General features: G+C 58.4%; 53 protein-coding genes and 1 tRNA gene (2 of these 54 cut by a window edge). 19 read left to right on the forward strand and 35 right to left on the reverse strand.

What is annotated here, in order from left to right; translation table 11 throughout:
• Together BLR35_RS10610 and BLR35_RS10615 are read right to left on the reverse strand one after the other, a co-directional pair.
• Nucleotides 1-1,321, reverse strand: the 5' portion of a protein-coding gene (locus tag BLR35_RS10610; protein ID WP_090381474.1) for a hypothetical protein. 53 nt of this gene lie to the left of the window's left edge; only the first 1,321 of its 1,374 coding nucleotides appear in the window; the start codon lies at nt 1,319-1,321; its stop codon lies off the left edge, out of view.
• Nucleotides 1,311-4,058 (reverse strand): AAA family ATPase, encoded by a 2,748-nt coding sequence (locus BLR35_RS10615; protein ID WP_090381476.1) that lies wholly within the window; start codon nt 4,056-4,058, stop codon nt 1,311-1,313. The genes BLR35_RS10610 and BLR35_RS10615 overlap by 11 nt, the downstream gene beginning before the upstream one ends.
• A gap of 134 nt (nt 4,059-4,192) precedes the next feature.
• On the opposite strand from BLR35_RS10615, the gene BLR35_RS10620 reads away from it, so the two are divergent.
• The 4 genes from BLR35_RS10620 to BLR35_RS20275 all read left to right on the forward strand — a co-directional run bounded on the left by BLR35_RS10620 (nt 4,193) and on the right by BLR35_RS20275 (nt 7,045).
• Nucleotides 4,193-5,182 carry an HNH endonuclease signature motif containing protein gene (locus tag BLR35_RS10620; protein WP_244510227.1) on the forward strand — a complete coding sequence of 330 codons (990 nt, stop codon included), beginning with the start codon at nt 4,193-4,195 and terminating at the stop codon, nt 5,180-5,182.
• Nucleotides 5,183-5,239: 57 nt separating this feature from the next.
• Nucleotides 5,240-5,779, forward strand: a complete 540-nt coding sequence (locus BLR35_RS10625) for a cold shock domain-containing protein (RefSeq protein ID WP_090381481.1) — start codon at nt 5,240-5,242, stop codon at nt 5,777-5,779.
• A 92-nt stretch (nt 5,780-5,871) separates the two neighbouring features.
• Entirely contained in the window at nt 5,872-6,339 is a 468-nt protein-coding gene (locus tag BLR35_RS10630) for a DUF488 domain-containing protein (RefSeq protein WP_090381483.1), read from the forward strand.
• A 4-nt stretch (nt 6,340-6,343) separates the two neighbouring features.
• The gene (locus BLR35_RS20275; protein WP_139169273.1) at nt 6,344-7,045 is read left to right on the forward strand and encodes a dual OB domain-containing protein; all 702 of its coding nucleotides are present in this window, start codon (nt 6,344-6,346) and stop codon (nt 7,043-7,045) included.
• Here BLR35_RS20275 and BLR35_RS10635 read toward each other — a convergent pair.
• The gene (locus tag BLR35_RS10635) at nt 7,042-7,299 is read right to left on the reverse strand and encodes a DUF4326 domain-containing protein (RefSeq protein WP_244510228.1); all 258 of its coding nucleotides are present in this window, start codon (nt 7,297-7,299) and stop codon (nt 7,042-7,044) included. The genes BLR35_RS20275 and BLR35_RS10635 overlap by 4 nt on opposite strands.
• A 544-nt stretch (nt 7,300-7,843) precedes the next feature.
• On the opposite strand from BLR35_RS10635, the gene BLR35_RS20675 reads away from it, so the two are divergent.
• Nucleotides 7,844-8,515, forward strand: a complete 672-nt coding sequence (locus BLR35_RS20675) for a PIN domain-containing protein (protein ID WP_170831014.1) — start codon at nt 7,844-7,846, stop codon at nt 8,513-8,515.
• A 177-nt stretch (nt 8,516-8,692) separates the two neighbouring features.
• Here the strand turns inward: BLR35_RS20675 and BLR35_RS10645 are convergent, their stop codons facing one another.
• A complete protein-coding gene (locus BLR35_RS10645) occupies nt 8,693-9,736 on the reverse strand; it encodes a hypothetical protein (RefSeq protein ID WP_090381491.1) in 1,044 nt (347 codons plus the stop codon).
• Nucleotides 9,736-10,158: a hypothetical protein gene (locus BLR35_RS10650; protein WP_211704972.1), complete on the reverse strand. Its 423-nt coding sequence runs from the start codon at nt 10,156-10,158 to the stop codon at nt 9,736-9,738. The genes BLR35_RS10645 and BLR35_RS10650 overlap by 1 nt, the downstream gene beginning before the upstream one ends.
• Before the next feature lie 230 nt (nt 10,159-10,388).
• On the opposite strand from BLR35_RS10650, the gene BLR35_RS10655 reads away from it, so the two are divergent.
• Nucleotides 10,389-11,375 carry a HEAT repeat domain-containing protein gene (locus BLR35_RS10655; protein WP_170831015.1) on the forward strand — a complete coding sequence of 329 codons (987 nt, stop codon included), beginning with the start codon at nt 10,389-10,391 and terminating at the stop codon, nt 11,373-11,375.
• 4 nt (nt 11,376-11,379) lie between these two features.
• Here the strand turns inward: BLR35_RS10655 and BLR35_RS10660 are convergent, their stop codons facing one another.
• Together BLR35_RS10660 and BLR35_RS20895 are read right to left on the reverse strand one after the other, a co-directional pair.
• Nucleotides 11,380-12,687, reverse strand: a complete 1,308-nt coding sequence (locus BLR35_RS10660) for a hypothetical protein (protein WP_090381500.1) — start codon at nt 12,685-12,687, stop codon at nt 11,380-11,382.
• A gap of 5 nt (nt 12,688-12,692) precedes the next feature.
• On the reverse strand, nt 12,693-13,226 hold the full coding sequence (locus BLR35_RS20895; protein ID WP_090381504.1) for a hypothetical protein: 534 nt from the start codon (nt 13,224-13,226) through the stop codon (nt 12,693-12,695).
• Between the two features lie 398 nt (nt 13,227-13,624).
• Here BLR35_RS20895 and BLR35_RS10670 point away from each other — a divergent pair, with 398 nt between their 5' ends.
• Entirely contained in the window at nt 13,625-14,800 is a 1,176-nt protein-coding gene (locus BLR35_RS10670; protein WP_170831016.1) for a PDDEXK-like family protein, read from the forward strand.
• 211 nt (nt 14,801-15,011) lie between these two features.
• On the opposite strand, the gene BLR35_RS10675 is transcribed toward BLR35_RS10670, so the two are convergent.
• Genes BLR35_RS10675 through BLR35_RS21245 form a run of 3 tightly spaced genes read right to left on the reverse strand, consistent with a single transcriptional unit; the run spans nt 15,012 to nt 18,454 of the window.
• Nucleotides 15,012-17,177: a type B DNA-directed DNA polymerase gene (locus BLR35_RS10675; RefSeq protein ID WP_090381509.1), complete on the reverse strand. Its 2,166-nt coding sequence runs from the start codon at nt 17,175-17,177 to the stop codon at nt 15,012-15,014.
• A 3-nt stretch (nt 17,178-17,180) separates the two neighbouring features.
• Nucleotides 17,181-17,486, reverse strand: a complete 306-nt coding sequence (locus tag BLR35_RS10680) for a DUF8156 family protein (RefSeq protein WP_090381512.1) — start codon at nt 17,484-17,486, stop codon at nt 17,181-17,183.
• Nucleotides 17,487-17,491: 5 nt separating this feature from the next.
• Complete coding sequence (locus BLR35_RS21245; protein WP_090381515.1) at nt 17,492-18,454, reverse strand: hypothetical protein; 963 nt, start codon at nt 18,452-18,454, stop codon at nt 17,492-17,494.
• Between the two features lie 397 nt (nt 18,455-18,851).
• Here BLR35_RS21245 and BLR35_RS20680 point away from each other — a divergent pair, with 397 nt between their 5' ends.
• Together BLR35_RS20680 and BLR35_RS21115 are read left to right on the forward strand one after the other, a co-directional pair.
• On the forward strand, nt 18,852-19,004 hold the full coding sequence (locus BLR35_RS20680) for a hypothetical protein (protein WP_170831017.1): 153 nt from the start codon (nt 18,852-18,854) through the stop codon (nt 19,002-19,004).
• A 1,436-nt stretch (nt 19,005-20,440) separates the two neighbouring features.
• Nucleotides 20,441-20,575, forward strand: coding sequence for a hypothetical protein (locus BLR35_RS21115; protein ID WP_280139362.1), 135 nt, complete (start codon nt 20,441-20,443; stop codon nt 20,573-20,575).
• Between the two features lie 185 nt (nt 20,576-20,760).
• Here BLR35_RS21115 and BLR35_RS10695 read toward each other — a convergent pair whose 3' ends face one another.
• A complete protein-coding gene (locus BLR35_RS10695; RefSeq protein ID WP_090381522.1) occupies nt 20,761-21,789 on the reverse strand; it encodes a Cdc6/Cdc18 family protein in 1,029 nt (342 codons plus the stop codon).
• A gap of 362 nt (nt 21,790-22,151) precedes the next feature.
• Here BLR35_RS10695 and BLR35_RS10700 point away from each other — a divergent pair, with 362 nt between their 5' ends.
• Nucleotides 22,152-22,595: a DUF7344 domain-containing protein gene (locus BLR35_RS10700; protein WP_090381525.1), complete on the forward strand. Its 444-nt coding sequence runs from the start codon at nt 22,152-22,154 to the stop codon at nt 22,593-22,595.
• Nucleotides 22,596-22,646: 51 nt separating this feature from the next.
• On the opposite strand, the gene BLR35_RS20280 is transcribed toward BLR35_RS10700, so the two are convergent.
• Nucleotides 22,647-23,687, reverse strand: a complete 1,041-nt coding sequence (locus tag BLR35_RS20280; RefSeq protein WP_139169276.1) for a hypothetical protein — start codon at nt 23,685-23,687, stop codon at nt 22,647-22,649.
• Between the two features lie 422 nt (nt 23,688-24,109).
• Nucleotides 24,110-25,282, reverse strand: coding sequence for an ATP-binding protein (locus tag BLR35_RS10715; RefSeq protein WP_090381533.1), 1,173 nt, complete (start codon nt 25,280-25,282; stop codon nt 24,110-24,112).
• Between the two features lie 168 nt (nt 25,283-25,450).
• Between BLR35_RS10715 and BLR35_RS10720 the strand changes: the two genes are divergently transcribed.
• Entirely contained in the window at nt 25,451-25,918 is a 468-nt protein-coding gene (locus BLR35_RS10720; RefSeq protein WP_090381534.1) for a restriction endonuclease, read from the forward strand.
• Between the two features lie 64 nt (nt 25,919-25,982).
• Here BLR35_RS10720 and BLR35_RS10725 read toward each other — a convergent pair whose 3' ends face one another.
• The 4 genes from BLR35_RS10725 to BLR35_RS10740 all read right to left on the reverse strand — a co-directional run bounded on the left by BLR35_RS10725 (nt 25,983) and on the right by BLR35_RS10740 (nt 28,999).
• Nucleotides 25,983-26,258 (reverse strand): hypothetical protein, encoded by a 276-nt coding sequence (locus BLR35_RS10725; protein WP_139169277.1) that lies wholly within the window; start codon nt 26,256-26,258, stop codon nt 25,983-25,985.
• Between the two features lie 17 nt (nt 26,259-26,275).
• Nucleotides 26,276-27,382: a tyrosine-type recombinase/integrase gene (locus BLR35_RS10730; protein WP_090381538.1), complete on the reverse strand. Its 1,107-nt coding sequence runs from the start codon at nt 27,380-27,382 to the stop codon at nt 26,276-26,278.
• 184 nt (nt 27,383-27,566) lie between these two features.
• Nucleotides 27,567-27,641, reverse strand: a tRNA-Glu gene (locus tag BLR35_RS10735).
• Nucleotides 27,642-27,733: 92 nt separating this feature from the next.
• Nucleotides 27,734-28,999: a helix-turn-helix transcriptional regulator gene (locus BLR35_RS10740; protein ID WP_090381540.1), complete on the reverse strand. Its 1,266-nt coding sequence runs from the start codon at nt 28,997-28,999 to the stop codon at nt 27,734-27,736.
• Between the two features lie 193 nt (nt 29,000-29,192).
• On the opposite strand from BLR35_RS10740, the gene BLR35_RS10745 reads away from it, so the two are divergent.
• Nucleotides 29,193-29,771, forward strand: coding sequence for an MBL fold metallo-hydrolase (locus tag BLR35_RS10745; RefSeq protein WP_090381542.1), 579 nt, complete (start codon nt 29,193-29,195; stop codon nt 29,769-29,771).
• Here the strand turns inward: BLR35_RS10745 and BLR35_RS10750 are convergent.
• The 10 genes from BLR35_RS10750 to BLR35_RS10800 all read right to left on the reverse strand — a co-directional run bounded on the left by BLR35_RS10750 (nt 29,762) and on the right by BLR35_RS10800 (nt 37,843).
• Complete coding sequence (locus tag BLR35_RS10750) at nt 29,762-30,610, reverse strand: ATPase (protein WP_090381545.1); 849 nt, start codon at nt 30,608-30,610, stop codon at nt 29,762-29,764. The genes BLR35_RS10745 and BLR35_RS10750 overlap by 10 nt on opposite strands.
• Before the next feature lie 2 nt (nt 30,611-30,612).
• Entirely contained in the window at nt 30,613-30,879 is a 267-nt protein-coding gene (locus tag BLR35_RS10755; RefSeq protein WP_090381547.1) for a DUF5827 family protein, read from the reverse strand.
• 66 nt (nt 30,880-30,945) lie between these two features.
• Complete coding sequence (locus BLR35_RS10760) at nt 30,946-33,945, reverse strand: FAD-binding and (Fe-S)-binding domain-containing protein (RefSeq protein ID WP_090381550.1); 3,000 nt, start codon at nt 33,943-33,945, stop codon at nt 30,946-30,948.
• Nucleotides 33,946-34,105: 160 nt separating this feature from the next.
• Nucleotides 34,106-34,708: a superoxide dismutase gene (sod, locus tag BLR35_RS10765; protein ID WP_090381552.1), complete on the reverse strand. Its 603-nt coding sequence runs from the start codon at nt 34,706-34,708 to the stop codon at nt 34,106-34,108.
• Nucleotides 34,709-34,848: 140 nt separating this feature from the next.
• Nucleotides 34,849-35,268, reverse strand: coding sequence for a DUF7344 domain-containing protein (locus BLR35_RS10770; RefSeq protein WP_090381554.1), 420 nt, complete (start codon nt 35,266-35,268; stop codon nt 34,849-34,851).
• A 205-nt stretch (nt 35,269-35,473) separates the two neighbouring features.
• Nucleotides 35,474-35,938, reverse strand: a complete 465-nt coding sequence (gene ndk, locus BLR35_RS10775; RefSeq protein ID WP_049989872.1) for a nucleoside-diphosphate kinase — start codon at nt 35,936-35,938, stop codon at nt 35,474-35,476.
• On the reverse strand, nt 35,935-36,330 hold the full coding sequence (locus tag BLR35_RS10780; RefSeq protein WP_090381557.1) for a 50S ribosomal protein L24e: 396 nt from the start codon (nt 36,328-36,330) through the stop codon (nt 35,935-35,937). The genes ndk and BLR35_RS10780 overlap by 4 nt, the downstream gene beginning before the upstream one ends.
• Nucleotides 36,331-36,332: 2 nt before the next feature.
• Nucleotides 36,333-36,557, reverse strand: coding sequence for a 30S ribosomal protein S28e (locus BLR35_RS10785; RefSeq protein WP_006064297.1), 225 nt, complete (start codon nt 36,555-36,557; stop codon nt 36,333-36,335).
• A gap of 11 nt (nt 36,558-36,568) precedes the next feature.
• Entirely contained in the window at nt 36,569-36,931 is a 363-nt protein-coding gene (gene rpl7ae / locus BLR35_RS10790) for a 50S ribosomal protein L7Ae (protein WP_090381560.1), read from the reverse strand.
• Between the two features lie 282 nt (nt 36,932-37,213).
• Nucleotides 37,214-37,843, reverse strand: a complete 630-nt coding sequence (locus tag BLR35_RS10800; RefSeq protein ID WP_139169278.1) for a hypothetical protein — start codon at nt 37,841-37,843, stop codon at nt 37,214-37,216.
• 486 nt (nt 37,844-38,329) lie between these two features.
• Between BLR35_RS10800 and tmcA the strand changes: the two genes are divergently transcribed.
• Complete coding sequence (gene tmcA, locus BLR35_RS10805; RefSeq protein ID WP_090381565.1) at nt 38,330-40,672, forward strand: tRNA(Met) cytidine acetyltransferase TmcA; 2,343 nt, start codon at nt 38,330-38,332, stop codon at nt 40,670-40,672.
• A gap of 17 nt (nt 40,673-40,689) precedes the next feature.
• Here tmcA and BLR35_RS10810 read toward each other — a convergent pair whose 3' ends face one another.
• Together BLR35_RS10810 and BLR35_RS10815 are read right to left on the reverse strand one after the other, a co-directional pair.
• Nucleotides 40,690-41,496: a DUF7537 family lipoprotein gene (locus tag BLR35_RS10810; protein ID WP_090381568.1), complete on the reverse strand. Its 807-nt coding sequence runs from the start codon at nt 41,494-41,496 to the stop codon at nt 40,690-40,692.
• A gap of 28 nt (nt 41,497-41,524) precedes the next feature.
• A complete protein-coding gene (locus BLR35_RS10815) occupies nt 41,525-42,262 on the reverse strand; it encodes an SDR family NAD(P)-dependent oxidoreductase (RefSeq protein ID WP_090381571.1) in 738 nt (245 codons plus the stop codon).
• A gap of 161 nt (nt 42,263-42,423) precedes the next feature.
• On the opposite strand from BLR35_RS10815, the gene BLR35_RS10820 reads away from it, so the two are divergent.
• The 4 genes from BLR35_RS10820 to BLR35_RS10830 all read left to right on the forward strand — a co-directional run bounded on the left by BLR35_RS10820 (nt 42,424) and on the right by BLR35_RS10830 (nt 44,617).
• Nucleotides 42,424-43,098, forward strand: coding sequence for a DUF8127 domain-containing protein (locus BLR35_RS10820; protein WP_090381573.1), 675 nt, complete (start codon nt 42,424-42,426; stop codon nt 43,096-43,098).
• Nucleotides 43,099-43,187: 89 nt separating this feature from the next.
• On the forward strand, nt 43,188-43,673 hold the full coding sequence (locus BLR35_RS10825) for a DUF456 family protein (protein ID WP_090381576.1): 486 nt from the start codon (nt 43,188-43,190) through the stop codon (nt 43,671-43,673).
• A 54-nt stretch (nt 43,674-43,727) separates the two neighbouring features.
• Nucleotides 43,728-43,892: a DUF8014 family protein gene (locus BLR35_RS20685; protein ID WP_170831018.1), complete on the forward strand. Its 165-nt coding sequence runs from the start codon at nt 43,728-43,730 to the stop codon at nt 43,890-43,892.
• A gap of 224 nt (nt 43,893-44,116) precedes the next feature.
• A complete protein-coding gene (locus BLR35_RS10830; RefSeq protein WP_090381578.1) occupies nt 44,117-44,617 on the forward strand; it encodes a plastocyanin/azurin family copper-binding protein in 501 nt (166 codons plus the stop codon).
• 104 nt (nt 44,618-44,721) lie between these two features.
• On the opposite strand, the gene BLR35_RS10835 is transcribed toward BLR35_RS10830, so the two are convergent.
• Genes BLR35_RS10835 through BLR35_RS10850 form a run of 4 tightly spaced genes read right to left on the reverse strand, consistent with a single transcriptional unit; the run spans nt 44,722 to nt 50,299 of the window.
• On the reverse strand, nt 44,722-46,440 hold the full coding sequence (locus tag BLR35_RS10835; RefSeq protein WP_090381581.1) for a glutamate--tRNA ligase: 1,719 nt from the start codon (nt 46,438-46,440) through the stop codon (nt 44,722-44,724).
• 58 nt (nt 46,441-46,498) lie between these two features.
• Nucleotides 46,499-48,862 (reverse strand): xanthine dehydrogenase family protein molybdopterin-binding subunit, encoded by a 2,364-nt coding sequence (locus tag BLR35_RS10840; protein WP_090381583.1) that lies wholly within the window; start codon nt 48,860-48,862, stop codon nt 46,499-46,501.
• Entirely contained in the window at nt 48,855-49,775 is a 921-nt protein-coding gene (locus tag BLR35_RS10845; RefSeq protein ID WP_090381585.1) for an FAD binding domain-containing protein, read from the reverse strand. The genes BLR35_RS10840 and BLR35_RS10845 overlap by 8 nt, the downstream gene beginning before the upstream one ends.
• On the reverse strand, nt 49,775-50,299 hold the full coding sequence (locus tag BLR35_RS10850) for a (2Fe-2S)-binding protein (RefSeq protein ID WP_090381588.1): 525 nt from the start codon (nt 50,297-50,299) through the stop codon (nt 49,775-49,777). The genes BLR35_RS10845 and BLR35_RS10850 overlap by 1 nt, the downstream gene beginning before the upstream one ends.
• A 173-nt stretch (nt 50,300-50,472) precedes the next feature.
• On the opposite strand from BLR35_RS10850, the gene BLR35_RS10855 reads away from it, so the two are divergent.
• Complete coding sequence (locus BLR35_RS10855) at nt 50,473-50,946, forward strand: hypothetical protein (protein ID WP_090382934.1); 474 nt, start codon at nt 50,473-50,475, stop codon at nt 50,944-50,946.
• A gap of 198 nt (nt 50,947-51,144) precedes the next feature.
• On the opposite strand, the gene idsA3 is transcribed toward BLR35_RS10855, so the two are convergent.
• Together idsA3 and BLR35_RS10865 are read right to left on the reverse strand one after the other, a co-directional pair.
• Complete coding sequence (idsA3, locus tag BLR35_RS10860; RefSeq protein ID WP_090381590.1) at nt 51,145-52,200, reverse strand: geranylfarnesyl diphosphate synthase; 1,056 nt, start codon at nt 52,198-52,200, stop codon at nt 51,145-51,147.
• A 1-nt stretch (nt 52,201) separates the two neighbouring features.
• Nucleotides 52,202-53,554, reverse strand: a complete 1,353-nt coding sequence (locus BLR35_RS10865) for a ribonuclease J (protein WP_090381592.1) — start codon at nt 53,552-53,554, stop codon at nt 52,202-52,204.
• Between the two features lie 412 nt (nt 53,555-53,966).
• On the opposite strand from BLR35_RS10865, the gene BLR35_RS10870 reads away from it, so the two are divergent.
• On the forward strand, nt 53,967-56,239 hold the 5' portion of the coding sequence (locus BLR35_RS10870; RefSeq protein WP_090381594.1) for an amino acid permease. Its footprint extends 34 nt past the window's final position; 2,273 of the gene's 2,307 nt are visible here — the first part of the coding sequence; it begins with the start codon at nt 53,967-53,969; the stop codon falls past the right edge of the window.

The following is a 56,239-nucleotide window of genomic DNA, read 5'->3' on the forward strand; positions in this document are numbered from 1 at the left end:
ACTCTGACTCCTGATCGGAATTCTCCGCAGCCAATACTAGATCTTTCCCGTTCAGGTGCGTAACGACATCACTGACTCCACTTGTCTGAACACCGTTAGTGATGAGGAGATTACTCACAGAAACATCCGAACTCTCGATGAGATACCCCTCATGAGTGGCAAACTGCCGATATCGCAGAAGTTCTTCGAGTCCCTGTTTGAAGACCTGGTAGTCTTCGGATTCTTTGATTTCGCCGATGAGGACTGACTGGAGTTGATCGACAGTGTCGCCTGTCTCGTAGATTTCGATAATGACGTCAGGACGACCGCGGTAAAGCACTGGGTCTGACTTGTCACCAGTCAATTCGCTGAGGACGTCTCGGTAGTCGAATACCGAGTCGTAGTATCGTTTGAACGCCGAGTGTTCTGGCGGGTCATCGGCATCAAGTACTTCGTGAAAACTGAGGTTACCAGTCGCATCGTGGTATATTTCGATACGTTGGTCGTCGGTTTTGAGCGTTGCTAACGCTCCCGTGTCACCGTCTATTGGTTGGAGTTGGAAGCCAGGAACGTATTCGTTGAGAAGACGCGTGATGCGGAAAACACAGAAGAGCTCGAAGAGGCGAGGCGTAGATGTCGGGGCAATGAGTGTCTCCCCAAGAAGTTCGACGATGTCTGGATCGAACCGGTCTGCGTGGAGCCGTTCGAACGTATCGTAGAGGGCGTGGGCGTCGTTGTAGAGGGTGAGACGAGATCGTCTGGCAGCCGTAAGGTCTTGCCCGGTGACTGTGAGACGCTGCCCGTCGGTGATGCGGTTCAGGTGGACATTTTGCTTGTAGAGCCGGGAGAACTGGTTGATTTGCTCGTCGGTCCAGTATTCGCGGCGCCAGTCGTAATCAATGTCTTCCAACTCAGTTGTAACAGTCCGATGGATTTTCCAGAGGAGGCGTTTCAGAACACGGTTCTCTGGGATGTTATATTCGGTGTAGGGTGTATCACAGACATACCGACTCTGGTCGGCGTATCCAGTATCAGACCAGTCTCGGAGGGTCGAACTCCAGTCGATCGAACCCCGGACTTCGCCCTGTGTCTCGACGTGCTCCCGCTGATGTTCTGTTTTGATTCGCCTGATTCGATCGGGAAGCGCCGTGATAAAGTCCTGGACGTCCTCGGTGAGACAGAAATGAATGCGTTTGATGCGATCCCAGTCACGGATATCGAGCCCTTCGTAGTCGAGTGACTGGGTGAGTGCAGTCGTGTTTATCTCGCCGTTGAGAAGATACGCAAGTAACTCCGCAGTGGTTTCCTCGACGAGCGTCTCTCGAGTGAGACTACGTTTCATCGTCGAACGTGATGCCGAAGAAGTCCGTCGCTTTGCTTCGTAGCAACGCCCCATCGAGCGGGAGATCGACGTCACCGTTTTCAGTAGGAACGTTACTGTCGGTCAGCGACTGGATCACCCGATTTTGCTGTTCGGGTCGCATTCCCTCGAGTTGCGGATAGACGAGAGAGATGACTGCAGACGTCAGCGCGTCGCTTCGCGTGTCGTCTGTGTAATCGTAGGAGTCGAGATATCGGATGATGTCGTAGACGATCGATGGACCGATAACTCGGTCTTCGTTGATGCGCTGCCACAGCACCGCAACGACGGGATATACGTCTTCGAGAACTGGGCGGAGCGTATCGTCGTCTTCGAGCCATGCCGTCGCGTAATTGTCGTCGGCATTTGGATCAAGCAATGATGTTCGGACGCGACCGTTCTCGGTGGTAAGATCCGGAACACCGACGTGGATGAAGTTGAAGCGACGCATGAACGCGTACGACATTTCGTATAGCGAGGTTTTGTCATACGTGTTCATTGTCGCGATGAGCCGCCAAGACGGCGTGACTGGGAACGCGTCCGGGTTCGAAATCACGTCTTCGAGATCCTCACGTGACGTGGATTCAGAGAGCGAGAGGAGTTCGACGGTTCGGTCGCGTTCGTAGGGAAGTTCCGTGGAGTCACCGGACAGCACTGAAAAGAGCTGTCCGAAGGCCTTGTCGATGTCTGACCGGTTGATTTCGTCGATGATGAGCCACTCGTTGACGATACGGTCCTGCCGGAAGCATTTCAGGAACAGCCGGGGTTCGAACTGTAACTCTTGACCGCCGTCACTGGTGGACGGAACGTATCCACCGATCGTATCGAACGCGGTCCATTCCGAGGTCGCAGTCGTGAATCGATATCCATCGATCTGATCGTAGGAGGTGGCAGATTCGGAGATCGCTTTGGCGAGTTTTGTTTTTCCGGTGCCGGGTGGGCCAGTGAGGATGATGTGTTTTCCAGAGCGAAGCGAGGCTTCGATCTCTCGTTCTAATCGGTCGTCGTCTTCGAAGTACAACTCGTCAGGAACCGAGATGTCGACCTGTGGTGGGGTTAGTTTCTGGGCGAGTCTGTCGATAGCGTCCTGTGAGACGCCGTCCGTGACGGGTTCCTCTAATGCCAGTATCGTTTCGAATTCGTCTTCGGTAAGCGGGAAGAGACTTCCCTGAGCACGGTTCGAGATCGGTGCTGCATCTTCGAGATCTGGAACGGCATTGAGTTCTTCCCAGCTAATCCCGTCGATACGCCGATCGACGCGGATTCGAATCCCTGCATCCGTTTCAGGAGTGTTCTCGGTAGCAGATTCGACTGTTCCGTCGACGCTGTTGGAATTAGGATTGAATCCGTCGATCACAGTGCCTTCAGCAACGATCTCCTTGACGGGGGTAGACTCGTAAAAGAGTACACGATCACCAGGAGATGCCGACGTAAACGCGTCGAACAGTCGTTTTTTGTTCCCCTTCTCGTTGTACGCAGTATAGTAGACCTCGCCGTTGTCGTCGATATCTGTAACGGACCAGATCGAGGGATCTGCTGTCGCCCAGAAGTAATTCGTGGGTTGCTCTTCGCCAGATGTCGGAACCTCAATATCAGCTGGTGTTACGTCGGAAGCGGCGAATAGGTACTCTCCGGCACTACGAGAAAGATGACACAGATACGCTTGAATGATATCGCCGTTTTTATCGATCGGATATCGATTCTGTTCTTGTTTGAGTTTCGAATTCCGGAGTGTTGGCTTGATATCAGACAATTCAAGCGGGTCATCGAGTTCCGTGATATCGACTTCAACCCGGTAGTACTCTCCGTCCTCCATTTCGGTTTTAGTAGCAGTACTCTCGACGACAGAGACACCGCGTATTTCTTGGTCTCTCTTGTGGAATACGACGTCACCCGGCTCGAGAACAGTCAGATCTCGTTGCCATGCCGTATCCCGTGAGCGAAGATACTCGTTCTCGAATTCGATAGACCGATTCTGGTTTACCCAGTAAAACTCGACATTGTCAGCGATATCTTGAGCTTGCGTCGTGTCGACGCGTAAGTGCTGATTCTTGTCGATCCAGTTGAAGAAACTATCCAGATGCCGGAAATCGTCCTCGAACGGATACTTTTCTTTCACCGTTCGGAACTTTTTAATGTCATTAATGTACTCTGTGAGTGCTCGAGATGTACGGTATCCGAAGTACTTCTCCATTCCTGCTCTGGAACGGTCGTTACTGATCGGATATTTTGTTGGGTGTAGAAAATAGAGTATCGGAGAAACGATACCGGCTTGTACTCGATCGATGTTCAGCGCGGCGAACTCCTCGATTGCAGTGTCGATTTCGTCCCGCTCATCTGCAGTAACAGCAGACTCGAGAAACGCAAAGGCTTCATCTTCATAGCCGTCGATCGGGACACTATAGGTTCCTTTCCCGACGATACCGGTCCCCTCCTCGATTCGTTCTTTGAGTTCTGTTTTCGTCTCCTGATCAATATCTAACTCGTCGATCCGCTCTTTCTTCGATCCAGGCTTGAACGCTTGATCGTTCTGGCAGATATTATAGATCGTCCGCATCTCTGTTTCATCGATACTGCCGGTTTCCACGAGACTGGTTACAAGCACCTGTACTGCCTGCGACGTATTCTGAACATGTGCTTTGTCTTGTTCCCAATCGTGATCTGCAATATATTTCTCAACCAGCTGGTCAGTATCTAGTGCTGGACCTGCTTCGATCATCTTGTTACAAGTGACACACGTATTCGATAAAGAAATACCGACGGTTGAACGGTTTTAGGTGGAAAAGAATTTACTTCGTCCTGGAAACATAATATAGGGAAAGAAACAATAGCTGGCTCTCTCACTTTTTCTCCATGCCTCCAGAACGGCTCCGCTCGATCGTCCCGATGTTCGGCGGAGCAACGAGTTACGTCGGGACACTCGAGGCTATCATCGAATACGTCGACGAACAACACCCCACAACGGACGAGCTCGTAGGCTGGCATCGGGGGAGTTTCGCTCGTGTTTCGAGCCAAGACTCGATCATGCGCCGTGTCGAGTACCTCGAGGATGTCGGCTTTCTCGCAACCAGTGATGACCGCTGGGTGCTTGGTCCCGAAGGCGAGCGATACGCTGCTGATCCGACGACGGAAACACTCCTCGAGCTCATGTGTCGGCGAAACGTCGGTTTGCGAAGTTTGCTCTATGCGCTCTCGGTGGGTCCAATGACGATTGAAGAAATTGGCTGCCAACAACTCGAGACGCATCCTGAACTGGGCTGGAATCCAGAGAATCCGGACATGGCTCTCCAGCGTGTGAACTGGCTGCGGAGCCTCGGACTCGTCGAGAAAGATGGTGAACAGTACGTACTCTCAGACGAAGGACGCCAGTTCACCGATACTGCCGTCGAAGCATGGGCCGATTCTGAAGTCGAGATTACGTCAACGACAGCAAATCCGATGACAGCAGGAACGTACGAGACGGCTGTCGAAGCTCGGGCAATTGATCCGGAGTTTCGAGCGACTGCATTGGCGCGGTTCGATCGTACCTGTCCAATCTCGGGTGTAGACCACCCAGGGCTATTGGACGTGGCACACGTTTTATCCTGGAGCGACTATCCCGAGTATCGGGCCGATCTGTCTAACGTTCTACCACTCAGCAAAACCCATCACGCAGCGTTCGACCGAGAGCTCTTCACCATCGATCAAGACTACCGACTACGAGTGAATCCGGACTTCGACACGGAGAGTGACCTGCTACAGCGAACGATCGTGGATCAAGCTGGAGAACAGCTACCACTACCAGATGGGAGTGTCGACACAGACTACGTTGTCAAGCACAACGCGGCGCTCGAGTGGGTATGAGGAATACTACAGGAATCAAACAAAGGTATTTAGATTTGTGTATGAAATATAAGTAATATGCCTCGGTTTGAGTGTGAGACATGTGGGGAGAGTTTCAACAGCAAAATGAATCTTGAGTACCATCAGGATCTGGTCGACTGTAGCGCTCCCGAGCCATCACCGAACGAAGAATCATCCTCGCAGTCATCTCCACGGGAATTAGTCGAAGCAGAGGCAACAGGGACCGTAATCACATATGACGAGGACCGGGGTTTCGGGTTTGTCGCAACTACAGACGTCACACGAACTCTCTCGAATGGTGACGAACTCATGGAGGAAGCCTTCTTTCACATCTCCGATATCGATTCAACATGGATCGAAGAAGGAGATCGGCTACAATTTGACGTCATTAGGAACGAAAAGGGATTGAAGTGTGAAGACATCGAGATCGTCTCTCGTAATCGGGATCGAGAGTCTTACGATAAGCCAGAGGACGATTACACGAAATCCCGTCTGGGCTTCGGTCACCAAAAGGACGATACAAAATATGGTCCTGGGAAGGCATCCCCGACCGAACTCGATATTGAGAACTTCCGAGATGAACGTAAGTTCCGATGACCGACAGTCGAAGGAGCACTACGGGCGTTCGACCGACCCACCCCTTCTGCTTACCATAAACGTCTTCAATACCTACTAGTAAATATAAATTCATGTCCGGCACTATTGATAGTTCTACAACAATATACACGATCGGTTTTACGAAGAAAGATGCACGTACATTTTTTGGCCTCCTTGAGGACGCAAACATCCAACGTCTTTTCGATGTACGTCTCAATAACCGCTCTCAGTTAGCCGGCTTCGCCAAGCGAGATGATCTGAAATACTTCCTCGACTCGCTGCTCGAGATAGACTACGACCATCGTGAATCACTGGCTCCGACAAAAGAACTGCTCGATGCATGGCGTGATGATACTATCAGCTGGACCGAATACGAACGAAGGTTCGAACAGTTGTTACGTGACCGCGAGATCGAGAAGACCCTAGATCCAGCTCTATTCGAAGAACCGACTGTGCTGCTTTGCAGTGAACATAAGCCTGAGTACTGTCACCGACGGCTTATTGTCGAGTACTTGAACGACCATTGGGGGAATGTCGAAGGTGTTCACCTAACGGGGTAGTCTTATGCCAGACGCTATCGAGATGGTTTGCCTAGCCAATTCGGAGAAGCACGGGGACCGCTGTGTAGCCGGGGTGCGGCTTGATACAGGCGGCTGGTTACGCCCTGTTTCGGACGATACCGGTGCAGGACTCTTAGAGTCCCAATATGAGACTGTCTCGGGACATCATCCTGAACCGCTTGATACTGTCCGAGTTAAGCTTGATCACCAGTGGCCGAAGTACCATCAACCCGAAAACTGGGTCATCTCATCTGAGTCGTGGGAGCTCATTGATACTGAGTTGCACGATCGAGCGATATTAGCAATCAACGCTGCCCTCCAACGTGAAGGCACTATTTTGCATGATACAGCACATGCTATCCCGAAACGTGAGCTAACGAATACTCCTGTTTTTCGTTCTCTCACGCTTATTTCTCCAACTGAACCTACGTTTTACGTTCGTGAGAAGGACGATGGTACCATTCAACCACGAACAGCTTTTGAATTTGACGGACACGAATACGACCTCCCTATTACTGATCCGACATGGCGACAGCAAGCCCGAACAGCAGGCGTCGGGTCACTTCCTTCCGAAGAGATTGTTAGCGACCACGAGGAAATCCTCTTCACGATTAGCCTAGGTGAAGCAAGTGACGAAAATAAGATGTGTTATAAAATTGTGGCTGCAGTTTTCTCTCTGCAGGCATCTCACCTGATTGGGTTTTAATCTTCTTCTGGTTCCACTTCCAAATTTCCTCGGAGGTAAGCCAATATCACGTCCCCATGACAGGCTTTGGGCTTGCACCAACAGCCAAGTGTTTCTCCGCGCAGTTCCTCAACTGCCGCTCGGAAGTCGGGATCTGTTCTAATTTTCTTCTTGAACCATTTTTCATAGCGGTCAACACTCTCTTGCCGCGTATAGTCGCCACCGTCTTTTTTCAGCCTAAATGGGTTCCCGAATCGAGTATCTCGGTCAATCATCTGAACTCCCTCCTTCCCATATCGACTCACATTCACAAGCTCGGTCTTTGGCTCACCTGTTAGTGTAGACTGATAACCCATGATTGGAGATCCTTGACGATGTTCTGTTCAGCTATATGGTGGTCCTGATACTAAACACTTACAACATCACCGAGATGAGGATAGTTTGATCGCTATTGTACTACCAACCTTACTGCCTCAGAACGACTCTCAACCACCAAACCAAAACCATAATTTTGGCTATCTGACTATACAACGTTACTGGAAATCTATGGGAGCTCCATGGGTTGGGCGGTTTGCTCCGACATCAGAGATTCAATTGACTAATCATTCCGGTCGGGTTGGCGCTGTGGATGCATTGAATTGGGTGACAAAGGTAGCGAGCGCTGTGAAAGCGGACGTTCCGTATCAGGTATGGTCGTACTCAGACGGTGGGAGTATAGCGCACGTGATTGGGACACTTCGCGGTGTTAGAAAGTACATTCGGGCAGATATTCCGTTAATCTTTGTGTTTGATGGAGAGTTTTCGAGTTCGGTTCGCCAGATGACTGATCCAGAACGGTCGACCGAGGATACACCTTACCCACAAAATGAATTTTTCAGAGAGTCGATGGCAAAAACGTTGGACGCTCTTGATATCCCGTTTGTTAAGGAATATCCATTCGATGGAGAAGCTGGAGCAGCCATGTTGAATCGGGAGGGATACGCTGATTTTGTACTGTCAGATGACTGGGATGCACTTTTGTATGGAGCTGAAATCCAGATACGTGGTTTCACAGGCCAAGGTCCAGAGGAATTGATTAATCGGCGGGCACTTGAGGCCGAGACCGAATTTTCTCGAAGAGATTTAATCGATATTGCCATTCTTGTTGGGACGGATTATAATGATGGACTTCAAAACGTGAGTGCCGAGTCCGCGATGGATGCTCTCGAAATGTACGGTTCTCTTGAAGCCGTCTACGATCGTGTTAACGATCGAATGCCAGAAATTATATACGATTTGCGCGATCTATATCTTGATCCGCCCTCTTTTGACGGAGCAAACCTTCCGATTCTTACTGATCCACCGACACCCACTCCTAAACTAGATACTATTGAATCCTTGTTGACGGAATATGAAGTTCCACCTCAGCTAATTGAACAGGAACTATCTCACCTTGAACGAGCACTAGCCCACAGTAAATCAAACAAGACATGCAGGCGTGGGGACAAGTGAAAGCCTTCGAGTTTCTCGGAGAAGACTCACAATAGACTGGATACGTTGAGCTACGAATGAGATTGCTCTGGCTGCTATAATGCTCGTAGTTTTCAATTTCACTAGGTTCGAGAACACAGCTATACAACACGCTCCCGTATCAGCCTCAAAGGATTCTAATTGCTCGCTGAACCCTGTTCATAGTTCCTCGAATTGCTCAACTAGCGCGAGATCGCGTTCGAGACGCGGTTCGACGACGGGGCTACGAATATCGATGTCAAGTTGTTCTTGCTGCCATTCCAGTCCTCTTTTCCCAGACCAAACGCCATACAGCGTGACTTTTGGAAGGGTGAGAACGCCGAACATCACTGCCATCACGTAGAGCGTGTTCGCGATGTCCGTCCAGGAGGCAGTCACTTTCCGTGGGAGATCGACCGGAAAGGTAACGTGTTGGGCCCAGATGTCCTGTGCTCGTGCGTTGTCGACGAATTCGTAGTCGTTGCTGAACAAGAGCACGCGTTTCCGGTTGCCTTTGTCGTATCGTTCGTATGCATCAATGATGTCGTCGTCACCGGTATCCGACGGGACGATGTCCACTGCTCGATTCGCCATGCGATTGCGGAACTCGTAGAGCCCGAGAACCCCTATTCGGTTTGCACCTGCTGGCTGGTCTTTGGTTCGAGCGAACTCCTGGCCGAACGCGTCCTCGAGGGTCTGCGTGGAAAACCGGTTATAGTACCAGTCCAGCTCTTCTTTGACGCCACCCGATAACGCGTATCCGTTCGTCGGTGGTCGTCCTTCGTCGTCAGTCGACCCTGTCACCGGATCGATATCGAGGATTTCCGGCAGACGGAAGCCGAAGAGGTTGGTGTCGTACGCGACCATGACAGGGTTGTGACCTGCCGTCAGGTCGGGGTGGGTGTGCCGGTCGAGAAACGTCTCGATCTCGTCGGCGTTCTCCGGTTCGACGAGGCCACCTGCAACAGCCGCTTTGACGTATTCGTTGTGCCCGGGAAGATCCTCGTATGGATCTTCTCCGAACTGCTGACGGACTGCGTCCCTGCTCTCTCGATAGCTGATCGTCCCCTGCGTGAACCGGACCGTACTCCGACGGCGTTTCTCGAGCTCGATTCGAAACAGTTCACCGACTGTATTGCAGGGGTGTTCCACGGAGATACTCGTTTTACCCGCGTCGTATAGCGCGTTGAGGACGGTCGTGAGATGGCGACGTGCGACCTCCATTAGACCACCTCCGTGAAATCGATGAGATCGACCGCTGGACGCGGAATGTCGGGGAACAGCTGGCCGTAGAACTCGCTCGAGTCCAGCAACAGGTAGAACACGTGGTCGGCACCGTATCGAACACCTGCCTGGAACGCGATTGCCGACATATACTTGCGACCGGGTGTGATATCAACGGCGACCTGTTCGTTTGCTCCCGCATCCTCGATTCCTTCCCGAAAGAAATCGACTATCTCTGTGAAGGCCGTCTCTTCGGAGACGGTGTGAACGTCGACTGTCGTGTCTGCGTCGTACTCCTCACCGATCGTCTCCAGAAGTGGAACGACAGATGAGATGTCGTCTTCGACAGTCGGATTCGACAAGATTTGAACCGAGTCGGGGACGTAGCCGTCTTCACAGGCGGCCAGTAAGGGATTGGTCATCGCCTCGGTTGTGGGACTGGCAATTGTCAGCCAGTGACGGTCCATGCCTTTGTCACGTCGCCCAAACTACAAGTAACTATCCGTGCTGATTCTACGCAGGAAGCCTCCCCCGAATTTGCGGGAACACTTCGGTGATACATACTTTATTGTGGATGTGTATTTACCGATGTTTTATGGACAGTTCTGGGAGTGACCTAACGGATCGAGCGAAAAAACTCCGTCAACTGGCGTTGACAGACCCGGAACAGATCGATCCGGAGAAGTTGGCCGAAATTACCTCGACGCCAGTTGCACCGCCGGCGGCACACGGAGCTGCAATCGTCGCGTTGCTCAACGTGGCTCGCACTCGAGACGACATCGCCGAGCCGTTCGTCGAGCATCTGGGGCGGCTGCTCGGTCGTCCCTCACTCGAGACGCCGCTCGTGCTTCGCTGTCTTCGAGAGCTCGCACGGAACGATCCAGCTGCGGTACTCGAGCTTCGAGACGAGATTTCGGATCGTATTTCGACCGATAGCACCGACGTCACGCAAGCAGCTACTGGCGTTTGTGTCGAGTTGGTGAACGAAGATCCGTCTTCGTTCGTCGATTTAGTTCCAACGCTCGCAGCACTGCTCGAATCCGAGAACGAGCAAATCCGCAAGAATTCGGTGTACATCCTGTCAGAGGTGGCTCACGAGTATCCGGAGCAGGTGAAACCAGTCGTTCCCCAGTTGACCGACGGCGTCGTCGATCGAGATCGCACGTATCAAACCAATGCTCTCTCTGCGCTCGGTGCGATCGTCTCCAGCTATCCCACCGCCGGGACGAAGGCGACAGAGACGTTGGCCGATATCGCTGACTCGACAGCACCACCGAAAGTTCGTGCCAACGCCATCGGGCTTCTCGGAGACGTCGCGGTCGAGTATCCAGACGAGATCGTGGACCACGTACCGGTGCTCGTCGACTGTCTCCAGAGCAACGACGAGTTCGTCACAGGCAATGCAGCCGCTGCAATACTCCATATCGGCGCGGAGAACCCAGACGCAGCCGAAGACGCAATACCGGCTCTAGCCGAGTTAACCGATCACTCGTCACCGGTCGTTCGCCGAAACACGTGTCGAGCACTCGGCCAACTCAACGCTACAGTCGCCCTCGAGCAGTTGAAATCGACCGCTGAATCCGATCCCGACGAGACAGTTCGGTCAGTTGCCGCTCAGGCCGTCGATCGGATATCCTGAGCGTTCATCCGCCTATCCCATAGACGGTAACCTCGCGTTCATCGACGCTTTCGGCAGCTTCGACGCGGACGGGGAACGAGTCGTCCTGTTCTACCGGATACGTTTCGAACTCGAGCGTAACCTGCTCGGTCGAACCAGCAGCAACCGAGACGGATCGCGTATCCACGACCTCTGGGTCCTCGCCCACAACGAGTGCCACCTCCATCGTGGCAGTTTGGTCGCTCCCGTTCTCGAGCATGGCAGTCACCTCGAGAGTTTCACCACCTGTTATGGGCTCGTTCGTCTCGAGGATCGTCACATCGACCGCGTCGATACCATCGTCTCCGTTCTCTGTGTCATCGTCGAGCGACGCATCCTCGTCGTACACCCACTGGTCGCTAATCGTCAGCAGATTGTTTTCGTCACGCACCCAGGCTTCGGTTTCACAGGTGTGGCAGCCCCCTCCTTCTGTCGTAGCTGTATCAGTGGTACCGCTCACTTCGGAGAGCGTGAACTGATCCGTCTGTGTCATCCACCAGATAACGCGGTCGAGTTCTGCATCACCTGCCGAGACCTCGACCTCCAGTTCGTAGTCCCCCTCAGTGGGGACCTCGGTCCTCTCGGGATATGCGGCGTCAATAGAAGGTGGTGCTTCTCCATCCGCGGATACCGTGACTTCCCACTGGGTCATCAGACGTGGGTCGTCGCCGACTGTTGTGGCGATGTCGTAGGTCCCTTCGGACTCGAACGTGTGCGTCGCGAACTCGACACCCTCTTCAGCAGCGTATACGTCGGACCACGCACTCATTGCAGGTCCTCGATGTTCGGTGTCGAAGTACCAATTCAATCCACCGTCCCAGGGATCGGTATTGACCTCGAACATGACCGTCGTCTCCGGCTGGATCGTGAGTTCTCGGGCCGGCTCGGCATACTGCTCGTCGAACTCGTCGAGACCGAATACCTCGACGGACGTTTCGGCTCGACTATCCCCCATCTCGACGGCTACGGGAAACTCACTGTCTTCCCGTACGGGAAACGTGTAGTACGAGAAGGAATCAACCGTCGTCGTCTCGCCGGGACCAAGCGTCACGATTCGTCTGCTCATCGTTTCCTGGCCCTCTCCGACCACCAGTTCGACTTCTCGTGAAATTTCAGTCGAACCCGTATTCTCGATTTCCGCAGTTACAGAGAGAGGTTGTCCTGCTTCAACCGGTGAGTCCGTTTCGAGAATCTCGATGGAAACGTCGTCGCTCTCGGGGCCGACGTTGGTCGGCCCTACAGCAACTATGCCGAACCCCGCTCCCACTCCCGACAGGTACTGTCTCCGGCGCATATTTCTCAGCCAGAGCAATCCATCGATTCCTCGGCTGACCGCTGGGCGATTCCTATGTTGATGTCTCCTTCTTCGACAGCCATTTGCCGGATAGACCCGCGGAACCAGATCGATTGCCGTTCTCCTGATTCGAGGGTAATCTCTGTTTCCGAATCTAGCAGCTCGACATTTCGTTCGTCGAGACAGTGATCGTGGCTGTTCGGTCCAGTCGTCGAGAGGTACAGCCGAGCAGGTCTTTCTGTACAGTTGTACGCTGTGAGGACGCCCGCTGACCACTCTTCACATTCGGGACATGCGTCTCGATCGAGTTCGCTGTCGTCACAGCTCCGGGTACAAACGACCTCCTTGGAATCGTCTGCTTCGGATATTTCCTCAATATCCACGTCGTCGTGGTAGTTTGGTTCTTCGTCGTAGTCGTACGGATACGTCTGATCCTCGTGATCGGCTCCAACACTGCTTGCCCCAACTGCACCAGCACTGACCGTCCCCACCGTCGCCAGGATGACTCGCCGTAGAACCCCGTGATTGCTGTCGGACATTGTGGCACTCTATATCGCCCTTCGACCCCATATGAAAAATACCTAACAATATTTCAAAAAAGTGAAGATCATAATGAGTGGTGACGAGTTGGCTGAGTCGGCTTTATTGAAACGATCATAATATGATAAGAGTAGGCTGCTGAATAGAGAGTGTCTTCAGCACCAGATTGTAGGATCGACTATACCAAGTTGAAGTCTACCATACACATCGCCGAAGCGATGGAGGCCCAAATCATCCTGAGAACGTGATTACGCTCTGTTCTAACTCTTACCGACAGGTTCACCACGATGCTGATGAAGACAAGTTCAATCGAGAAGTCTGAGAGCGGAACTTAAAACATACTTGAGTAAATTGACCGTTACTCAAATTTATATGTTTGCAGTGTATCACATACGCTGTGGCAGAGCAGGATACTGCTGAGTGGATAAGCACACTCACGAAGCGGTTAGATGAGATAGAGGAGAATAGGTATACCCTTCTGGAAATTCTCGGGAAATCGGAAGACGAGAGGTCTTGGCAATCTATGTTGACCTATTTTCTTAATCCAAATAAGCCACACGGGTTTGATGAAACTGTGCTTCAGGCGTTTACCAAGGCCATAGAGACGCATCCTGAAACGGATGCATCAGACCTAAACGTCGATTCTGACGGAGTCAAAGTTGAAACAGAAGTACCGACCCCGCCAAGAGGTTCTGCTGATATACTGATTTACGCTCAAAATGAATGGTTTATTTGTATCGAAATGAAAGTTGATTCGGGCGAAACAGGTGACCAGACCGAAAGATATTATCACTCTCCAAGACTCGGCAGTTTAGTCAAAGCCCGGCATAGCGCCCGTGGCGGGGAAAGTGAATACGTTTACCTCGCGCCAGAAAGTGCTTCAGCCCCATATAAACATGAATTTGTTCACGTCTCATGGAGAGATGTCGTTCCGCATATCGAGGACTGTTTGTCCTCGAACTCAGGAGACCCCCGAAGTGAGATTCAATTGGCTGACTTCATCCGTAATATCAAGAAACACCTTACCATGAAAGACTTCGACGCCATTTCAGAAGAAGCACAGTTGTACGCCGATCACAAATCGAAACTCGAAGACGCCAGAGATGAGTTCAGAGAAGAGAGAGACAGATTAAAAACAAATATCAAGAGCGGTCTGAGGAAAGCATTTGAAGAAGAGAGTTGGAAAACACGTAAATCCGGAAAATCTTCAACATGGATACAACTGTACAAAAAAGGGTGGCACAATGAAGATTTTAATATCGAATATGAGCCACATGTGCTCCTAGATGATCAACCAGCTAAAATTGGACTATACGTAGACATAGAACGGGGGGATAAAAGCATAAAAAGTGATGTCAAAGATTATATTTACGAACATGCTGATGAGGCAGAATTAAAGAGACTGGGATGGACCATGACCGGAGATGTGAAACCCTGTCTGGAAAAGCATCTTAGCCTGGATATGGAATCACCTGCTGATACCATTGATGAGGCCATTCAGTCACTCAAGGCGCTCGATGCAGAAATAGGGGTCGAGATCGACGATGCTGTACGCATGTACTCGTCTGAATAAATCAAATGAGGCTGAGATAGCTAGTGCGCGACTCGGTCGCTGACGGCTATTGGCACCCTTCCGAGAACGCCGTTACCCCGCCACGACCACCCGATAGTCGGGCTAGATATATTCGTATTGCTGACCCCGCAATGACCCCATACACGGCGTCCGAACTCGCGGCTCCACGGCCACTCACGAATTTCGAGGCACTGATGGTACGATTGGGTTACTAAGCAGATTCTTCACCCTGATACATCGTCAGGTCCATATCTCGCCCTGCGGCAAGTTCGCGTCTGATATCAGTCCGGTCCCAGCCAAGTGGCGAGAGTACGCTCTCGACAGCCCGCACAAGTTGTGTCTCGTAGTACGAGGCATCGTACGTCTCGACATCCTCGTGGACGAGAGCAACGCGGTCTCGAGTCGATTTCTCGTCGTCGACGACGACGTACTCGATATCCTGTCCCGGATGGACAGCCAGCCCCTGATCGCTGGCGCGTTCGAGCGCAGCGACGTTGTGGGTGTATTGCGTGTACGCTTCGCGGGGTTTCGATACGCGGTTGCGTTCGGCGAGCCGGTCAGTGTCTACGTCTCCATCCCGTAGCTGCTCGAGCGCTCGAGAGAGATAGCCGAGTACTGCCTCCGGTGACCGGGTTTCGGCGAGTCGCTCGAGACACTCTTGCTGGACGTCTGCGACGAATGGTGGTGTCGACCGCTGCCGAGATTCGATTCCTCGAATCTTGAACTCGTCTTCGCCGGCGACCTTTCCGAAGTACTTCGTCAATGCGCCGGTATCACTCTCTCGCTGTGGCACGAACGCCACCCACTCGTAGTGTGCTTCGTGCTCGAGTCGAATCTCGACGCGATCCGTAATCTTGGCGGCGAGTTCCTCGAGTGGTACTCTGTCTTCGTCGTCAATGTCCGGATCTGGCGTGACCCAGATCGAGTCGACGATCCCGTGGACGACGCGCCAGCCACCGTCCTCCAGTATTCGTTTCGCGGTGAGGAGGATCTCGCGAGCGAAGGCGTTGATGGCTTCGTGACACTCGATACGACCGAATTTTGCATTGTTGAATCCCTGGTAGCCGAAACAGGCGACCAAGATCCACTTCAGCGCCTCCGATCGCCCCTCGAGTTCCTCGAGGCGGTCCTGGTCGGGGTCGTCTCGCTGTCGTTCGCGACGAATTGTGGCTTTGATCTCGTCGCGATCGTCGATGATCGGCTGGAGGACGTCGACGAGGTAACCACGTTCGTCACAGATTGCGTATCCCAGGCCGGGAACGTCCTCGCGGTGTCGGTGGCACGAACACCGGATCACGTCCGGTGAGACGTTTCGTGTACAGATGATGTTCGGATACAGACTCGAGAAGTCGAGTTCGTGGACGTTCTCGTGGAGGCCGACGTCGGGAGCGAAGATGAACCCGCCACGGTCTGCGTCGTGAAGCGTCCCCATCGGCTTGTAGAACTCGTGACGCCAGGAGTTCCACGGCACTAGGACACCTCGGTCGTGGGCCTCACAGATCTGGATGGCGGTGAGGACGTTTCCGATCGACGCCCAGGCGAGTTCCTGGACTGGCTTTTTTGATCGGGATACGAGGTCGATGACGCCGTCGAGATTCGTCTCGCCGTAGAAGAACGTATTCGACTCGTCGATGATTGCCCGACCGGGAACGTTGTACCGGGCAGGGGAGTGACCGACGCGTCCATAACTCGAGTAGGTTGATCGGCTAGCGAGTTGCTGGTAGTCTACGCCGGGCCAGCGACTCAGAGTGAAGTCGTCGACGCCAGCGTGGTCGGCCATCTCGTAGAGGGTTGGCACGATTTCACTCGTCGAACAGACGAGGACGTCCGGATCACGTTCGTCGATCATAGTCCGAACGGCTCTCACGAGGTCACCCGGTTCTCCGGTTATCGTCTCACCGGCGACGTCGAGTTCGGTGTACTGTTCGCTAGCCGTCTCGGTTACGGGCACACTGAGCCGAAGCGTCGACAGATCTCTCGCCGGTGTCGGGTCGACATCGGTCTCGAGACAGTAACGAAACTCCTGCGTGAAATCGACGTTGAAGCAGGCGAGGTCTCCGACGGGAGCCGACGGCAACTGTCGCACTTGCCGGGCGAGCGGTGCGACCCGATCGACGTGGTCGACGTCGACGGCGAGGACGGATTCTTCGTCGCGGCGAAAACTGGGACGCCGGTCAGCGTACTCGGTCGTAACGACGTCCGGATGTCGATCGTAGAGGGTCTGAATCCTCGCGAGATTGACCTCGGCATCGGGCGACCGGGCAGCGACGTAGAACCGCGGCGTGTAGTCGTCCCGCTCGGTTACGACGGCACCATCAGTCGTCGTCTCCCACTCGAGGACGCGTCTATCGTCGAGGAAGTCGATCGTGAACGGCATCGTCTACTCGTCAGAGTCGCATTTCTGATCTTGTAGGTCTCGGAGCGATTCCAACTCGTTCTCGAGATCCTCGAGACGTTTCTCGTGGTCGTCGAGCCGGGATTCCTGCTCGAGATCGATGCTCAGAAGCGCTGGGAGCAATGGGTTCTGATGGTTCAGGAGACCGCTCGCATCGGCGTGTTCACAGGCGTAGGCGAACAGCTGGTCGAACCGTGGCTGGTCGCGACGCCGGAGCGCACGCCGGTACTCCTGCCAGCGATCCTCGATCGCCCGGAGGGCGTCCCGAAACGTCGGATTAGTTCGCCCCATCGTTATCACCCTCTCGTGCCACTGACAGCCGTCCAGGCGTCGAGCATCGGATCAGCAGTTAGCGACGTGGACGTTCCGTCAGCCATCGTCCCGTGTCCGATACCGTCTTCGTCGGCTACCGGCTCTGGTGACGCCGGCTGGAGGCCCAGCTGACTGGCACGCGTCTCGAGAATCTCTCGCCAGTACGCGAACGTCGTCTGGTAGTAGGAGCCGCCCTCGACGGGGTAGACGAGCGTCTCGAACTCCTCGCCCACAAACCGTGGCCCCATCCGGGTCTGTTCGCAGCGGAGATGATGAGTGGCAGCCGTCTCGATCGGTTCGGTGAACTCGTCGGGAGCCGTCCGTGTGACGAGCACCGGAACGTCGTAGCCCTCCGCGTAAGCGGTGAGTCGAGCGAGCGCTCGAGCCTGCAACGTTCGCGCTTGCTCGGCACCGAGTGCATCGGCAGATCGATATCGTGCGTCGAGTGCCGGAGCCACGATGAGCGAGGGCATGTGCACCCCTCCTTGCTGGTCGCTGTGGGTCGAACTTCGCCGCGATGTCGTACTCTCTGCTGTTTCCTCCCGAACATACCTGTTTACTGCAACCGGAAGATCACAGAGTGCCCCGTAGTGCTGATATGGAGTGAACCCACGAGCGACGTGAATCCGATCGAGCAACCGTCGACTGGGCGCGAGTCGGCCAAGCGACGTCGTCGTCGCATACCCGTTCGCATCGACCCAGAAAGCCGGCCCATCGTTTACAAGCAGATGGTCGACGGCTAGCGACTGGAGAATCGCCACGCCTCGATCCCCTTCGATATCCAGGAGTGTGATGCCGTTCTCGAGCGACGGTAGTAAAATATCCTCGCTCGCCCGATCGACACCTTCAGCGAGAGCGTTCCGGTTCCTATCTGCTCCCCGCGATGGCTGCTCCACTGCGAACTGACTCGACGTGCCGTTCGACTGCTGTGGGGATTCCTCGAGCATATCTAATTAGACGAGAACGCTTCGAATAAGCCGTCGCGTGTCGTTTCCGTGTTTCAAGAGTCCTCCAGATTTCTGGTGTCACCTGTTCTACTTGCCTTTGCAGCTGGCAGCCTTGATTTCCAGAATTGGTTCTGCTTCACAGAACCGAGACAGGATAGGAAGGCTCTGATACTACTGATCTCACGCGTCTAAACAAGCCCCTGATTTGTGTCGTGGATGGCAGAGATGCGGAATCCCTCGTTGTGAGTGAACTTATTACCGACGCGATGCAAGTAACTGGCACCATGACCTACTTCGAGCTCGGCCCTGAGAGATACGAGGACGGGAGCGAAGTGGAGAAAGAAGAAGATGGACGCCAAGTTACCGCCAGACCGGAAGCCGCACAGGGAGGACAACAATGACTGATGCAGATCGCGATCGGTTCCTGGCATCATTGCGGCGTACTGACGCAGGTCCGGATGTTAGTGATGTGATCCCGATTGATGATCATTTCGAGACATTTTCTGATGAAGAAATTGATCGGCTTTGCGAGATGGTTGACGAAGACTAATTAGCCGAAACGGCTAGCACGGCAGGTTAGACAGTCCGATCAAATGATAACGGAACCGGTACGCAACATCGTTGAAGAGCTTGCTGCCCATGCAGATATCAAGTACATCGATCTGACGGGGAACCAGCAGACTCATCAGAACCCCATCCACAGTCCCCGAGGAATTCCCTATCAACTATGTGCTCGATGAAGAAGAAACCCGACTCGTGAATGTACAGAATCGACTTCGACACCAGAGTCTGTCGACAACAGAACGCGTCTATGAGCACTTCCAACGCCGCTGGTTCCTTTCACAATATTTTCTGGCTACAATGAGGCAATAATTGTCGCTAGTATGACTGCGCACTCATGCTGGTCATGATGACTAGGTAGTCATGCTGCGCAGTATGACTGCATACTCATACTGGTAATGGTGGGTCAGTAGTCATGTCGCACAGTATCGCTGTAGACTCATATTGGGGATGGTAGGGTAGTACTCTTCCTCGATAGGGGTGGTAGGTACCAAGAGTAGGTGACAAGAGTGGTATCAGTGGGTCAGAATCAAGAGAGGCTTCCATGCGTGGGTGCTATGGCTGGCCACTTCGGCTGGGAATCCAGGATAGTAGAGATTAGTGGGTAGGTAGCATGCTTACGGAAGGTAGCTATAATGAGTGTTTTGGATGACCGGGCTGGAATAATGATCATGAAGGGTTCAGAACTTGAGTAGTGTGGGAACCTGAGAGGGCTGGATTCGTTCGTAGGTTTATCAATAATGACGCAGCGAGATCAGCACATGTCGCTACAAAATCTCATCAACAGGACATAGCAATAATCGCTGAAGCATTCGCTCAATGGACAGGGAATCCGAACGAGATAGAAACTCCACGCGAGGAACGAGCATGGAAACTTGTTGACGACATAGCTGAAGAACGACGCATGCCAGCATCGGATCTGACCCGGTAAATCGATGATTCTTGGCCGCAGTCACAGCGGCAAGTGACCGGTGAGCCCGAGAAGTCCGACTACAACCATTAGAAACGCTAAAATCAGCGTTATCGCCTGTTTAGGGCCGATCACAGAGTTATCCATGCCGTTCCCTGAAACGTTCTTTTGAATGCTTATTGCATAACCACTCTCCGGTTTCGGGTTCTCGACGGATAGCTTCCTTCTCGCATTTTGCGCACGTCTGTCCCATATAGGGTGTTCTCGAAGGAGATGGATAAAAATAGACGCCGTTATCGAAGTGTATCGAAGGAACACACCGTTATCGAAGTGTATCTACCATCCTGCCAAAGTATTATGACGTTTTCCCTCAATCTATGTTACAAGATGCGCACATACTCTGCGGAGGAGATCGCCGAGATGACTAGGACGGATCGTGGAATTATCGAGGAGGGCGACCAGGCCTTGTTGCGGCTAAGCCCGACGGAATCAGGCGCTGAATCGTAAGAGTACCCATGTGCGAAAGCATCAAGGACGCCTGCTGGTCGTACATCCAGCTGCAAGTTGCCTGGGAGATCAGCGACGATAACACCGCCCCGGAAGAAATTGAAACACCTGACGTCGAGGACTTGCCCGCACCAGACGTCTAAGGCTGATGAGCGCCACATAAATTGATTCTCGCACAGACATTCAGTTTCTATTCATCAGACTCAAGTACTCCCATGCGTTCAGCCGACGTTCCTTCGAGTCGAGACGTTGTCTCGAGTGCTTATTGAATACGTCTGAAGCTACCGACGTTCCTTCTTATCGAGTACAAAATCCTTTTGCGGCAGAGTTACTCTACCGGGGAAGAGACACCACCCTCCAAGAGCGTGTACTCCCGGTCGCGGCTCGTCCCCTCGGCCTCGAGTAGATTGTACTGAACCATCTTCGAGAGATACGACCGAATCGTCCGTTTCGTCCGGGGATCGTCGACTTCCTGGGCGTACCGATCGTGAATCTCGCTCGGGCCGAGCGGACCGTGATCGCGGACGATATCGAAAACGACCCGCTGGTGAGGAGTGAGCGAATCGATGTTTTTCTGCTGGATCTGCGTGCGGGCGTCGTTCATCGCTCCGCGGATGATCTGGTCGGTGATTCGCTCCTCGTTTTCTCGATCAGCAGTACTCGCAGCAGAACGGAGGATTCCGATTGCGAGACGTGCATCACCAGCAGCTGCATCCGCGATACGGTACAGTTGATCGTCGGTGATGACGTCCTTCTCGAGTCCCCACCGCACCCGGGCAGACAGGATGTCGTAGAGTTGCTCGTCGTGGTACTTGTCCATCCGGACGTGCTCGCTGGAGCGAAGCCGGCTCACGAGACGATCGTCGACGCGGCTGAATAGATCCTCCTCCCTGTTAGCGATACAGATGATCGCGAACTGCGAGAGACTGTGCAGATCGTAGAGGACGCGTGGGTCCTCGAGTTGGTCGGCCTCGTCCAGGATGACGACCCGTCGAGGACCGTCGTACTGCTGGAGACGACCAATGAGTTCGTCGTGGGGCGTCGACTGCCGATGGATATCGATTGTTTTCCCGATGTCATCGAGGATCTGGTAGAGAGTTCGAAAGCGCGTATAGTTCCGCCAGCAGTTCACGTAGGTTGCCTCGACCTCGAGGACTGCTTCCCGGAGTCGTTCGGTGACGAACTGCGAAATACACGTCTTCCCGGCACCACTGGGTCCTGTCACGATCGCGGTGTCGGCAGGCTCCCCACTCGTGATGGGTTCGAGGACGCTCGAGAGGTGATTGACTTCGGCATCGCGATGCTCTACTTCTCGTGGAACGAATCCGGCACGCAGGACACGAGCATCGCGGATCATCTTGTGACTATCCAGAGAGTCCGGTAGCGAGTCATAAAATAATAACTGGGTCGTTTCCGGAAAGATCTCCAGTCGTGAGATCGGGTGAAAATAGACTCGTAAGAAAGTGGACTCCACGTTTTGTTTTCTCTTTGTGGAAACTCACTGACTCTCCAAAGAATGGTGTCCTGTGTAAAATCATTCAATCGGAGTAACACAGAATCAGCAATTAGTAAACACGAAGGAAGCGCGATGAATCCCCACATTCTCCAGAGATCGGGTGCTGGTCCAAGAATATTTTACTAGCCGCTGAGAAGAAGGAGGTAGAGACGGTCGGTGACAGAAAAGGTATCCCGTCTACCGACCGCTCGCTACCCAAAACAATGACGACCTCAAAAATTACGCCGCAAGAGACATCTCCGTTCGTGAAGCCACTGCAGACGCTCGTTCGGTTCTTCGATGATCCGTCTAATTCACGGATCGACTCAAACGACGAAGACACCCTTACCGTGGACGAATCCCTCGATCTACTCTCGTCGTCTCGTCGCCGAGCCGTCATCGAACAACTCGCCGCCTCTGAGCAAGATCATGTTCGAGTCGCCGACCTCGCCGAGCGTGTAGCCGGAACCGAGTATGGATGTGAACCTTCGGAGATCTCGTCCGATGAGCGCAAGCGGGTCTATATTTCACTGATACAATCACACCTGCCTCGTCTTGCCAATGCTGGAGTCGTTAGCTACGCTGAAGACACGAAAATCGTCTCGCCAGGCCCGCAATACGGAAATATCTATCAGGCCCATATTGCTCTTCAGGAGACGCTGTCGTAGATTTTCGAGAGACAGCTATATTTCGTAAGAAGATCAGATCGGTAACTACATTTAAAAAACGTCTGGCGGATCGAATAGCAATGGATAATGACTCTTTATATTTCGGTGGAGCATCGTGTAACTGTGTACTTCAGTCAGCGGTGTGCTCAACGGTGAACCAGGCACGTTTGGGCAAAACTCACTCTCAGTGAGGCGCTCGTTCGTTGATCGAATCCCTGAATTGGAATTCGTCTCCAGTGCCAGAGTTTCCGGAACCTCATCCAACGAATACCACTCCCGTATCGCAGCGATGTTCACGATCTTATTGAGAAGATCCCTCTTGGGTGCGATCCAGTGTTTGTGGTTACAGCGGACACCTCCCATTTTGTGCATCGCAGTAATCGCTTCATTTTCGGCGCTCAGCGCAGTTTTCACTTCACCTACAGCATAGAGCTCCTTCTTATGGGACTCACCAGATGGATAGACGAAGATTGCAACATCGAGATCGTAGTCGTCGAGAACGATATCTGTATAGTGTTCCGCTGTTGCTGATTTCCCGGTTTCGCGCACGGCCCGTATTCGCATATACATGCTATAAAGTTGGACTCCGAGGGCGTGAACGACGGATTCTCCGAGATCGCCAACGTTTGGGCCGACCACTCCTTTATCGATACAATCGGTCGCTTCGGGAGTGAGCACGAAGAAGGGCTTGTTGAGAATTCGTCGACGTTCGGCGCCACAGACACGGGGATAGCGGAGGAGTCCAGCCTCGTGCAAGCGATCAGTATTAGCACCGTAGAAATCTCGGATGGGTCCGTGTCCTTTGAGCAGATTCATCCCAATACTTTCTCGAGAATTTCCATCGCTGCGTGAGAGGAATGTCGGAGCAAGACTCGGCACCCGTACCGCAGCGAGCCCATCGAGAAATTTCCATTCTGCGTGGGTAATCCCGAAACACTTCTCGTACAGCCGTTTTAGACGTTTCCGTGCTCGGTCGTATTGTTTCGCTTGGATGTCCTGAACGATAGATGCCCGCGAAGTCGAACAACGATGGTGCGTGAACAATTCCTCGTGATCTGCCAGAGTGTCGTTTGATATTTGTTCTCCAGTCATATTTCCAGATAGTATTTATTAAAATAAAACACTTACCCATCTACGAATGAAGTTGGGTGGTTAGGCTTACAGAGATCCTTGACTAGAAAATCATCATTTCAATATCATACCTTACATCGTTTTTAGATTGTGTTTACGCCCAATCTTGTTCAGAGCTAAACCCTACTAATCGGCGAAATATCTTACATGGCAAACTCGGCCTTACAGTTTCGTCTATTAGTTTTGAACCTGCTATTTTTGGACCTTACACAGTCAGAAGAAAACACGGGACTAGAGAACAGGAAGAACAGGATTGCTATTCAGAACACATTTGGAGGGGATATGGGGAATAATCAGAAATATTTCATAGTAGGGGTCGAACGCAGATGGGAATTAAATCAGGATTCAGTAGTTCTACTTAGTATTTGAACGAAATCGATGATCTACTCGTGTCCCTCCAATGTGGTCCACGGATACAGATCATCCGAAACTAAGAAATCCTCAAATTGTCTGAGAAGCTCGTTTTTGGCGTTTTGGACTGTTTCAGAGGGATCTGAGTCTGAGCATTCGTTAACGAAGATTGCCTTCTTGAAATTTGTCCCATCGACTCTCACAGAGTTCTTATTCCCTCCTTTGAGCCAACTGCGCATCTCAGATGGATCATCCGTTCTCGGTACGCCCGCTTCCCACTGATTGAGGCTGTTCATGGAGGCCCAGAGTTGCAAGTCTCGGTCGGACGCATACCCAACAAGCTCGTCCAATGAGTCAGCGACGTAATTGCGGTGAGATTCGACTTCTCTTAGATTAAATACTATCCCAGCATGGACCTCGTGGGTCTCCGTATCCACGATTGTCGTCAGATAGGACCGCTGGCGTTTCCAAGTATCTTCACGCGACTCACGGACGAATGGCACGTCAAGCCGTTTCGGTACGAGTCGCTTCCAGGAGGTCGGGTCTGGATCGTTCGTCGTTGAGGTATTCACTTTCCCAGGATTTTTGAGTTCTGTTTGGACCAGTTCTTGACGAAGGTCCCTGATGAAGTACCGATACTGTAACTTGTCATGGTGATTGAAGCCTGTGAATGGATGCATGTCTTCTGCCTCGAAGAGGTCCCGCAGCATTCTGAGAATAGGGCGTTGTTCTGATTGGATCTCGGTCTCCTCGATTTGATGGAGACGGCGAGAGATGGTGAACCAGCTTATCCAATGGACCGGCTCATTTTCAAATCGGTCCATAATCAGCGGTGGCGTCGTATGTGGAGTAACGACAATTAGTATAAAATCCCGCCCGTCTACGTTCAATTCCAACTTTTCGAGTTCATCTTGCAACTGATTACTACTGAGAGAGTCTCCATACTTCGACTCGTAGCCAACAAGTTTGTCTCTATCAGAAATGACCCAGTCGAGTTCCCGATCGGTCCCACTTTCAGTGTATCGTGGTAACGGTGAGTTCTGATGGGCAACGACCGTCGCCTCCTTCGAAAATGAAATGCCCAGATTTTCATGTAGGGTGTTGAGTATCTTTGGGCTGATCTGTAGGCTATAATAGAGGTACCCAGAAAATTGCTGGTTGAGACGTTCTTCGTAACCGTTCGGTGATGAGAACGGATATACCATCCGTTTGAACCAGTCTTGTATTACTGATTAAATTTTTCGGGCATTAGATTGCTGACTACACCCTCTGAGTCGGTCACGTAAGTCCTAACAGCAGCTACGAGAATGAAAGACGAGTGCTGTCCATGATACCCTGAGTTATATTTAATATAAGCTTCCAAATGTCTTGACATGGTTGACGTAGGACCGATAGTTGCACTTCTTGTAGTGGGATTGATACTGGTTTTGTTGTCAGCAGACAGCAATAATGAAAGGCCAGGACATTACAACCGTGGAGTGTTACAACAAACGTCTCCTGAAAAACTTAGGAAGTATGTGGCAATATTATACGAAAATGAAGGATACACTACTGAAGTCAGCCGTAACAGTGCCGAATATATCGACGTAGTTGCCAAGTCTGATGAAGAATTAGTTGCGATAAGCGTCAGACGGAGACAAGAAGAGGATAGAGTTAGTGCTAATGCAGTGAAACGGTTTGCAGACTCTTTACAGAAATTTGGAGCTGATAGTGCTATCATGGTGTCCACCTCATATTTCACTAAGCCAGCCCGTGATACAGCGAAACAGTCTGACATCAAGTTACTGAACGGGGACGAGTTGGCAGAACACTTTACAAAATGTAATGATATTCCAAAATAGATCTCGCTGTTGAGAGAGTTACCCCCTATATTCAGCAGGCGGCTCCTACCAGTTGCAGAGGGGATTAACAGAGCCCCAAATCATTATCGGATCGGTGCTTCTCGAGAACGACGACACCGGTGTTGGTGAGCGAGTATAACCACGCGTAGCCAGCGTCAATCTCTTCGACGAGTTCGAGCGTCCGAACGCGCTGAAGGGCCTCCGCGTATTCACTAGGATGTATCTCGGGAATGGTTTCTTCGACGCGTGCATGAAGCACTCGTCCGGAGAGAGTCCCGAATCTGTCGAGCGCCTCCAGAATGGCCAAGGCGAGCGTTCGCACTCGAGAGTCCGTATTCATCGATTTCCGGCCTCCGTTCATCCCATTCGGTCCAGAGCGTCTCGTCGGTCCTCTGGCGGTGTTTGATCGTACTTCATCGTCGTCTGTTCGGACTTGTGACGAAGTTGTGCTTGAGCGGCAGCGAGCCCCTCTTCGCGTGCCATGTACGTGCCCACCGAGTGTCGGATACAGTACCAGCTCATCTGGCGCCCCTCGATCTCGATGTCTGCAATCTCGCAGAGTCGTTCGAGCAAGTGCTTGAGCGCTCGCGTCTGATAGGGATTCGCCTGCCGAGTCAGCCACAACGCGTCCGTGTCCGCGTACATCTCGTAGTGGTCCCGCTCGGTAAGCCATCGCTCGAGCATCTCGGCAGTCCGATCCTGAATGCTCACGACCCAGTTCTCCGTATTCTTCGAGGACTCGTCTTTCGGGATACGCAGTACTCGGTTCGGCACGTCGACCCAGTAGGTCTTGGCCCGCTCTACCTCGATCGGGCGAAGACCAGCATCGAGACTCGCCGACACCAGAGACGGGATCTTCCAGCCGTTGGCTCGGTCCCAGTCCTCGGGTGATACCGCGGACTTCGGTTTCTCGAACCGTTGGGCGAGGTACGCCTTCCAGCGGTCGCGCTGGTCGGGAGACAGATCGTTGTATGCCGGGATGCTGCCGTACTCCAGCGACGCTTCTCGGATTTTGGACCGTTCCTCGCGGGTCAGATAGTCGCGAGGCTGGGAGGCGCTGTCGTCGGAGTAGAACGTGACCGAGGGCTCGTACTTGTCGAGGCCGTGCTCGTGGTGGCGCCATTTGAACAGCATCTGAACCGCCTTCTGGTAGTTCGACCGATCGGCGTTCGATCGATCCTCGTACGCCAACTGCTTCAGGAACGCGTCGGCGTGCTCGTGGGACGGATCGGACACGTACCGATCCTCCTCGTCCCAGACCCAGCGGTAGAATTTGTCCATCCGGCTAGCGCGGGCGCTCACCGTCGTCCGGGCGTATCCCTCGACCTGCTCGGGGTCTTTACCGAACGTGAGCAGCCACTCGAGACAGGCCTCCCGCGTCGAGCGGTAGTCCATCAGCTGGCGCTGATTGAGGTACTCGCGACTCGGTTCCGTGACGACAGTGATGCCGTCCAGATCGGTCATCTGTGACCCCCGCGCTGTCCGGCGAGTGTGGTTGCCGTTCCGGCGAACGTAACGACCGGGCAATCAGCCGAAATCGCCAGACGGCGGTACGATACGGTCTTCCGAGCTTCGTAATAGTCCTGTGGCGGCAATGCGGATCACCATCTTGCCACGGACGAAATCACCAGACAGCGGGAGGAAGGAGTGCTCCGACGGGGATTTGAACCCCGGTCATTGCCTCGAGAGGGCAATATGATTGGCCGGACTACACTATCGGAGCGGGCTTTGTCTGCACTCTATCGTAGCGCAGTACGATGTTTAAGCATTCCGTTTCGACTCGAGGGTGATTCGGGATACCACGGGACTGTCAGCTCACTCGTCGAAGGGAGACTTCGTCGCTTCGGGTTCGAAGCCTTCGAGGCTGATGATGTTTTCGCGGCCGACTCGGAGTTTGCTGATGGTGCCGTCGTCTTCCATGTCGGAGAGTAGCATGCTGACTTTGGACTTCGACCAGCCGGTTTCCTCGACGATGTTGACCTGTTTCATTCGGCCGCCGTTTTCGCGGATGAGTTTGACGACGCGGTCTTCGTCGGTGAGGAGTTCGTCGTCTTCGAGGGGGGTAGTCGATTGCTCGCCAGCGGTAGTATCGGGACTGGATTCCGTTTGCGGGCCGGTTGGTGATTCATCGGCTGTCGGGGGCGTGGGTACTGGTCTGGCAGTGTCTCCGTCACGAGTACCCTGCCGACGATACCAGACGGCCAGTGTTGCCAGGGCGAGTACCAGTATTCCGACACCGATAGCGGCTATCCACGGCGTTCCGTCGCCGTCGGTCTCTGGCCAGACCGAACCCGAGCTACCGACGATTCCGCCGCCGTCGCCACCCTCGGGTTCGAGGATGATTCGTGGATGGCCGTCGATGAACTCGCGTTGGCCGCTCCAGCGGATGGAAGAGGCCCCCTCGAGGGAGGTGCCGACGTACTGTGGGTCGGGGTTAGCGGTCTGGAACTCGAGGCCGTCGTCCGGCCGGACGATGATCGTCTGATCTTCGGTGAGGTAGATGCCCTGGAAGACGTCGCCGACGGCCAGTTGGTTCTGCTGGTCGTCGACTGCGGCGAATCCGTGCCACGTAAACGACATCTCTACGACGCCGACCGGATTGAGCTGGCCCTCGATTCGTGCGGATCGGTTGAAGTTCGTGGCGTCCATCTCGCGGTCGGTTTCGTCGATACCGGTGTTGGTCATCGACTGGGCCTGGCTCTGAAAGCGATCGTAGAGGCCGGTGTCGTCGGATTCAGATTCGAACTGTTCGGCAAACGCTTCGAAGTTTTCGCGTTGTTCGGTTTCGTCGTCGCCGTCGAACCGCTGTTCGTACCGGAAGGTCCAGGTTGCGCTTCCGTTCTCGTGGACGGTGATATCGAACGTCGTCGTATCGAAGTCACGGGAGTCGACGTTCGGTTGCCCTGGGCGGACGGTGTCCGATTGCAGGCTGTGGGTGTCCTCGGTCGGCTGGCCCTGGACGCTGGAGACGGAGAGGCTGTCTCCAGTCCCGACACCCATCGCCGCCGCCGAGCCGGTAGCGCCGACGATCACGACGAGGATGGCGAGTGCGAGTAGCCCGACGGAGACCGACCGGTTCATTGGTTTTCAACTACGTGCCGTAGCTAAAAATGCTTGTGAATACGCGGAGTGGCCGATGCCACACGCCGTCAAGTCCTCTTTCGGCGACCGAGAGCGGCCTGTTCGGACGATACACCGTCCGGTCGCAGTCGTTCCCCACTCTGAGCTACGAGATGTCGACACGCACAAACCGCCCGGTGGCGTATTCGATCACATGATAGCGAACCTCGCACAGGGCGTCCAGGCCTTTACGAGCAACGTCTTTCTCGTCGACGGCGAACGGACTGTCGTGATCGATACGGGAGCGAACTTCGACGTCGTCGCCGCGATCGAGTCCCGGGTCGACGACCTCGATGCCGTTGTTCTCACCCATACGCATCGCGACCACGTCGACAACCTCGAGGCAGTCAAAGACGCCTTCGACGTCGAAGCGTGGGGGTACGACGCTTCGATTGACGGCGTCGACCACGAACTCGAGGACGGAGAGCGTCTCCTCCTGGGCGACCACGAGTACGTCGCGCTCCACACGCCCGGCCACAAGGACGATCATCTCTGTTTTTACTCCGAGGACACCGGCGTCCTCTTCGCCGGTGATCTCGTCTTCCAGAACGGGAGTTTCGGCCGGACGGACCTCGAGGAAGGCGACCGGGGAACGCTCGTCGAGAGCATCGATCGCGTCCTCGAGCGGATCGACGAGGAACTCTCGGAAATGCACACGGGGCACGGACCGAGCGTGGCCACCGAACCGTACGATCACGTCGAACTCGCGTCCCGGATGGCGCGTCAGGCCTGAGGCTCGGAACCGACGGTCGCCGCTGCGGAGAGTAACGCGTCGTAGGCGTCCTCGTAGGCGTCAGCGACGGTGGTGGGATCGCTCCGCTCGTTGCTCCCCAGCGGTGGCAGCGGGACGCGTTCGAACGGATCGAGGTAGTCGAGGACGTCCGCCACCCGTTTCTCGAGCGAGCCGTCTCGTGGACTCGAGCTAGCGATCTCGCAGGCTCGGCAGTACCGATCGCCGCGATAGACGGTCGCGCGACCGGGCTCGACGGCCGCGACAGCGGTAACGGTCGACGGCTCGAGCGACGTCAGCGGCTGTGCGATGTCGCTGTAGGATTCGACGACTGCGATCTCGCTCTCTTCGATCTCGGTAGCGAGAGCATCGAACGCCGGAACGTGATGTCGCGAGGCGACTTCGTTGAGTTCCTCGACGGTCGCGACCGGGATCGCTGCCTCGAGCGGGAGCGCTTCGGCGACGTCGTCCGGAACCGTCGCAGTAGCGTTCCGGACGTAGGTTGGGTCTCCGTTCGGACGGCCAACGCGGTCGACCAGGAACTCCCGGTCACCACGGCCCAAGAGCCCGTTTCCACCGCCGGGTGCCGGACGCCACAGTCGGTGGACAGGATTGAGCGTTTCGGGCCTCCGTCCGCGCTCTTCTGCACTCGCGAGCCGTGCCGCGTCCTTCCCGTAGAGGCGACCGTCCGCGAGTGCACGCCGGCAGTCGTCGTGGTCGAACCAGTAGTCGTTGCCCGCACGTGGCTTGTAGCCGGCCGCGCCGGTTCGCTCGAGCAGTCCGACCGAAAACGTGGTCTTGCCGGCGTCGACGCGGTCGGCACCGACGACGAGCAGGAGCATGCTTACTCGGCGATTCCGTAGTAGCCCGGTTCGTCGTCGGTTCGCGGTTCGGCGACGACGAGGTCGTCGGCGTTGAACATGATCCAGGGGATCGCCCAGTCCAGCAGAACGCTCTCGGTCTCGGCTTCGATCTCCGCGTCGGGGTCGAGTCCCTGGAGCAGGCGAGCGATCTCGTAGACGCTGTACATCTGGTCGTCCTCGAGTAGCTCTTCGGGAGTGTAGAAGTCACACGGTGGAAGTCTGTCGAACTCGGATTTCGGCACTGGCATGGTCGCTAGTACCGGATCCTCCTTCAAGGACCCACTGGTACGCGGCGACGCTCGCGAGTGACGACGCTACGCCCCTCGAGTGGCCTCCGAATCGAGTGCGCGCGCGATCGCCTCGATCGGATGGTCGGGCCGGGGGCGGCTCTCGAAGTCGCCGATCTGGGTGCGACAGGAGACGCCGGGTGCGACGACGCTCGTCCCGTCGCTTTCGTCGAGTTGCGCCGAGAGGATGGCTCCGATCGCCTTCGAAAGGTCGTGGTGTTCGGCCTCGTAGCCGAAGCTACCGGCCATCCCACAGCACGTCGAATCGAGCGGGTCGACGGTGTAACCGGCCCGCCTGAGCACGCCCACCGCGTGGTGGTCCGTGCCGCGGGCCTTCTGGTGACAGTGGCCGTGGTAGGTGAGGTGGTCTCGCTCGGTGACCGCGAACGAAATCTCCTCGTCGAGTCGCCGCTCGTCGAGATACTCACAGACGTCGTAGGCGTTCGCCATCAACTGCTCGAGAGGGGTGCTGGCCGGAAGCAACGAGCCGTACTCGTCGACGACCATCGAGGCGTCCGAGGGCTCGACGAAGACGAGCGACCATCCTGCTTCGAGATACGGCTCGAGGTCCGCGAGCAACTCCCGTCCCCGATCTCGGGCCTCCTCGAGCAGCCCCTGCGAGTAGGCCGCCCGTCCGGTCGGTCCGAGGTCGGGGATCGCCACGTGGACACCGGCCGACTCGAGCACCTGAACCGCCGCCTTTCCGGGCGTCGGATTCGAGTAGTTCGTGTAGGTGTCGGGGTAGAGCACGACCCGGTCGACCGCTCGGTCGGGATCGACGCGGGAACCGCGGTTGGCGAACCACTCGACCAGCGACTCCCGGCGAAACGTCGGCAGCGTACGGTCGGAAGCGATCCCGACGGTTCGCTCGAGGACTGTCCTGGCGCCGGGTACTGCCGTCGCACCGTTCGCGATCGGTGCGAGCCTACTGCCGACCGCGGCGAGTCGATCGACGTTAGCGAACAGCCGATCCCGCAGACTCGTTCCCTCGCGTTCGTGATACTGGTGTTTCACTTCGGCCTTGAGCTTCGCGAGGTCGACTCCGGTCGGACAGTCGCTCTGACAGCCCTTGCAGCCGATACAGAGGTCGAGCACCTCCGACTGGAACCGCTCGTCGTAGAGTTCGTCGGCCTCGAGTTCGCCGCTGATCGCCGCCCGTAGTAGGTTCGCCCGACCGCGGGTCGTCGTAATCTCCTCGTCGGTCGCCCGGTAGGTCGGACACATCACGTCGCTGCCGGTCTGCCGGCAGGTACCACAGCCGTTACAGAGTTCGACGAGATGCGAAAAGCCACCCTCCTCGTCGAAGTCGAGCATCGTCTGTGGCTCGAGGGCGGCGTAGTCGGCACCGTACCGCAAGTGCTCCCTGATGTCCGTCGGATCCTCCTCGTGGTAGACGACCTTCCCCGGATTCATCAGCCAGTCGGGGTCGAACACGGACTTGACCTCTCTGAACGCCTCCCACAGATCGGGGCCGTACAGCTTCGGGTTGAACTCAGTGCGGGCGAGTCCGTCGCCGTGTTCGCCCGAGAAAGCGCCGTCGTGCTCGAGCGCCAGGTCGGTCACGTCCTCGGCGATAGAGCGCATTTTCTCGATGCTGTCCTCCTCCTTGAGATTCAATACGGGCCGGATGTGCAGCGTCCCGGCGCCGGCGTGAGCGAAATAGGCCGCTGTCGTGTCGTGTTCCTGGAGGACGTCCTCGAACCGTGCAACATATTCCGCGAGTTCTTCGGGTGGCACGGAGGCGTCTTCGACGAAGGGGTACGGTTTCGGATCGCCCTCCATGCTCATCAACAGCGGGATGGCGGCCTTCCGGAGCTTCCAGAGACGCTCCTGTTCGGCGGGGGTGAAGGCCGACAGTGACCCGAACGCCGACCCGCCGTCGACCAGATGCGCCCGCGCGTCGTCGACGGCCTCCGCGAGATCGTCGAACAATTCCGAGTCGAACTCGAGCATCAGCGCCGCCGTCGTGTCGTCGGGAATCGGCTCTGCGTACTCGGCGTACTCCTGTGAGTCGGCAGCCAGCCGGAACACCTCGTCGTCCATCAGTTCGACCGCGCTAGCCTCGAGGTCGAGGGCTGCAGGGACGGCCGACAGCGCCTCGAGCAGGTCGTCGTAACAGGCGACGACGAGCGCCGTCTTCTCGGGTCGAGTGACGAGCGAGAGTTCCGCCTCGACGACGACGCCGAGCGTCCCCTCGGCGCCGACGAGCAGTTTCGAGAGGTTAACGACCCGGTCACCGTCCGCGTTCGTTCGAATTACTTTCTGGAGGTTGTAGCCGCTGACACAACGCTCGAGGTCGGGGTACCGCTCCTCGATCACCTCCGCGTTGTCCTCGACGATCGCCCGCACCGTCCGGTAGATCTCGGCCTCGCGGTCGTCCTTCGAGACGATCCGATCCCACTCCTCGCTGTCGAGGACGACGTCGCGCGTCTCGATGATCGAGCCGTCACTGAGGACGGCCCGACAGCGATCGACGTACGCGTCCGTGATTCCGTACCGTACCGAGTGGGCACCGGTCGAGTTGTTCCCGATCCCCCCACCGATCGTCGCCCGGTTCGACGACGCGGGATCGGGCGCAAACTTCAGTCCGTACGGCTCGAGGGTCTCGTCCAGATCGTCCTGGACGACCCCTGGCTGGACGACGGCTCGGTGCTCGTCGGGATCGACCTCCAGAATCTCGTCCATGTGACGCGAGAGATCGAGCACGACACAGCCCGGGCCGACGGTCTGACCGGCGAGCGAGGAGCCCGCACCCCGTGGGAGGATCGGTGCGCCGTGATCGGCCGCTACCTCGACGGCAGCGCGGACGTCGTCCGTGTCCCGTGGAAAGACGACGCCGGCCGGCTGTGCACCGTAGATACTTCCGTCGGTCGCGTACAGTACTCGCGTGTACTCGTCGAATCGCACGTCGCCGCGACAGGCGTCCTGGAGGTCAGCCGCCAGCCGCTGCGACCGCTCCGGAGGTTCCGGCGTCGGCGTTCGATCCCGTGTCGGTTCACCTGTGAGCTCGGTGTCCTCGACGGCCATGTCGTCTCCCGTCACCGGCCGAACCCATAAACGATGGTAGTTGTTCACACTAACCGAAGGCTATCGGCGAGGATCGGCTCGAGTGACGAACGGAGCGACGACTTCTCGAGTCGCGTTCGAAAAATTCGGGATTGACCTGGTCGTCGTTACGACCGGCAGGTTACTCGAAGTGGTCGAGACACGTCTGGTACTCTTCTTCGACCTTGTCCCAGTTGACGACGTCGAAGAAGCCCTCGATGAAGCTGCCACGGTCCGGACCGTAGTCGTAGTAGTAGGAGTGTTCCCAGACGTCACACGCGAGGATGGGATGAGCACCCCAGAGTGCGCCCTGGTCGTGTTTGTCGACGGCGACGTTACGAAGCTGCTTGGCGACGGGGTCGTAGACCAGCAGCGCCCAGCCACCGGCGGCACCGGCTGCGGCCTCGAACTCGCCCTTCCAGCCCTCGTAAGAGCCGAAGTCCTCCTCGATGCGGTCGGCGAGCTCTCCCTCGGGCTCGCCGCCACCGTTGGGCGACATGTTCTCCCAGAACAGCGTGTGGAGGTAGTGTCCACAGCCGTTGTGGGTAACGTTCGAGAGCGCGCCGGGCGTCGAGCCGAACTCGCCGGACTCGCGGTTCTCCGCGAGAGTCTCCTCGGCGCTGTTCAGTCCGTCGACGTACCCCTGATGGTGGGTGTCGTGATGCCAGGTGACGACCTGCTCCGAGATCGCCGGCTCCAGTGCGTCGTAATCGTACGGCAGCGGTGGAAGTTCGTGGTCAGTCATATATACACACCTGTAGCGTTTTTAACGGTACGATACCTGTTAAGGTTTGAGGTGTGAAACGCTATCATAGACCATATTCAGTCGTCCGTACCACTCATCGAACGTATATTTCGAACGCAAGACTCACGAACGACACCCGACTACAGCTCTTTATGCTGGGCGTGCTCGAGCCACTCTTCGATCGACGGCTGGTTCCAGTAGCGAGCGGTTTCGCTTCGCTGATCGTGCTCGAGAACCCCGACTTCCTCGAGTTTCGGTAGATGGACGTGCTGTAGTTCGGTCCGAATCCGCTGTTTTCGCTCGGCCGGGGTCCCGTCGACATCCGGATTACTGGACGTCTCGGAGCACTCCGACCCCGTCTCGGACCCCGACTCGACACGCCTCTCGAGCGTCGCGATGTGATTCGTGAGTTCGTCGATAGTTGCAACCCCGTCTTCCCGTTCGTTCAGGTAGTACAGTGCGTACCGACGACGGCGGTCCGAAAGCAGGTCGAACACGCAATCGAGCGACGGCGTCGCATCCACCGTAAGCGCCGTCGACCCCCGTTCCGTTTCACGCATCTCCGGACCACCTACCGTAAGTTACCATTCGAAACCACCAACAGTCCCTTCTGTGGCCGACACATTAGATGTTACGTCTATCCGAAACGAGACCTGTCTTAAATGAGGTAGAAAATACAGACTCGAATTGAAGTCCCGACGCTACACGGGTGGTTTCGTCTGCAGGTCCGTTCGAAAAAAGCGACGGTCGCGACCGGGACTCGACTTACTCGTAGAGCCACTCGGCGTCGTGCTGATCGTAGTCGATCAGCTCGTCCTCGTCGAAGTGGATCGCGATTTCGCGTTCGTTCGCGCCCTCGTCCTCGTGGTCGGCGGCGTGGACGACGTTTCGGCCGAGATCCAGGGCGTAGTCGCCACGGATCGTGCCGGGTTCGGCCTCGAGCGGGTCGGTCTCGCCGATCATCTGGCGGACCTGACGGGTCGCGTCCTGTCCTTCCCAGACCATCGGGACGACGGGGCCGGAGGTGATGAAGTCGACGAGGTCGTCGTAGAACGGCTTGTCCTCGTGCTCACTGTAGTGTTCCTCGGCCCGTTCGCGGGGCATGTTCTCGACCTTGATACCGACGAGTTTGAGCCCGCGGTCCTCGAGTCGGGAGACGACTTCGCCCACCAGCCCACGCGCGAAGGCGTCGGGCTTGACCATCACGAAGGTGCGTTCGTGATCGCTCATGATTGGGCCTCCTCTTCGTCAGCCTCTTCCTCGCCGCCAGCGACGTCGTCGGCGTCGCCTTCGGCGGCTTCCTCGGCTTCGGCCTCGACGGACTCGCCCTCGGCGACGTCTTCGTCACCGGCCGGTTCCGAGCCCTCGTCTTCGTCGACGGCTTCGTCCTCGGTCTCGAGGTCCTCGTCCTGCTCGGCTTCCTCGTCGGTCTTTGCGGGACCCTTGCCGGCGCGACCTTCCTCGGTCCACTCGAGGTCACGCGGCTCGCGACCGAGTTTGTAGTTCTTCTCGGCCTTCGAGTCGACGAAGTGGAGCACGGAGCCGTCGTTTTTGACGTACATGATGCCCGTGCCGGGCTCGATCTCTTCGCCAGTGTAGTCGCAGGTGCGTTTCTCGACCATTGTTACTGTCCTCCGATGGAGTCTGCCTCACGAGCGGTCTCGCGAAGCTGGAGTACGTCGCCTTCGCGGACCGGCCCGAGGCAGTTTCGGGTGATGATACGTCCCTGGTTCTCGCCCTCCTTGATTCGGCACTTGACCTGCATGGCTTCGCCGTGCATGCCGGTCTTGCCGACGATCTCGATGACCTCGGCGGGCGTTGATCCGCTTTCTTCCTCTTCAGCACTCATCTCTGATCACCTCAGTCGAGGTCCTCGACCTTGTCGGCGATGTCCTCGACGTCGCCGGAAGCGTCACCGGCGTCGACGATCGCCGCGGCAGCCGAGCCAACTTCGAGGCCGGCGGCGTGACCGACGTCGTCCTGGGTCTCGATGAAGACGACTGGAATTCCCTTCTCGTCGGCGAGATCAGGGATATGCATCACGATCTCTTCGGGGGAGACGTCTTCAGCGACGTAGACGAGGTCGGCGTTGCCACGCTCGATCGCTTTCGTCGTTTCGTTGGTTCCTTTCTTTACTCGTCCGGTGTCTCGTGCGACCTCGAGCGCCTCGAGGGCGTCATCTGCGAGGTCGGCTGGGATGTCGGTTGTAACGTAGACTGACATTGGTTGTTCACCTCTCCTACGCGCGGGCTCGCACTCCCCTGCCGTTCGGGGTGGGTTACCCCTGGCCGAATCGAGTTCGGCGGAAGTCCTGTAAGGCTAGGAGCATCATCAACCCCGCGTAGGGTGTACTACGGAGTTACGTTGCCCCCCTTAAAAGCGTGTTCAAACGGCCTTCACCGTGAGATGGCTCCGCACAGACGAAATCGTGTCCGACTCGAGCGGCGTCTGCTCGAGTCGACGCGATCCGCGACACCGGATCTCGGATCTGGATTTCCTCGTTACTCACCCTCCGTTGCCGTCGTTTTTCCCGTTCTTGCGGTCTTTCTTTCCGCGTTTACCGTTCTTCCTGCCTTTCCGTCCGCGCTTCCCCTTCTTCCCGTTCTTCTTGCCTTTCCGTCCGCGCTTCCCCTTCTTCCTGTCTCGGCCTCGTTTCCGCTTTTTCTCTTCGTCGCCTTCCCCTTCGGCCTCGTCCGGTTCGTCGTTCCGATCGAACGCCTCCGCCAGCGCCTCTTCTCGCCGCTTCTCTGCGTCTTTCAGTGCCTGTTCTCTGCGTTCTTCGGCTTCTGCTAACCGCTCGTCCACCCGTTGCTGAATCTGCTCGTTGAGCGTCTCGGGTTCGTCCTCCTGATTCTCCTCGCCTTCTTCCTCCGCTTCGTCCTCCTTCTTTTTCCGGTCTTTCTGACGCTTCTTCTTTTTCCGGTCTTTTGGCCGCTTTCTGTCCCGTTTTCCTTTTCGTTTCTTGTGCTTTCGACCGTTCTTTCGCGGCCCCGACTTCCCTCGTTTCTTTCCGTCTCGTTCGCCATCGTTGCCGTTCCCCTGCTGATCTTCCGTCGCTGCCGTCGTTCCTGCCATTCCGACGGTACCGAGTCCGACAGTTCCTGCAACCCGTAGTATAGTGCGGCGGTCGTGCATGGTCGTCCAGGGCAGTTCCCTACCCGAACTCCAATTTATCGAACCGGTCTATCAACGGTGGACTTCGTTACGATCGCTCAGCCCCGGATTCCAGAATCGATCAAAGTAGATATCTGATGACGGTTTCGGGCCGAAGAAAATAATCAAAAATTAGTTGCGGAAATAGGCACTGAAAGATCCGACATACCGCTACTACTGGACCCTCACCACCCACGTATAGCGACCTGCCGGTCGTTCTTTCCTTCGATAACCGACGAAACCGACCGCAACGGAACCGAAACGTCTTCTTATCGTTGAAATTTAAAATGTTCCTAGTTAGCAATGGTCAAATTACAATAGAAGTCAGCTTCATCTCACCCGTGGACGGGTGGGCTTTCGCCTCGCTACTGCTGTAAACGATCGCAACGCGAAACAACTCGACTGTCAGCGAAAACGCCGTCGTGATAGTCCCGTTGACTATTACTCGCAGGCCCCCAACGTCAGCACATGGTCGCAGACGTCGCCAGACTCGCCGAGTCGCTGTTCGCGGAAGCAGGAGAGACGAACGAGCGACGGCTTCTGGTACTCGCAGGCGACCGGGAACGGGGATACGACGCCCTCGAGGACGTTCTCGAGACGCTCCCGGTCCCGATTACGCGAACGACACTCGTCGGCCCAGATAACCGACTGCGCTGTGAACAACTCTCCCAGCCCCACGCGAGCGAACTCCTCGGGACGACCCGGGATGTCGTGGTACTGGACGCCCACGACGGGCTCCGACCGAACGCGCTGGGGAAAGTCGCCGGTGCGGTCGACGGCGGCGGCCTGCTCGTTCTTCTGACGCCACCACTCGAGGAGTGGCCCGACCGCCGCGGCGCGTTCGACGAGTCACTCGCCGTTCCGCCGTTCGAACTCGAGGACGTCACCGGCCGATTCCGGCAGCGACTCGTCGACACCCTCCGGGAACATCGAGGCGTTGCGATCGTCGACTTCGAAGACGACCGTGTCGAGGACGACGGACTGATCGAGCCGGCACCACGCCTGGAAGCGGCGAAACCGGATCTCGAGCCCCCAACCGATCACCGGTTTCCCGCCGCCGCCTACCAATCCTGTCTCACGACGGACCAGGTCGAGGCCGTCGACGCGTTCGAGTCGCTCCTGTCGGCCGAAGCCGACGACGACCAGCGCCGTGCTGTCGTCCTCGAGGCCGACCGCGGACGCGGGAAATCGAGCGCCGCAGGCCTCGCCGCCGGCGCGTTCGCCGCTGACGGCGAGGACGTCCTCGTGACCGCACCCGACGCCCGGAACGCACGCGAAGTACTCGAGCGCGCCGGCGAACTCTGCGAGACGCTCGAGACGGCTGAGACAGCCGATTCGCGGCGCATCGAGACCGGCGCTGGCGGACGGGTCCGGTTTCTCGAGCCTACAGAGGCGCTCGAGCACCTCGAGTCGGCCGACGTCGTAATCGTCGACGAGGCCGCCGCCCTCCCGGTCGCTCGCCTCGAGTCGTTCCTGGCGGCCGACGCGGTCGCCTTCGCGACGACGATCCACGGCTACGAGGGCGCAGGGAGGGGTTTCTCCGTCCGGTTCAGGGACCGACTCGACGAGAGCGACCACGAAGTGACCGAACGGACGCTCGTCGAACCGATCCGGTACGCCGCGGGCGATCCTGTCGAGGTGTGGGCCTTCCGCGCGCTGTTGCTCGACGCTCGGCCGCCCGTCGAACCGCTGGTCGCCGACGCCGACCCCGAGACGGTCGAGTACCGGCGACTCGATCCTGACGACCTCCTCGACGACGAACGACTGCTTCGAGAGGCTTTCGGCCTGCTGGTACTCGCTCATTACCGGACCGAACCCAACGACCTGGCACGCCTGCTGGACGCGCCCAACCTGGAGGCTCGCGCACTGCTTGCGGACGGCCACGTCGTCAGCGTTGCCCTGCTTGCCCGCGAAGGGAATCTCTCGGCGGCGACACGGGCCGAGATGTACGAGGGCGGTCGCGTTCGGGGCAACATGCTTCCGGACGTGCTCACGAGCCAGCTACGTGACGAAGCGGCCGGCGAGCCGTCCGGAATCCGCATCGTCCGCATCGCGACCCACCACGCGGCTCGGTCCCGTGGACTCGGGTCGCGGCTGCTCGAGTGCGTCCGGGAAGAGTATACGAGCGAGACGCCGTGTGTCTCGAACGGCGAACGGGACCCACGGTCCCGTGAGCAAGTGGACTGGCTTGGCACTGGCTTCGGAGCGACGCCCGGCCTGCTCGAGTTCTGGCGGCAGAACGGCTACCGGACGGTCCACGTCTCGACGACGCGCAACGACGCCAGCGGCGAGTACTCCACGCTGCTTCTCGCCCCGGTGAGCGACGCCGGAAAAGAACTTCACGAGCGCCACGCCGACTGGTTCGCTCGCCGGTTTCCCGCGCTGTGTACCGACACACTCACCGACCTCGAGCCCGACGTAGCCCGGGCAGCGTTGCGGGCCGTCGATCCCGACGCCGCACCGCCGCTCGACCTTCGCGACCACGACTGGCACGTCGTCGCCGGTGCCGCCTACGGCCCAGGCTTGTTCGACGTCGATCCGGGCCCGTTCCGTCGACTCGCAGTACGGTACTTCGTCGAGAATCCCACGGACGTCGAACTGTCGACGCGTGCCGAGCGACTGCTCGTTCTGCGAGTCCTGCAGGGCCGGGACTGGTCGACCGTCGCGGATCGCCTCGAGTATCCCTCGAGCGGTCAGTGTATGCGAGCGCTCGGCGAGGCGTTCCAGCCGCTGGTCGACCGCTACGGCGTCGAAGAGGGAGTGGGCGCAGCACTCGAGGTGCGAGAGCGGTTTCTCGAGAAGGAAGCGTAACGACGTGATATGGCCTCTCAGTCGATCCCGTCGACCCACTGGGGTTCCTCGACGGTCGTCGAGCCGACGTCCGAAAGCGACCATTCGACGACGTGGTTGTACGGGGCGTCGACACCGTTCTGGTCATCGTCTCCCTCGTAGTGTTCGATTTGCTCGAATTCGCGACAGAGTCCGTCCTCGTCGACGAGAAACCGATTTCTGGCGTACGTCGCTTCGCCATCGTCGGGTGACGAGTCGGCATGTGGTGGCCTGGACGCGTCCGGCATGCTCTCGGTCCAGTGTGTAAAGAGGTAGTGTGTCCCTCCAGGACGCAGTTCGGTGCCGACGAACCGGGCAGCGCCGTCCAGCCAGTGCAGGTGGGTGTTGCCGGTCAGGTACGTCCGACTCGTTCCACCCCTGCGCCCGACGCGTTCCCCCGACCACTCGCCGTCCTCTCGAATCGCCACGTAGTGACTCGAGTCGTCGAGGTACTCCTCGCGAACCAAGCCGTCGGTCCCGCCGTCGCTCGTGACGCGGTGGAAGAACACGTCGCCGTCGGTCCGTGCCTCGGTGAATGCCGTCGCGCTACCGTCGTCCGCACCGAGCGGCGACCCAGTTATCGTCCCTCGTCTCGTCGCCGATTGACTGACGACCGCGTCGTGGTGGGCGTCGGCCAGTTCGAGTACCGACTCGAGGCGGCCGTTTTCGATCCCGGGAATGTCGACGCCCTCGAGCGGCCGGTCTGTCTCGGACTCTTCGGCCGAGTCGTCGCTACAGCCCGCGAGAACGGTAGCGAATCCGGTGGCGAGCGCCGACAGAGCCCGTCTTCGCGACAGTTGCGCCATACGAATACTCTCAGTCATCTCACTTCACTCACGACAATACTCGTCGAAGAATCGCGTTCGGAATCAGCGACAGCGCCCACGCGACGAGTCGCCAGCGCCGCGTGACGTAGGCGTGGTTCTTCTCCTTGCGAATCGCCCGCGCGATCTGTTTGGCCGCCGTTTCGGGCGAACACTGCCAGAAGGAGCCGTAGGACATCTCGGTGTCGACGAATCCGGGTTCGATCGTCGTAATCGTCACGTTCGCGTCGTTGCCGGCCTGACGGGTTCGGAGCCCCTCGAGATACCGCGAGACGAACGCTTTCGATGCGTTGTATGCCTGAGTGCCGCCGTTACCGAAGTGGCCCGCGACCGAGGAGATACCGACCAGGTGGCCGTCTGTCTCGCTTGCGTGGTCCGGATTCGCCTCGAAGTACGAGAGCGCCGCTGTCGCGATCGCGGTGAAGCCACGGACGTTGACGTCGATGGTCTGTCGTTCGCTCGCCCACTCGAGGTCGTAGTTCACGTCGGCGACGCCGGCGCTGAGGACTACGAGGTCGACCGACGGCATCGCCTCGGCGAGCTCGAAAAATCCCTCGCGAGCGTCTTCAGTGTCGGTGACGTCTATCGTCGCGACGTACGACTGCGTCGGGAGTTGTTCCCCGATCCGTCGGAGTCGGTCTGTACTCCGGGCTGCCAACCCGACGACGTAGCCGTCGGCCGCGAGTTTTCGCGCTAGCGCCTCGCCGATGCCGGACGACGCGCCGACGATGATAACTCCCTGCGTCATAGATTCACGTTTTCCGACGAGAACATAACAGTGCTGGTCGTCGGCGACGGACGTGGCGTGGCGACGTTTCGTTTCCTACACCGGTCGGCTGACTGATTTTCATCGTTGCAGAACAGATTGCGAAACCAACATTTATACGGATTCCTCGAGAGGAAACGTGCATGTCCCTGCCCTCCCACCGTCGATTCATCCTCGGTTGCTTCGTCGTCCTGCTAGCGGCCCTGCTCGCGTTCACCGTCGTCGGCGTCGCCGGGACGCCGTCGCTTTCCGCGACGGAGTTCGATCCCGATACCGATCACGAGGAACTCGCGAGCGCCCCGAGTATCCACAATGCGGAGATCGGTAGCCCGCCCGGATCCGAGGTCCGCGACGCGTTCGAGGTCGCGGCAACCGATGGACGCTACGAGGGAACGATCGAAAACGCCTCCTCGGGGTACTCGTTCATCAGGGACGACCGCTACGATTTCGTACTCTTCGACGGGTCGTTCTACGAGTTCGAGGCCGACGTCGACGGGGAATCGGTCGTCATCGAAACCGACGAACGCACCGCCAGATCCGTCGCGGACGAACTCGCAGTCAGTTTCGAGAATGCCGCCGAACCCACGCAGGAGGCAATCGAGACCGGCGACCCCGTCGAGTACCCAGGTGGTGACGGAAGAACCCCGATCGTCGTCGACAACGATACGTACTACGCGGTGACGCTCGGTCCGCCGAAACACGGATCGGGTACGACGCTTGGGTGGGTATTGCTTCCGTTCGGCGTCGCGCTGGCCGCCGGAGTCGGCGTTCTCGCAGTCGGTGGCCTCTGGCTCCGCCGACGGCGGCACGCGACCTGATCGGAATCAGGCCGAGTCGATCATCACCCCACGACGTCGAACGTGAGAGAACAACAGGCCTTTGATCCGACACGTCGTCCGAATCGAGTATGGTCGAGGTCGTCGCAATTCTCGCAGTCGCGTTGCTCGTCGCCGGCATCGCCGGGACGCTGATCCCGCTCGTCCCCGGCGGGTTGCTCTCGCTGGCGGGCCTCTACCTCTACTGGTGGGACTCCGGGTTCGCCGAACCGGGATCGGTCGCCCTCGTCGTTCTCACGACGCTCGGAGTGTTGACGCTGCTCGCCGAGTTCTTCGGCGGATCGATCGCCGCGAAAGCCGGCGGCGCTTCCTGGACGACGACCGGCGCAGCGATGGTCGTGGGTATCGTCCTCATGATCGTCACCGGCCCGTTCGGTCTGCTGATCGGCCTCTTCGGGACCGTCTTCGTCCTCGAGTACGTCCAGAACGGTGACGTCGACGGCAGCGCACGATCGGCCGTCTACGCGACCGTGGGAATCCTCGCTTCGACGGCCGTCCAGTTCCTGTTGACGGCGTCGATCCTGCTCGGCTTTCTCATCTCGGTGTTCCTGTTTTGATCGTCGATGCGGGCCGTGGAAAACACTGTTACTGTGGACGACGTTCACACACTCATGGACTGCACGGAACCCGACTGCGACCGTCCTGCGGCCGTCGAGTTGCACGTCCCATGGGCCGACAACCGACTCGTCTGTGCCGCTCACGCCCGCGTTCTCGGGCGACAGGACGGAATCGTCGCCGATCCATTACCGGATCGGGGCGACGACCTGCTCGAGTAGTCGCCCCGACCCGACGGTCGGATCGCGATCTCGAGCAGTAGACGCCCTTCGACGACGGACTTCGGGGTATCACTTTCGAGTTCGAGGCAGGGTCCGTGACCGTTTCCGGAAGTGAATAGTCGAGTGATAGATCGAGGTTCCGCGGCGGACAGTGCGCACGCAACCGCATAGAGCCTTCAATTGCCTGGTTCTCGTTTACTAGCCTCCAGCAATTAGTTCCTTCCATGCGGGAAACTAATACGACCCGGCGCAAAGTCATCAAACTAGCAGGTGCTGCAGGTGCCGCGGCCCTGGTCGCAGGGTGTGCAGACGAGGGGAACGGCGAAGAAGAGCCGGCTGACGACGAAGAAGAGCCGGCTGACGACGAGGAGGAAGAGAACGGTAACGGCGAGGCGATCGAGCCCGGTACCGACATCGAGTTCGACGCCCAGACGCCGGGGTGGGAAGGCATCGCACCGTCGGAGATCGAAGGGGAAGAGAATCCGACGCTCACCCTGGAGGAAGGCGAGGACTACACGATCGGCTGGCCCGAGGAGAGTGACGGCGCCCAGCACAACATCGAGATCTGGGACGAGGACGGCGAGGTCGTCGACGACCTCGAGACCGAAGTGACCGAAGAGCCAAGCGAGGATCAGGTCCTCGAGTTCACGGCAAGCGAGGAGATGGCCCAGTACGTCTGTGAGCCACACGAGACCACGATGATCGGTGACCTCGAGATCGTCTGATCGAGACGAAGAAAACGGAGACGGCGAATAGACGAGTTCTCGACGACGCCCGGGCGACCGACGTTGCGATGCGGTCGGCCCAGGGAATCGACGATCCTACGCGATCAGTCGTGCGTGTAGTAGACGACCGTCTCGTCGTCATCGTGGCGGTCGATGCGGGCGAAGCCGACGCGCTCGAACTGCACCATTTCGTCGGCCTCGAGTTCGGCGACGCCGGGTTCGGCCTGCCCAGACACGTCGCCGTCCATCGTTCGCATTCGGACGGGGACGCTCTCCCCGGCGGGCACCCAGTGGACGACGTCGACGTCGCCCTCGCGGACCACTTCGATGTCCTCGCCGGTGTACTGGAGCGTGTCGCGAGTGTACTGGAAACAGCCCAGTCCCTTCAGCCAGACGCGGTCCTCCCGGCCGGGAACGTCGTCGGTTTCGAGCAAGACGGCGTCACTGACGGGGATTTCGCGGACGCCGCGGTCCTCGTGGTCGGGGTGAATCGGCGGGTTCGCTTCTTCGGGCGGGCTGCCGCCGAGCGGAAGCTGGGTGCCGTCCCGGACCAAAAAGCGGCGGTCGGTCTCGTCGTCGATCAGGTCGCGGTTGTTGGCGTAGATCGAACTCATCGCGAGGTCGACGTCGCTGGTCGAGGTACCGAGTTCGACCATGGCGTCGACGATGGCTTCGCCGCGGATTCCGCGGCGGCGGAGACTCTGGAGCGTGGGCGCACGCGGATCGTCCCAGCCGTCGAGTTCACCCTCCTCGATCAGTTCCGAAATCGTCGACGTGCTCATCTTCACGTCGTAGGCGTCGATCTGGACGTGGCCCCAGTGGACGACCTCCGGATACTCCCAGTCGAAGTAGTCGTAGACGAACTGCTGGCGTTTCGCGGAGTCCTGTAGGTCGATCCCGCGGATGATGTGGGTGACGCCGGTGAGCTGGTCGTCGATCCCCGACTGGAAGTCGAGCATCGGCCAGCAGCGGTAGTCGCTGGCCTCTTCGCGTGGGTGTGGCGTGTCGATCATCCGGAAGCCGACCCAGTCACGCAGCGCGGGGTTCTTGTGCTCGATGTCGGTCTTCACGCGAAGGACCATCTCGCCGCTTTCGTACTCGCCGTCGACCATCGCCTCGAACTCCTCCTCGACGGTCTCTTTGTCCTTGTCCCGGTGTGGACAGGCCTCGCCCGAGTTCTTCAGGTCGGAGAACTCCTCGCCCGAACAGGAACAGGTGTAAGCGCCGCCGAGTTCGATCAGTTCGCGAGCGTGATCGTAGTAGGTCTCGAGGCGGTCACTCGCCCGGTAGACCGCGTCGGGTTCGAAGCCGAGGTACTCCAGATCCTCGAGGATAGCGTCGTAGGCCTCGAGGTCGGGGCGTTTGGTCTCGGGGTCAGTGTCGTCGAACCGGACGCAGAACCAGCCGTCGTAGCGCTCCTTGTAGGTGCCGATGACGGCGGGCATCCGGGCGTGGCCGACGTGCCACGGGCCGTTCGGGTTCGGCGCACAGCGCATCCGGACCTCGTCGTACTCCTCTGCGTTTGGAAGGTCCGGAAGCGGATGGTCGTCACCTTCATCTTCGGCCTCGATCTCCTCGAGTTCCTCGGGCGCGAGTTCCTCGAGGCGTTCGCGTTTCTCCGCGTACTCGAGGTCGTTGACCCGGCCGACGATACCGCCGATGACGCCCGGAATTTCGTCGCCGTGTGGACGGAAGTCGGGGTTGTCGCCCATCAGCGGCCCCATGATCGCACCGACGTCGGCGTCGCTTTCGTGTTTCACTGCGTTCAGCAGGGCGTGTTTCTCCGCCTCGCGCTCGACGCGCTCGCGTAGATCGTCGTCCATTACCGTGGGGTATTCGCCGGGCTCTCAAAACCGCAGCGGTGTCGGACGGACGGGAGCGTCACTCCTTCTGCTCGCTTGCGATCGCTCGCCAGACCCGTTCCCCGGTGAGCGGCATGTCGACGTGGTCGACGCCGATCGCGTCACAGACGGCGTTGACGGCCGCCGGTGGCGCGGCGATCGTCCCGGCTTCGCCGATCCCCTTGACGCCGAGGTCGTTCAACGGACTGGGCGTCACGGTCGCGTCGGTCTCGATCGGCGGCACGTCGGCGGCCCGCGGCACGCCGTAGTCGTCCATGGAGTCAGTCAGCAGCGTGCCGTCCTCGTCGTAGGCGACCGCCTCGTACAGAGCCTGTCCGATTCCCTGGGCGACGCCGCCGTGAACCTGCCCGTCGACGATCAGCGGGTTGACGCGCTCGCCGCAGTCGTCGACGGCGACGTACCGCTCGATCTCCACGTCACCGGTATCGGGGTCGACGGCGACGATACAGGCGTGCGTGCCGAACGTGTACGCCGCCCCCTCCGACTCGTAGAAGGTCGTCGCCTCCAGTCCCGGCTCGAGGCCGTCGGGCGTGTTCCACCCGTAGGCGACGTCGGCGACCTCTGCGAACGAGACGGTCTCGTCCCCCTCGAGCACCGTGAACGTCCCGTCTTCGTACTCGACGCGCTCCGGGTCGACGCCGAGTTCGGCGGCCGCAATCTGACGTGCCTTCGCCAGTACCTTCTCGGCGCTCTCGACGACCGCGTTCCCACCGACGAGCGTCGACCGACTCCCGAACGTCCCCGTTCCGGTAGGGATCGCCGCGGTGTCGCCCTCGGAGACGTGGATCCGCTCGAGCGGTACCTCGAGTGCGTCGGCGACGAGCTGGGCGTACGTCGTCTCGTGACCCTGGCCGTGCGAGTGAGTCCCTGCGTATACCTCGACGTCGCCGTCGGGAAGGGCGCGGACGAGGCCGCTCTCGAACCCGCCGGCGGTCGACTCGACGTAGTTGGCGACGCCGACGCCGCGCACCAATCCGTCGTCGTCCGGCGCGTTCGTCTCTCCCGGTCGGAATTCGGGCCGATCACGGTACTCGTCGTAGCCGATCGCCTCGAGAGCCTTCTCCATTGCGGGCTCGTAGTCGCCCGAGTCGTAGGTCGCGCCGACCGGCGTCTCGTAGGGGAATTCGTCCGGCTCAAGGAGGTTTCGCCGACGAAGTTCGACGGGATCCATTCCCAGTTCGTCCGCCGCGATGTCGATCAGTCGCTCGGTGACGTAGATCGCCTCCGGGCGGCCGGCCCCGCGATATGAGTGGATCGGGGCCGTGTTGGTGAAGACGGCCCGCGTCTCGCAGTGGATGGCGTCGATCGCGTACTGGCTCGACAGCAGTCGGCCGTACCGGACGGGCATCCTGGCACCGCCGCCGAGTCCGTAGCCGCCGACGTTGGCGACCGTCTCCGCCCTGACCCCGCGGATCGAGCCGTCGTCGTCGACCGCGAGTTCCGCCGTCGTCCGGTGGTCGCGGCCGTGTGCCCCCTCGAGGTAGTTACCGCTTCGGGTGGCGGTCCACTTGACGGGGCGCTCGAGTTCGCGCGCACACCACGCCGCCATCGCCTCGCCGGGATGGTGGTGTCCCTTGTGCCCGAAACCGCCGCCGACGCGGGGCGAGACGACCCGAATCTCGCCCTCGCGGACGCCGAGCGTGTGCGCCAGTTTCCGGCGGTGGCCGTGTGGCGACTGGCTCGTCATCGTGACGGTGAAGCCATCGTCGGCGTCGAACTCGGCGACCGCCGCCCGCGGCTCGAGCGCGGAGGGGATCAGCCGGTTGTTCTCGAGGTCGATCTCTACGGTCCGGTCGGCCGCGGAGAAGGCCTCGTCGGTCGTGTCGGCGTCGCCCATTTCGGCCGCCGTCGCGACGTTGTCCGAGGCCGCCTCGAACAGTTGCGGTGCGTCCGGGTCGGTCGCCGCCCGTGGATCGACGACCGCCTCACGTGGCTCGTACTCGATCTCGACCGCATCGACGGCGTCGCGTGCGCGATACCGATCCTCGGCGACGACCGCCGCGATCGGCTGTCCGTGGTACCGAACGCGGTCGGTCGCCAGGATCGGGTGGGCGGGAACGTCCGGGTCCAGCCCGGAAAGCGGGAGGCGTCCCGGCGACGGCGACGCGTCGACGTCGGCCCACGTGTACACACCCAGTACGCCGTCCATCGCCTCTGCAGCCGACGCGTCGATTCCCTCGAGGTCGGCGTGACCGTGCTCGCTGCGGACGAACGCGAGGTGGACGGTTCCCGGCGGTTCGTGATCGTCAGTGTACTCCGCCCGGCCGGTAAGCAACGCGGCGTCCTCGCGGCGCTTCTCGCGCCGTCCCATATACGCGTCCTCGTCGCTCCCCGTCCCCTCGACGTCGACGGGTTCGGAATCTGCGGTTTCCGCGTCACTCATCCTGGCTCACCTCGAGTTCCCCGCCAGCGTCAGCTATGGCTGCCCGGACCGCCTGCTCCACGTAGGTGGGAAGAACACTCGTACGGTAGTCGGCCGACGCGTGAACGTCGCCGCGTCGCTCTCCCACCGGGAGATCGTCTGCGGCGTCCGCGACGGCCTCGGTCAGTCGTTCGTCCGCGTCTGAGGATTCCAGATCGAATCCTTCGAGTACCGGCTCGACGCTCGAGAGCGCGACTGGAACGTCTGTCACGCCGTTCGTGGCGATTCGTGCCGACGAGATCGTGCCGTCCGCGACGGCGACGCGGGTCGCGACGCCGACCATCGCGTAGCCGGAGGTCGGATGCGTCTTTCGTAGGTACGCGCCGCCGACGTCACCGCCGTCGACGTGCGGAATCCGGACCGTAGTGACGATTTCCTCGTCTCCGACCGCGCTCTCGAACGGGCCGGTGACGAAGTCGGCGGCGTCGACCTCGCGAGTCCCGTCGGGTCCGCGGATTTGGACCGTCGCATCGGCGACGATCGCAGCGGCCGGCAGATCCGAGTCGGGGTGTGCCTCGGCGAGATTGCCACCGACGGTGCCACGATTTCGAATCTGCCGGTCGCCGACCGCACGCGTCGCCCCCACGAACGCGGGCATGCGATCCTCGAGTGACAGTTCGTCGACGGCCTCGAGCAGGGCCGCGTACGTGGTCGCCGCGCCGACGGCTGTCGCCTCGCCGTCGTCTTCGAGGCCGGAAAGCGCCGCGACGTCGCTCACGTCGACGACCGCACCGGGGTCGGCGCGGCCGTTCTTGAGGTGTGGAATCAGGGCGTGGCCACCTGCCAGTACCGTCGCGTCCGGGTGGTCCGCGAGCAACGACAGCGCCTCCGAGACGCTCGAGGCGCGATAGTAGTCGAACGACGGCGGGTACATCAGGAATCCTCCCCCGAGCGTGTGGTGTTGGCGGTTTCGTTCGTCCCAGCCCCCTGCTCGAGTTCCGCGGCAGCCGACTGAACTGCACTTACGATATTCGTGTATCCCGTACACCGACAGATGTTCCCTTTGAGCGCCTGCCTGATCTCGGCATCCGTCGGGTTCGAGTTCTCTCGGAGCAGGTCGCTCACCGTCAGCACCATCCCCGGCGTACAGTAGCCACACTGGAGTCCGTGTTCCTCGTGGAACTGCTCTTGCACGACGGAGAGGACACCGTCCTCGCTCTCGCCTGCCGCAGTCCGAACGGTGGCGCCGTCGGCCTGGACCGCGAGTACCGTACACGACTTCACGACGTCGCCCTCGAGTTCGACCGTACAGGCCCCGCACTTGCTCGACTCACAGCCCACCTTCGGTGCGGTGACCTCGAGTTGGTCCCGGAGGGCGTGGACGAGCAGCGTCCGTCCCTCGACTGTCAGGGTCTCTCGCTCCCCGTCGACGGTCAGCGAGATCCGATGTTCCGACATGGTTGGTCGTTTGGTGGACACGGAACTTGAAGATACCCTCGTAACGGCATATTCGTCAGTACACGCGCTCGTCGTCGACGGTACGGGTTCTACAACTGCGACCGTTGCGTCGGATACCGGGGAGACTGCAGGAGATGGTACAAATATATGTAGATACATTTACCATATGGGGTATGGAAGTGCCCTCCCTCCAGGCCAGTATCGACAGAGTCAGAACAGTAAACCAGTGGGAACAGTCCTGGCTATACTATATCGGTGGTCTGTTTGCGCTATTCAATGCGTACTTTCACTCCGGAATTGTCGTCGACGTCGGCCGCGAATTGATCCACTTCCCCGACGAGTCTCACTGGATCAGTGTCGCAACCGGTCTCTCGTTCGTAATACTCGCCACTGTCCTCTTTCTCGCCGTCGTTCTCGTGGATATCTACTGGAGTGGCTCTCTCCCGAATATCGACGTGACCGACTCCTTCGGTGTGCTATCACTCGTTTTCTTTGTACTGACCGGTTTCGTGTGGCTCGTGACTATCCTCGTCATCGAGACAGCAGTTGGATTTCCGCAAGATGGGGTGACTGGAGTCGTCGCTCACACCGTTTCGTTCAACCTGTTTCTCGTCGGTGCTGCTGCGTTTCTCCTCAAATATACCTGAGGTTTGGCTCGACGTCGACAGCCGCTGTAAGCAGCTATCGACTCACAGCTTTTCTGCCGAGCCGAGCCGTCTACAGTTCGTGAAATAGAGCATTCCGCTACTTCTCAGCACCCAGGTCTTCGTCCCGACGACATCGGAATCAGGGGACCGAACGCGATTGCGTTCTCGGTACCCCTCGAGAATCAGCGACTGCGGTCGTCAGTACCCACGCTCGATCAGATAATCTGCGATCTCGTCGAGCAGGTCGTGGGCCTCGTTGTCCGGCAGGACCTCGAGGCGTTCTTTGCCCTGTTCGACCAGTTCGCGGGCCTTCTCGTTAGCGTAGTCGATCGATCCGGTCTCCTCGAGGCGGGCGACCGCGTCGTCGATCTCGGCCTCGGTGACCGCGTCGACGTCGTCGGTGTCGACCAGATCGGCGACGTCGAGGCCGTGGTCGCGGGCGTGGACGGTGATCAGCGTCTGTTTGTTCTCGACCAGGTCGCTGCCCCGTTGTTTGCCGAGTTCCTCACTCGGGACCGTCAGATCGAGCACGTCGTCCTGGATCTGGAACGCACGGCCGACGTCGAGCCCGTAGCCGTAGAGGGCGTCGACGACCTCGTCGTCCGCGCCCATCAGGATCGCGGGGAGACTGGCGGAGGCAGCGTACAGCACTGCAGTCTTCTGTTCGACCATCTTCAGGTATTCCTCGGGCGTGACGTCGTCGCGTTGCTCGAAGTCGACGTCCAACGCCTGCCCCTCACAGATCTGCGTGCAGGTGTTTGCCAGCACGTCCAGTGCCTCGACCATCCGAGCGGGCTCGGCGCCCGTCTCGAGCATGATCTCGAACGCCTTCGAGTAGAGCGTGTCGCCGGCGAGGATCGCCGTCTCGAGGTCGTACTCGCGGTGGACGGCCGGAACGCCACGCCGGAGGTCGTCGTCGTCCATGATGTCGTCGTGAATCAGGGTAAACGACTGGATGACCTCGACGCTGACTGCGGCGTCCATCATGTCGATCTCGTCGATTTCCTCGTGAACCGTCGGAAACGACCGGTAGTCGACCGACAGCGGTTCGACGTCTGCGAGCGCCTCCGCGGTCGCAAGCAGGATCGTCGGCCGGAGTCGCTTCCCACCGGCGTCGAGCAGGTACCGCGAGGCCTCGTAGAGCCGCTCCGGTCGTGCAACCGGTAGCTCTTCAGGAATCGCGTCGTTGACCAGTTCCCGTCGCTTCCCGACCGCTTCGAGCACCGCCTCTTCTCGTGTCTCGGAAGTCGTCATATCACTCGACGAGTTGAATGAGGTTACCGTTGCGCGTGACGTGGAGGTCACGTCCCATCTGATAGCCCTCGCTCTCACAGAGGTTGACGTAGCTCGAGAAGCCGCTCAGGTCCTGGTGGGCCGGGATGACGTGCTGTGGCTGGAGTGCGTCGAGCATCTCGTAGTGGCCCTCCTGGTTGAGGTGGCCCGAGACGTGGATGTCGTCGTAGACGCGAGCGCCCTGCATTCCCAGCAGTTTCTCGGCCTGATAGCGCTGGCCCTCGTTGGTCGGCTCCGGAATGACGCGAGCCGAGAAGACGACTTTGTCACCGTCCTGTAGTTCGTACGGCGTCTCGCCGCGGGCCATCCGGGTGAGCATCGCGCGCGGCTCGCCCTGATGTCCCGTCACGACGGGGAGGTATTTCTCCTTGCCCTCGTTCATGATCCGCTTGAACGTGCGGTCGACGGACTTGCGGTGGCCGAACATCCCGAGGTCGGTCGGGAAGTCGACGAAGTCGAGTCGTTCCGCGGTACCGGAGTACTTCTCCATCGAGCGGCCGAGCAGGACTGGCTGACGGCCGATGTCGTCCGCGAACTCGACGAGACTCTTGACGCGGGCGATGTGACTCGAGAACGTCGTCGCGACAATCCCGCCGTCGTAGTCCTCCATGCTGTAGAGGACGTCACGCAGGTGTTCGCGGGCGACCTTCTCGCTGGGCGTTCGGCCCTTCTTGCTCGCGTTGGTACAGTCTTCGATGTAACAGAGGACGCCCTCGCCTTCGCGCCCGATCTCGCGGAATCGATCCATGTCGATCGGGTCGCCGATGACGGGCGTGTGGTCCATGCGCTTGTCCAGCCCGTAGACGACGGCGCCTTCGGGCGTGTGCAGGACCGGGTTGATCGCGTCGATGATCGAGTGGGTGACGTTGACGAACTCGAGGTCGACCTTGCCGGAGTCGCCGATCGACATCGTCTCGCCGGCGTCCATCTTGATCAGGTCGTTCTCGACGCCGAACTTCTGTTCGCCCTCGATCTGCTGTTTGACGAGTTCGATCGTAAACGGCGTCGCGACGATCGGCGCGTCGTACCGGTGGGCCAGTTTCGAGATGGCCCCGATGTGGTCGAGGTGGCCGTGCGTCGGCACGATCGCCTGCACGTCGCCCTCGAGGTCGCTCATGATCCGATCGTCGGGGATTGCGCCCATGTCGATCAGATCGAGACTGTGCATTCGCTCGGTTTCGACGTTGTCGTGGATCAGCACCTGCGAGAGGTTCAGACCCATGTCGAAGATGACGACGTCGTCGCCGGCGCGGACGGCAGTCATCTGCCGTCCGACTTCTTCGTAGCCGCCTATGGTTGCGATTTCGATTTCCATGGTTCGTTGTACTGAAAGCCTCGGTGGACTCGCAGTTTATCGAAACGGTCCGCGGACTCCTGCTACGGCCCCGGCATCTTGCAGCGCGTCGGCCATCCCGCTATGCGTCCGGGAACCGCCCACGACAACCGTCGTGAGCCCGAACGCACTTGCCCGCGGGTTTCGGTACTCACCACTACACGCCCGGGTGTTAAAAACACAGTGGGTTGGTCGTCTGTCCGATGAGACCCATAGGTATACCGACGTCAGCCACTCTGTTCGAGTCTGGTATCTGATACGTAATCGGAAAGAATCGTGCAAATGTTGCAAAGGGTATCTTATTTCCGGCCGTATTTTGATTTGGCGTGAGTTATAATCACATTCGGTTCCGAAATGCAAAGGTTTCTAAACTCGCGTCCGAAAGCCTCGGGCGATGACGAAGGATCTCGAGCGAGACCTGGGGTTGTTCGCCGTAATCGCGATCAGTATGGGGGCGATGATCGGGAGCGGCATCTTCATTTTGCCGGGTGTCGCGATGGCCGAGGCAGGACCGGCCGTGATTCTGGCGTTCGTGATCGCCGCAATCCTCGTGGTACCGGCGGCACTCAGCATCGCCGAACTCGGGACGGCGATCCCCGAGGCAGGTGGTGACTACGTCTTCATCGAGCGTGGTCTCGGTCCCGCGTTCGGGACGATCGCCGGTCTCGGTACCTGGTTGATGCTGATGCTGAAAGGATCGCTCGCACTCTACGGTGGCATGTTCTACATCGATTTCGTCTACTCGCTTCCCACGTGGAGTCTCGCGATTCCTGGACTCGGCACGACGGTACCGATTCCGGGAGTCCGGGCGCTCGGGATTACGTTCGCGATTCTCTTTATCGCCATCAACCTGATCGGGGTCAAACAGACTGGCGGCATCCAGTCGATCATGGTCGTCGTCATGCTAGTGATCCTCGGAGTGTTCATCGCGACCACGATCGTCCAGGTCGACGGCGCGAACTACGACGGGTTCTTCGACGAAGGGATCGACGGTATACTCGGTGCGACTGCCCTCGTTCTCGTCTCCTATGCGGGGGTGACCAAGGTCGCCGCCGTCGCCGAAGAGATCGAAAACCCCGGCCGAAACTTGCCGCTCGGCCTGCTTATCTCGCTTATCGTCACCGCTATTCTCTACGCGCTGCTCGTCTTCGTGCTCGTCGGGGTCGTCCAGAGCGACTCGCTAACCGGCGAGAACGAAAACGTCCCGATGGGGGTCGCAACGGAGATCGTCTACGGAGACATGGCCGTCGGCGGCGTCCCCATCGGGACCTTCGCCATCGGTGCGATCGTCCTCGCAGCCCTTCTCGCGCTCGTCAGCACCGCCAACGCCGGTATCCTGACCGCCTCGCGCTATCCGCTCGCGCTCAGCCGTGACGACCTCTTCCTGAAGAAGTTCGAATACATCCACCCGCGGTTTGCGACCCCGTTCGTCGCGATCCTGACGACCGGTGCGATCATCATCTTCATCGTCGCCACCCAGGCGGTCGACGAAATCGCGAAGATGGCCGGTGCGTTCCAGATCCTCGTCTACATTCTCGTCTGTGGCGCGCTGATCGCCTTCCGGGAACGCGACCTCGAGTGGTACGATCCCGAGTTCCTGACGCCCGGCTACCCCTGGGTCCAGTTGTTCGGTATCGTTTCGGGCGTCTTCATCATCAGCCAGATGGACACACAGGAAATCCTTGGCTCGATCGCGATCGTGATTCTCGGCTTCGTCTGGTTCAAACTGTACGCCGAAGACAAGGTCGAGCGTGAAGGGATCGCCAAAGGACTGGCCCGACGCGAAGCGGGCAAACAGTTCGTCCGCGACACCGAACAGCAACTCGAGGACGACGACACCTACGAGATCCTTATCCCGATCCGCCAGGACGTCAGCCGCGAGCAGGAAGACGCCCTGATCCAGATGGCCGCACCGATCGTCAGCCGTCGCGGTGGCCGAATCCGCGTCGTCCGCTTCGACGAGGTTCCCGACCAGGTCCCACTGGACATTCCGGCGGCGGAACTCTCCGAGGCCGACCTCGAGTTCGAGGAGCGAACCGACGAACTCGTTCGGTATCTCGAGGTGCCGGTCGAAGTCGGTGAGATCGTCAGTCACGATACCCGGCACGCGGTCGTCAACTTCGCCGAGCGATCCGGTGCAGATCTCATCCTCGCACGGCGGAAAGCCACGAGTCGGCTGGGGACCCTGTTCGGCCGCGATACGGACTGGATCATGGAACACGCCCCGTGTGACGTGGCCTTCGTCCAGCACGAACAGCGGGTCGATATCGACGAGATAGCGATCGTCACCGACCGGAGCCCGTTCAACGACCCGCTCAAGGTCGAACTCGCGGACGCGATGGCCGACGTGCTCGGCGCGCGGGTCCGGTTTCTCTTCGCGGTCTCCGCGGACGCACCCGAGGAACTGACCGAGACGATCGAGGACTACCACATCGAACTCGACGAGCTCTGTACCGTCCCCGTCGAGTCGACGATCGTCCGCACCGACGACGCGGTCGCGGATCTCTCGCGGGAACTCGAGTCGGCTGACGTCGTCATACTGAGTACGGTCACTCACCGGCGGCTTCCGGACCTGCTGATCGAACAGCGTTCGGATCGACTCGCCGCGGCGATCGAACAGCCCACGATGCTGGTCCACTCCAAGAAGACGCGTCGTGGATCGTTCCT

Source organism: Natronobacterium texcoconense, from assembly GCF_900104065.1.
Lineage (GTDB): Archaea > Halobacteriota > Halobacteria > Halobacteriales > Natrialbaceae > Natronobacterium > Natronobacterium texcoconense.

What these genes read in the sequence shown, in the direction of transcription:
- BLR35_RS10830 (WP_090381578.1), top strand. Translation starts at nt 44,117, where the DNA reads ATGCGGGAAACTAATACGACCCGGCGCAAAGTCATCAAACTAGCAGGT.
- BLR35_RS20685 (WP_170831018.1), top strand. Translation starts at nt 43,728, where the DNA reads ATGGACTGCACGGAACCCGACTGCGACCGTCCTGCGGCCGTCGAGTTG.
- BLR35_RS10630 (WP_090381483.1), top strand. Translation starts at nt 5,872, where the DNA reads ATGTCCGGCACTATTGATAGTTCTACAACAATATACACGATCGGTTTT.
- BLR35_RS21115 (WP_280139362.1), top strand. Translation starts at nt 20,441, where the DNA reads ATGTGCGAAAGCATCAAGGACGCCTGCTGGTCGTACATCCAGCTGCAA.
- BLR35_RS10620 (WP_244510227.1), top strand. Translation starts at nt 4,193, where the DNA reads ATGCCTCCAGAACGGCTCCGCTCGATCGTCCCGATGTTCGGCGGAGCA.
- tmcA (WP_090381565.1), top strand. Translation starts at nt 38,330, where the DNA reads ATGGTCGCAGACGTCGCCAGACTCGCCGAGTCGCTGTTCGCGGAAGCA.
- idsA3 (WP_090381590.1), bottom strand. Translation starts at nt 52,200, where the DNA reads ATGACGACTTCCGAGACACGAGAAGAGGCGGTGCTCGAAGCGGTCGGG.
- BLR35_RS10845 (WP_090381585.1), bottom strand. Translation starts at nt 49,775, where the DNA reads ATGTACCCGCCGTCGTTCGACTACTATCGCGCCTCGAGCGTCTCGGAG.
- BLR35_RS10730 (WP_090381538.1), bottom strand. Translation starts at nt 27,382, where the DNA reads ATGACCGATCTGGACGGCATCACTGTCGTCACGGAACCGAGTCGCGAG.
- BLR35_RS20680 (WP_170831017.1), top strand. Translation starts at nt 18,852, where the DNA reads ATGACTGATGCAGATCGCGATCGGTTCCTGGCATCATTGCGGCGTACT.
- BLR35_RS10820 (WP_090381573.1), top strand. Translation starts at nt 42,424, where the DNA reads ATGTCCCTGCCCTCCCACCGTCGATTCATCCTCGGTTGCTTCGTCGTC.
- BLR35_RS10865 (WP_090381592.1), bottom strand. Translation starts at nt 53,554, where the DNA reads ATGGAAATCGAAATCGCAACCATAGGCGGCTACGAAGAAGTCGGACGG.
- BLR35_RS21245 (WP_090381515.1), bottom strand. Translation starts at nt 18,454, where the DNA reads ATGCTCGAGGAATCCCCACAGCAGTCGAACGGCACGTCGAGTCAGTTC.
- BLR35_RS10615 (WP_090381476.1), bottom strand. Translation starts at nt 4,058, where the DNA reads ATGATCGAAGCAGGTCCAGCACTAGATACTGACCAGCTGGTTGAGAAA.
- BLR35_RS10680 (WP_090381512.1), bottom strand. Translation starts at nt 17,486, where the DNA reads ATGGGGCGAACTAATCCGACGTTTCGGGACGCCCTCCGGGCGATCGAG.
- BLR35_RS10755 (WP_090381547.1), bottom strand. Translation starts at nt 30,879, where the DNA reads ATGCCAGTGCCGAAATCCGAGTTCGACAGACTTCCACCGTGTGACTTC.
- BLR35_RS10810 (WP_090381568.1), bottom strand. Translation starts at nt 41,496, where the DNA reads ATGGCGCAACTGTCGCGAAGACGGGCTCTGTCGGCGCTCGCCACCGGA.
- BLR35_RS10840 (WP_090381583.1), bottom strand. Translation starts at nt 48,862, where the DNA reads ATGAGTGACGCGGAAACCGCAGATTCCGAACCCGTCGACGTCGAGGGG.
- BLR35_RS10835 (WP_090381581.1), bottom strand. Translation starts at nt 46,440, where the DNA reads ATGGACGACGATCTACGCGAGCGCGTCGAGCGCGAGGCGGAGAAACAC.
- BLR35_RS10815 (WP_090381571.1), bottom strand. Translation starts at nt 42,262, where the DNA reads ATGACGCAGGGAGTTATCATCGTCGGCGCGTCGTCCGGCATCGGCGAG.
- BLR35_RS10660 (WP_090381500.1), bottom strand. Translation starts at nt 12,687, where the DNA reads ATGCGCCGGAGACAGTACCTGTCGGGAGTGGGAGCGGGGTTCGGCATA.
- BLR35_RS10785 (WP_006064297.1), bottom strand. Translation starts at nt 36,557, where the DNA reads ATGAGTGCTGAAGAGGAAGAAAGCGGATCAACGCCCGCCGAGGTCATC.
- BLR35_RS10750 (WP_090381545.1), bottom strand. Translation starts at nt 30,610, where the DNA reads ATGCTCCTGCTCGTCGTCGGTGCCGACCGCGTCGACGCCGGCAAGACC.
- BLR35_RS10715 (WP_090381533.1), bottom strand. Translation starts at nt 25,282, where the DNA reads ATGGTATATCCGTTCTCATCACCGAACGGTTACGAAGAACGTCTCAAC.
- BLR35_RS10825 (WP_090381576.1), top strand. Translation starts at nt 43,188, where the DNA reads ATGGTCGAGGTCGTCGCAATTCTCGCAGTCGCGTTGCTCGTCGCCGGC.
- BLR35_RS10740 (WP_090381540.1), bottom strand. Translation starts at nt 28,999, where the DNA reads ATGAACCGGTCGGTCTCCGTCGGGCTACTCGCACTCGCCATCCTCGTC.
- BLR35_RS10745 (WP_090381542.1), top strand. Translation starts at nt 29,193, where the DNA reads ATGATAGCGAACCTCGCACAGGGCGTCCAGGCCTTTACGAGCAACGTC.
- BLR35_RS10760 (WP_090381550.1), bottom strand. Translation starts at nt 33,945, where the DNA reads ATGGCCGTCGAGGACACCGAGCTCACAGGTGAACCGACACGGGATCGA.
- rpl7ae (WP_090381560.1), bottom strand. Translation starts at nt 36,931, where the DNA reads ATGTCAGTCTACGTTACAACCGACATCCCAGCCGACCTCGCAGATGAC.
- BLR35_RS10695 (WP_090381522.1), bottom strand. Translation starts at nt 21,789, where the DNA reads ATGATCCGCGATGCTCGTGTCCTGCGTGCCGGATTCGTTCCACGAGAA.
- BLR35_RS10720 (WP_090381534.1), top strand. Translation starts at nt 25,451, where the DNA reads ATGGTTGACGTAGGACCGATAGTTGCACTTCTTGTAGTGGGATTGATA.
- BLR35_RS20275 (WP_139169273.1), top strand. Translation starts at nt 6,344, where the DNA reads ATGCCAGACGCTATCGAGATGGTTTGCCTAGCCAATTCGGAGAAGCAC.
- BLR35_RS10635 (WP_244510228.1), bottom strand. Translation starts at nt 7,299, where the DNA reads ATGATTGACCGAGATACTCGATTCGGGAACCCATTTAGGCTGAAAAAA.
- BLR35_RS10800 (WP_139169278.1), bottom strand. Translation starts at nt 37,843, where the DNA reads ATGCACGACCGCCGCACTATACTACGGGTTGCAGGAACTGTCGGACTC.
- BLR35_RS10855 (WP_090382934.1), top strand. Translation starts at nt 50,473, where the DNA reads ATGGAAGTGCCCTCCCTCCAGGCCAGTATCGACAGAGTCAGAACAGTA.
- BLR35_RS10850 (WP_090381588.1), bottom strand. Translation starts at nt 50,299, where the DNA reads ATGTCGGAACATCGGATCTCGCTGACCGTCGACGGGGAGCGAGAGACC.
- BLR35_RS10625 (WP_090381481.1), top strand. Translation starts at nt 5,240, where the DNA reads ATGCCTCGGTTTGAGTGTGAGACATGTGGGGAGAGTTTCAACAGCAAA.
- sod (WP_090381552.1), bottom strand. Translation starts at nt 34,708, where the DNA reads ATGACTGACCACGAACTTCCACCGCTGCCGTACGATTACGACGCACTG.
- BLR35_RS10645 (WP_090381491.1), bottom strand. Translation starts at nt 9,736, where the DNA reads ATGGAGGTCGCACGTCGCCATCTCACGACCGTCCTCAACGCGCTATAC.
- ndk (WP_049989872.1), bottom strand. Translation starts at nt 35,938, where the DNA reads ATGAGCGATCACGAACGCACCTTCGTGATGGTCAAGCCCGACGCCTTC.
- BLR35_RS10780 (WP_090381557.1), bottom strand. Translation starts at nt 36,330, where the DNA reads ATGGTCGAGAAACGCACCTGCGACTACACTGGCGAAGAGATCGAGCCC.
- BLR35_RS20895 (WP_090381504.1), bottom strand. Translation starts at nt 13,226, where the DNA reads ATGTCCGACAGCAATCACGGGGTTCTACGGCGAGTCATCCTGGCGACG.
- BLR35_RS20675 (WP_170831014.1), top strand. Translation starts at nt 7,844, where the DNA reads ATGACTGATCCAGAACGGTCGACCGAGGATACACCTTACCCACAAAAT.
- BLR35_RS10700 (WP_090381525.1), top strand. Translation starts at nt 22,152, where the DNA reads ATGACGACCTCAAAAATTACGCCGCAAGAGACATCTCCGTTCGTGAAG.
- BLR35_RS10725 (WP_139169277.1), bottom strand. Translation starts at nt 26,258, where the DNA reads ATGAATACGGACTCTCGAGTGCGAACGCTCGCCTTGGCCATTCTGGAG.
- BLR35_RS10770 (WP_090381554.1), bottom strand. Translation starts at nt 35,268, where the DNA reads ATGCGTGAAACGGAACGGGGGTCGACGGCGCTTACGGTGGATGCGACG.
- BLR35_RS10650 (WP_211704972.1), bottom strand. Translation starts at nt 10,158, where the DNA reads ATGACCAATCCCTTACTGGCCGCCTGTGAAGACGGCTACGTCCCCGAC.
- BLR35_RS20280 (WP_139169276.1), bottom strand. Translation starts at nt 23,687, where the DNA reads ATGACTGGAGAACAAATATCAAACGACACTCTGGCAGATCACGAGGAA.
- BLR35_RS10675 (WP_090381509.1), bottom strand. Translation starts at nt 17,177, where the DNA reads ATGCCGTTCACGATCGACTTCCTCGACGATAGACGCGTCCTCGAGTGG.